The sequence below is a fragment of the Glycomyces tritici genome (assembly GCF_030403505.1).
In genome coordinates this window covers 460,046-515,900 of record NZ_JAUEMJ010000004.1, presented here as the reverse complement: position 1 = coordinate 515,900, position 55,855 = coordinate 460,046, and the positions used below count along the sequence as shown (strand labels likewise).

56 protein-coding genes (1 of these 56 only partly in view) are annotated in these 55,855 nt (G+C 69.6%); 33 read left to right on the top strand and 23 right to left on the bottom strand.

The annotated features are described in order from the left end of the window. Positions 1-212, top strand: partial view of a hypothetical protein gene (locus QWI33_RS16425; protein ID WP_289958223.1) — the final stretch only. Its footprint begins 775 nt before the window's first position; only the last 212 of its 987 coding nucleotides appear in the window; the start codon falls outside the window, past its left edge; its stop codon occupies positions 210-212. 681 nt (positions 213-893) lie between these two features. On the opposite strand, the gene QWI33_RS16420 is transcribed toward QWI33_RS16425, so the two are convergent. The 11 genes from QWI33_RS16420 to QWI33_RS16370 all read right to left on the bottom strand — a co-directional run bounded on the left by QWI33_RS16420 (position 894) and on the right by QWI33_RS16370 (position 11,038). After that, a complete protein-coding gene (locus QWI33_RS16420) occupies positions 894-1,247 on the bottom strand; it encodes a DUF6086 family protein (protein WP_289958222.1) in 354 nt (117 codons plus the stop codon). Continuing rightward, entirely contained in the window at positions 1,247-1,927 is a 681-nt protein-coding gene (locus QWI33_RS16415; protein WP_289958221.1) for a hypothetical protein, read from the bottom strand. The genes QWI33_RS16420 and QWI33_RS16415 overlap by 1 nt, the downstream gene beginning before the upstream one ends. A gap of 9 nt (positions 1,928-1,936) precedes the next feature. Continuing rightward, the gene (locus QWI33_RS16410; RefSeq protein ID WP_289958220.1) at positions 1,937-2,638 is read right to left on the bottom strand and encodes a WXG100 family type VII secretion target; all 702 of its coding nucleotides are present in this window, start codon (positions 2,636-2,638) and stop codon (positions 1,937-1,939) included. 3 nt (positions 2,639-2,641) lie between these two features. Beyond that, complete coding sequence (locus tag QWI33_RS16405) at positions 2,642-2,962, bottom strand: type VII secretion target (protein ID WP_289958219.1); 321 nt, start codon at positions 2,960-2,962, stop codon at positions 2,642-2,644. Positions 2,963-2,964: 2 nt separating this feature from the next. Next, entirely contained in the window at positions 2,965-3,363 is a 399-nt protein-coding gene (locus QWI33_RS16400) for a YbaB/EbfC family nucleoid-associated protein (protein WP_289958218.1), read from the bottom strand. 182 nt (positions 3,364-3,545) lie between these two features. Beyond that, complete coding sequence (locus QWI33_RS16395; RefSeq protein ID WP_435367590.1) at positions 3,546-4,622, bottom strand: M23 family metallopeptidase; 1,077 nt, start codon at positions 4,620-4,622, stop codon at positions 3,546-3,548. A gap of 86 nt (positions 4,623-4,708) precedes the next feature. Further along, complete coding sequence (locus QWI33_RS16390) at positions 4,709-5,248, bottom strand: hypothetical protein (protein ID WP_289958216.1); 540 nt, start codon at positions 5,246-5,248, stop codon at positions 4,709-4,711. A 3-nt stretch (positions 5,249-5,251) separates the two neighbouring features. Further along, complete coding sequence (locus QWI33_RS16385) at positions 5,252-7,039, bottom strand: hypothetical protein (protein ID WP_289958215.1); 1,788 nt, start codon at positions 7,037-7,039, stop codon at positions 5,252-5,254. Between the two features lie 143 nt (positions 7,040-7,182). Then, a complete protein-coding gene (locus QWI33_RS16380; RefSeq protein WP_289958214.1) occupies positions 7,183-9,801 on the bottom strand; it encodes an ATP-binding protein in 2,619 nt (872 codons plus the stop codon). A 524-nt stretch (positions 9,802-10,325) separates the two neighbouring features. After that, positions 10,326-10,715: a hypothetical protein gene (locus QWI33_RS16375; protein ID WP_289958213.1), complete on the bottom strand. Its 390-nt coding sequence runs from the start codon at positions 10,713-10,715 to the stop codon at positions 10,326-10,328. Positions 10,716-10,762: 47 nt separating this feature from the next. Further along, positions 10,763-11,038: a hypothetical protein gene (locus QWI33_RS16370; protein WP_270116960.1), complete on the bottom strand. Its 276-nt coding sequence runs from the start codon at positions 11,036-11,038 to the stop codon at positions 10,763-10,765. Between the two features lie 388 nt (positions 11,039-11,426). On the opposite strand from QWI33_RS16370, the gene QWI33_RS16365 reads away from it, so the two are divergent. From QWI33_RS16365 to QWI33_RS16260, 22 genes are all read left to right on the top strand, one after another. Further along, the gene (locus tag QWI33_RS16365; RefSeq protein ID WP_289958212.1) at positions 11,427-12,260 is read left to right on the top strand and encodes a hypothetical protein; all 834 of its coding nucleotides are present in this window, start codon (positions 11,427-11,429) and stop codon (positions 12,258-12,260) included. Positions 12,261-12,394: 134 nt separating this feature from the next. Next, a complete protein-coding gene (locus tag QWI33_RS16360; RefSeq protein WP_289958211.1) occupies positions 12,395-13,156 on the top strand; it encodes a hypothetical protein in 762 nt (253 codons plus the stop codon). Beyond that, complete coding sequence (locus tag QWI33_RS16355) at positions 13,153-13,458, top strand: hypothetical protein (RefSeq protein WP_289958210.1); 306 nt, start codon at positions 13,153-13,155, stop codon at positions 13,456-13,458. Before QWI33_RS16360 ends, QWI33_RS16355 begins: the two co-directional genes overlap by 4 nt. 13 nt (positions 13,459-13,471) lie before the next feature. Continuing rightward, positions 13,472-14,443, top strand: coding sequence for a hypothetical protein (locus QWI33_RS16350; protein WP_289958209.1), 972 nt, complete (start codon positions 13,472-13,474; stop codon positions 14,441-14,443). Next, positions 14,443-15,801, top strand: a complete 1,359-nt coding sequence (locus QWI33_RS16345; RefSeq protein WP_289958208.1) for a hypothetical protein — start codon at positions 14,443-14,445, stop codon at positions 15,799-15,801. The genes QWI33_RS16350 and QWI33_RS16345 overlap by 1 nt, the downstream gene beginning before the upstream one ends. Positions 15,802-15,890: 89 nt before the next feature. Continuing rightward, entirely contained in the window at positions 15,891-17,489 is a 1,599-nt protein-coding gene (locus tag QWI33_RS16340) for a WXG100 family type VII secretion target (protein ID WP_289958207.1), read from the top strand. A gap of 39 nt (positions 17,490-17,528) precedes the next feature. Next, positions 17,529-17,867, top strand: coding sequence for a hypothetical protein (locus QWI33_RS16335; RefSeq protein WP_289958206.1), 339 nt, complete (start codon positions 17,529-17,531; stop codon positions 17,865-17,867). 132 nt (positions 17,868-17,999) lie between these two features. Further along, complete coding sequence (locus QWI33_RS16330; protein WP_289958205.1) at positions 18,000-18,401, top strand: hypothetical protein; 402 nt, start codon at positions 18,000-18,002, stop codon at positions 18,399-18,401. Between the two features lie 2 nt (positions 18,402-18,403). Then, entirely contained in the window at positions 18,404-18,730 is a 327-nt protein-coding gene (locus QWI33_RS16325; protein ID WP_289958204.1) for a WXG100 family type VII secretion target, read from the top strand. 34 nt (positions 18,731-18,764) lie between these two features. Next, positions 18,765-19,259, top strand: coding sequence for a WXG100-like domain-containing protein (locus tag QWI33_RS16320; protein ID WP_289958203.1), 495 nt, complete (start codon positions 18,765-18,767; stop codon positions 19,257-19,259). Positions 19,260-19,266: 7 nt separating this feature from the next. Continuing rightward, complete coding sequence (locus tag QWI33_RS16315; protein ID WP_289958202.1) at positions 19,267-19,827, top strand: hypothetical protein; 561 nt, start codon at positions 19,267-19,269, stop codon at positions 19,825-19,827. Next, positions 19,827-20,411: a hypothetical protein gene (locus QWI33_RS16310; protein ID WP_289958201.1), complete on the top strand. Its 585-nt coding sequence runs from the start codon at positions 19,827-19,829 to the stop codon at positions 20,409-20,411. The genes QWI33_RS16315 and QWI33_RS16310 overlap by 1 nt, the downstream gene beginning before the upstream one ends. 13 nt (positions 20,412-20,424) lie before the next feature. Beyond that, positions 20,425-20,943, top strand: a complete 519-nt coding sequence (locus QWI33_RS16305) for an SUKH-4 family immunity protein (protein WP_289958200.1) — start codon at positions 20,425-20,427, stop codon at positions 20,941-20,943. A 394-nt stretch (positions 20,944-21,337) separates the two neighbouring features. Further along, a complete protein-coding gene (locus QWI33_RS16300) occupies positions 21,338-21,655 on the top strand; it encodes a hypothetical protein (RefSeq protein WP_289958199.1) in 318 nt (105 codons plus the stop codon). Positions 21,656-21,701: 46 nt separating this feature from the next. Continuing rightward, on the top strand, positions 21,702-22,448 hold the full coding sequence (locus QWI33_RS16295) for a hypothetical protein (protein ID WP_289958198.1): 747 nt from the start codon (positions 21,702-21,704) through the stop codon (positions 22,446-22,448). 2 nt (positions 22,449-22,450) lie between these two features. After that, positions 22,451-24,133 (top strand): hypothetical protein, encoded by a 1,683-nt coding sequence (locus tag QWI33_RS16290; RefSeq protein WP_289958197.1) that lies wholly within the window; start codon positions 22,451-22,453, stop codon positions 24,131-24,133. A 104-nt stretch (positions 24,134-24,237) separates the two neighbouring features. After that, a complete protein-coding gene (locus tag QWI33_RS16285) occupies positions 24,238-24,870 on the top strand; it encodes a hypothetical protein (RefSeq protein ID WP_289958196.1) in 633 nt (210 codons plus the stop codon). Between the two features lie 106 nt (positions 24,871-24,976). Beyond that, the gene (locus QWI33_RS16280) at positions 24,977-26,266 is read left to right on the top strand and encodes a WXG100 family type VII secretion target (protein WP_289958195.1); all 1,290 of its coding nucleotides are present in this window, start codon (positions 24,977-24,979) and stop codon (positions 26,264-26,266) included. A gap of 217 nt (positions 26,267-26,483) precedes the next feature. Then, complete coding sequence (locus QWI33_RS16275; protein ID WP_289958194.1) at positions 26,484-26,816, top strand: YbaB/EbfC family nucleoid-associated protein; 333 nt, start codon at positions 26,484-26,486, stop codon at positions 26,814-26,816. Between the two features lie 2 nt (positions 26,817-26,818). Next, a complete protein-coding gene (locus QWI33_RS16270; RefSeq protein WP_289958193.1) occupies positions 26,819-27,214 on the top strand; it encodes a YbaB/EbfC family nucleoid-associated protein in 396 nt (131 codons plus the stop codon). Between the two features lie 26 nt (positions 27,215-27,240). Continuing rightward, positions 27,241-27,894 (top strand): hypothetical protein, encoded by a 654-nt coding sequence (locus tag QWI33_RS16265; RefSeq protein ID WP_289958192.1) that lies wholly within the window; start codon positions 27,241-27,243, stop codon positions 27,892-27,894. A gap of 51 nt (positions 27,895-27,945) precedes the next feature. Continuing rightward, positions 27,946-28,785, top strand: a complete 840-nt coding sequence (locus QWI33_RS16260; protein WP_289958191.1) for a hypothetical protein — start codon at positions 27,946-27,948, stop codon at positions 28,783-28,785. Here the strand turns inward: QWI33_RS16260 and QWI33_RS16255 are convergent. Further along, positions 28,782-29,984 (bottom strand): hypothetical protein, encoded by a 1,203-nt coding sequence (locus tag QWI33_RS16255; RefSeq protein ID WP_289958190.1) that lies wholly within the window; start codon positions 29,982-29,984, stop codon positions 28,782-28,784. The two genes, QWI33_RS16260 and QWI33_RS16255, sit on opposite strands and share 4 nt — an antisense overlap. Positions 29,985-30,078: 94 nt before the next feature. On the opposite strand from QWI33_RS16255, the gene QWI33_RS16250 reads away from it, so the two are divergent. Next, positions 30,079-30,960, top strand: coding sequence for a hypothetical protein (locus QWI33_RS16250; protein WP_289958189.1), 882 nt, complete (start codon positions 30,079-30,081; stop codon positions 30,958-30,960). Between the two features lie 26 nt (positions 30,961-30,986). On the opposite strand, the gene QWI33_RS16245 is transcribed toward QWI33_RS16250, so the two are convergent. Next, entirely contained in the window at positions 30,987-31,979 is a 993-nt protein-coding gene (locus QWI33_RS16245) for a Gfo/Idh/MocA family protein (RefSeq protein ID WP_289958188.1), read from the bottom strand. Between the two features lie 180 nt (positions 31,980-32,159). Between QWI33_RS16245 and QWI33_RS16240 the strand changes: the two genes are divergently transcribed. Beyond that, positions 32,160-32,840, top strand: coding sequence for a copper resistance CopC family protein (locus QWI33_RS16240; RefSeq protein WP_289958187.1), 681 nt, complete (start codon positions 32,160-32,162; stop codon positions 32,838-32,840). A gap of 223 nt (positions 32,841-33,063) precedes the next feature. Here the strand turns inward: QWI33_RS16240 and QWI33_RS16235 are convergent, their stop codons facing one another. The 5 genes from QWI33_RS16235 to QWI33_RS16215 are packed head-to-tail and all read right to left on the bottom strand — an operon-like array spanning position 33,064 to position 36,242. Then, positions 33,064-33,477: a molybdenum cofactor biosynthesis protein MoaE gene (locus tag QWI33_RS16235; RefSeq protein ID WP_289958186.1), complete on the bottom strand. Its 414-nt coding sequence runs from the start codon at positions 33,475-33,477 to the stop codon at positions 33,064-33,066. A gap of 4 nt (positions 33,478-33,481) precedes the next feature. Then, the gene (locus tag QWI33_RS16230) at positions 33,482-34,654 is read right to left on the bottom strand and encodes a molybdopterin molybdotransferase MoeA (RefSeq protein ID WP_289958185.1); all 1,173 of its coding nucleotides are present in this window, start codon (positions 34,652-34,654) and stop codon (positions 33,482-33,484) included. A gap of 10 nt (positions 34,655-34,664) precedes the next feature. Then, on the bottom strand, positions 34,665-35,336 hold the full coding sequence (locus tag QWI33_RS16225; protein WP_289958184.1) for a MogA/MoaB family molybdenum cofactor biosynthesis protein: 672 nt from the start codon (positions 35,334-35,336) through the stop codon (positions 34,665-34,667). Beyond that, positions 35,324-35,791, bottom strand: coding sequence for a cyclic pyranopterin monophosphate synthase MoaC (gene moaC / locus QWI33_RS16220; protein ID WP_289958183.1), 468 nt, complete (start codon positions 35,789-35,791; stop codon positions 35,324-35,326). Before moaC ends, QWI33_RS16225 begins: the two co-directional genes overlap by 13 nt. A gap of 46 nt (positions 35,792-35,837) precedes the next feature. Next, positions 35,838-36,242 carry a hypothetical protein gene (locus QWI33_RS16215; protein WP_289958182.1) on the bottom strand — a complete coding sequence of 135 codons (405 nt, stop codon included), beginning with the start codon at positions 36,240-36,242 and terminating at the stop codon, positions 35,838-35,840. Between the two features lie 122 nt (positions 36,243-36,364). On the opposite strand from QWI33_RS16215, the gene QWI33_RS16210 reads away from it, so the two are divergent. Both QWI33_RS16210 and QWI33_RS16205 read left to right on the top strand, forming a co-directional pair. Then, positions 36,365-36,730, top strand: coding sequence for a hypothetical protein (locus tag QWI33_RS16210; RefSeq protein WP_289958181.1), 366 nt, complete (start codon positions 36,365-36,367; stop codon positions 36,728-36,730). After that, entirely contained in the window at positions 36,723-37,127 is a 405-nt protein-coding gene (locus QWI33_RS16205) for a hypothetical protein (RefSeq protein WP_289958180.1), read from the top strand. Before QWI33_RS16210 ends, QWI33_RS16205 begins: the two co-directional genes overlap by 8 nt. Here QWI33_RS16205 and QWI33_RS16200 read toward each other — a convergent pair. Continuing rightward, positions 37,124-37,705: a TetR/AcrR family transcriptional regulator gene (locus QWI33_RS16200; protein ID WP_289958179.1), complete on the bottom strand. Its 582-nt coding sequence runs from the start codon at positions 37,703-37,705 to the stop codon at positions 37,124-37,126. The genes QWI33_RS16205 and QWI33_RS16200 overlap by 4 nt on opposite strands. Positions 37,706-37,782: 77 nt before the next feature. Between QWI33_RS16200 and QWI33_RS16195 the strand changes: the two genes are divergently transcribed. Further along, a complete protein-coding gene (locus QWI33_RS16195; RefSeq protein WP_289958178.1) occupies positions 37,783-38,793 on the top strand; it encodes an NADP-dependent oxidoreductase in 1,011 nt (336 codons plus the stop codon). A gap of 7 nt (positions 38,794-38,800) precedes the next feature. On the opposite strand, the gene QWI33_RS16190 is transcribed toward QWI33_RS16195, so the two are convergent. The 4 genes from QWI33_RS16190 to QWI33_RS16175 all read right to left on the bottom strand — a co-directional run bounded on the left by QWI33_RS16190 (position 38,801) and on the right by QWI33_RS16175 (position 43,807). Further along, positions 38,801-39,409: a hypothetical protein gene (locus QWI33_RS16190; RefSeq protein WP_289958177.1), complete on the bottom strand. Its 609-nt coding sequence runs from the start codon at positions 39,407-39,409 to the stop codon at positions 38,801-38,803. Positions 39,410-39,418: 9 nt separating this feature from the next. Then, entirely contained in the window at positions 39,419-40,660 is a 1,242-nt protein-coding gene (locus QWI33_RS16185) for a hypothetical protein (RefSeq protein ID WP_289958176.1), read from the bottom strand. Between the two features lie 97 nt (positions 40,661-40,757). Further along, a complete protein-coding gene (locus tag QWI33_RS16180) occupies positions 40,758-41,387 on the bottom strand; it encodes a hypothetical protein (protein ID WP_289958175.1) in 630 nt (209 codons plus the stop codon). Then, entirely contained in the window at positions 41,384-43,807 is a 2,424-nt protein-coding gene (locus QWI33_RS16175) for an FtsK/SpoIIIE domain-containing protein (RefSeq protein WP_289958174.1), read from the bottom strand. The genes QWI33_RS16180 and QWI33_RS16175 overlap by 4 nt, the downstream gene beginning before the upstream one ends. Positions 43,808-44,135: 328 nt before the next feature. Between QWI33_RS16175 and QWI33_RS16170 the strand changes: the two genes are divergently transcribed. The 5 genes from QWI33_RS16170 (at position 44,136) to clpB (ending at position 55,814) form a co-directional block, all read left to right on the top strand. Further along, positions 44,136-44,789, top strand: coding sequence for a hypothetical protein (locus tag QWI33_RS16170; RefSeq protein WP_289958173.1), 654 nt, complete (start codon positions 44,136-44,138; stop codon positions 44,787-44,789). 227 nt (positions 44,790-45,016) lie between these two features. After that, positions 45,017-47,113 carry an SPFH domain-containing protein gene (locus QWI33_RS16165; protein ID WP_289958172.1) on the top strand — a complete coding sequence of 699 codons (2,097 nt, stop codon included), beginning with the start codon at positions 45,017-45,019 and terminating at the stop codon, positions 47,111-47,113. 72 nt (positions 47,114-47,185) lie between these two features. Beyond that, entirely contained in the window at positions 47,186-52,096 is a 4,911-nt protein-coding gene (locus QWI33_RS16160; protein WP_289958171.1) for a DNA repair ATPase, read from the top strand. 114 nt (positions 52,097-52,210) lie between these two features. Then, positions 52,211-52,912, top strand: coding sequence for a hypothetical protein (locus QWI33_RS16155; RefSeq protein ID WP_289958170.1), 702 nt, complete (start codon positions 52,211-52,213; stop codon positions 52,910-52,912). Between the two features lie 298 nt (positions 52,913-53,210). Then, positions 53,211-55,814: an ATP-dependent chaperone ClpB gene (gene clpB, locus QWI33_RS16150; protein ID WP_289958169.1), complete on the top strand. Its 2,604-nt coding sequence runs from the start codon at positions 53,211-53,213 to the stop codon at positions 55,812-55,814. The last annotated feature ends 41 nt before the right edge of the window (positions 55,815-55,855 follow it).

The following is a 55,855-nucleotide window of genomic DNA, read 5'->3' as shown; positions in this document are numbered from 1 at the left end:
CACGACGGATCCTGGCTGGAACGCCTTTCCAAGGGGCGCACCGAACCAACCCGATCAGCCCGTACCTCGGCAACTGGGAGCGACATTTCGATGAGCGTCAGGCATTCCGCGAGGCGGTGGCACTGGGAGCTTCGAGCACGATGGCAGATTCGACAAGCACGCGACTGAGTCCACCGGTCCTTACCTGGCCGGCCTGCACTTCGCAGCCGTGATCGGAGGGCGACGGCTCTACTACGCTGCATTTCCTTCCCAAGCGCGCTTTCGCATCACGATGGTTCAGGCTTGGGAGCGCCGGACCGGACCGCTCAGCTCGGTGATCAGGCTCGATACCGACAGCCCTGGCCTGCGGGTCTGCGCGCCGCTGGAGGTCGAGTGGGCTGAGGACCACGCAGTGGAGATCGTTGCGGAAGCCGTGTCGGTTTGGAGGTCGAGCTCTCGCGGCGGTGGAGCTGGAGCATTAGGGGTTGGTCGGCGCACCGCGGTGGGGCAGTGCGCCGACCTGTTCATTATGAAGCTTCGAAATCCGTGCGGCCCAACCCGTCGGGCGTTTCGCGCCGCGTGGCGTTCAGAACTGCTGGAGCCGATCGATGCCGAGACGATCCTGTCCAGACCCCGCGCACCTCGTTTTCCTAAGACAGCCGCCTGTTCGGAACCCCGATAGAGGTATAGCTGCCTCTTCCACCCTGAGCCGCCGACCCTCCTCGAACCCCTAGCGAGACTCAAGGTCACCGGCCCCACCAGGCCTTCCCGACCAACGGCGTGGGAGGCGATTATTCGAAGCGAGTCAAGCCCAAAACCGCACTGAACAGCGCCGAAGCTTCCTCGACTGGACACGCCGTTAGCTCGAACCTATAGTTCGTAGCCACAAGAATTCCCCGAGCAATCTCGCTTCGCTATCGTGGCATCGTATTTCTCAGAAGAGCCATCTCGGCACCATACTGGCCTGCAGCGCCTACTACATCCGGACCGATTCCGCCTCGCTCCATCATCACCAGGCTGACCGCTACGAACCCGCGTACAAGTGAGCGGTACACCTCATGTTTCGAAGTGCTCCCGAAGCCGAGTTCGTAAACGAATGCCGGGAACTGCTGAGGATGCAGCTCGTACATATCCGATGCCTCGGCGATGAGCCCGGTTGAGACACCGATGCTCAGACCCATCGCTTCCGTCGTCTCAACGTAGAGGCGACCGACGCTCAGCGAAGGGCTCCAGACCGTTTCATCTCCGACATCAAAAATGTAGCTCACTACGACCATTCCAATCGAATATCAACGTCAGGGTTCTGCGCTTGCAGCTCGGCGATCTTCGCCTCCACTGCTGACTTGAAGGCAGGATCAGCGTTGGGCTCTGTGAATTTGAATCCAATGGGAGCGTCCTCGTACCCCTTCATGTACTGCTGGGCCCGAAGGTAAGCATTGAACTTCTTTTCAATGTGCTTGTCCACCCATTTGCCTGTATCCCCTGCGGAAGTCGCAGATTTCTCCTCCCACAGGACGCCGTCCTTCACCCGGTCGATGTCCGTGATCGTATCGGACGGATCGTTGGGGTTATTGATCGGCGTGTCAACCTCCCCTTCGAGGTTCTCCTCCGTCGCATAGGGACCGCCCTCGGAAGTCGTGTCGGGTTGGCCGTCCCCATCCGAATCCTGCGAGGTGTCGGCATCCGAGTCGGTCGGGCTGCCTTCGGTACTGTCGCTGCGTCCGCTTTGGGCCTCGTCCTCGGCTGCTTTCGCTACGCCTTCGAAGTCTTTGCCGGCATCTTGCCCCTTGTAGGACATGTCTTCTTTGCGCTCGGCATCGGACTTGGGTTTGCCAGTGGCCGGGTCGATGGTGTTGTCGGTGCCCCCAGGGGTGATACCACCGTCTTTGTCCTTCGCCATCAAGAGGCCGATGCCAAGGAGCAGGAGGAGTTTCAGGGTTCTTCTCATGGTTCCGCCTCAGAGCCCCAGGAGTGCTTTGAGGTTCTGGAGGCTCTGGACCAGAGCCATGCCGTACCCGAGGATGATTCCGGCCCACTTCACGACTGCCGCAACGATCTGCGCGGCGATGACAGGAATCGTGACCACGAAGATCGCCTCGATAGCCCACACGATGACATGCGCGACCAGCTCGGCGATCAAGTCCCGCACGAGATCGTGCGAGACCTGTACGAGCCCGCCTGCGCCCTGCGTTGCTGCGGACAGTGCCTCCGCCATGGCGCTGAGCGCGTTGGCTGAGTTCACGTTGTGCACCATCAACGCCTGGTAGGAGTCGGCGGCGTCGCCGCTCCAGCCGGGCATGTCAGAGGCGAGGAACGACTGCAGATCCTCGGCGATCGACTTCAGCTCGCTGGACATGTTGGTCCAGGTCTGGGCGTGCGACATGACCACGTCGGCCTTGCCGGTGAGCTCTTCGAGCATCTCCCGGAGCGGTTCGAAGTACTCCATGGCCCACCCGAGGCCGTTGGCCAGCAATGCGCTGAAGGGGTCGAGCGCCGAGCCGACCACCTCGAGAGCGAATCCGGCGCCGCCGAGGAGGTCGTCCACCCATCCGTCGGATTTGAAGGCGGCGACCATGTCGAAGTAGCCCTCGACCAGACCGGCGCCGTCGTAGGCGTTCCGGTTCGATTCGACCGGGGCGATCAATGAGTTGTCCGACATCGCCTACGCCCCCATCCGGCCTTCGAGCTCACTGAACGCGCCTTGGGACTCGGTATCGCTGGTCTCGTAGTCGTCGGCGCAATCCCGGAGGGACTGGGCGGCGATGGTGAAGTTCTCGGCCAGGTAGGCGGTGATCCTGTCCTGGTCCTGGTGGCGTTCCTCCAGGCACCCGGAGATCCAGCCGCACAGGGTCCCGTACGCTTCGTCGTCCTGTTCGATGTGTGTGCTGGCGTTAATGACCGCGTCGAAGCGGCCCTTCAGCTCTTCGAGGTGGCCCGCGTGCGCGCGCAGTTCCTCCGGGTCGACTGTGAATCCGTTCCCCATGGCTACCAGCGCTCCTCGGGCTCGACCGGCGGCATGAGCTGGTTGCGGACCCGTTCGGCGATGGCGCGGCCGGCAGCCGAATCACCGCCCAGGGTGGTTTCGATGATCTCCTTGGCCTGCTCGGCGACCTGGACCTTCGCTTCCCGGATCGTCTCCATGATCGTCTGCGAGACGTGCTGCAGCTCGACGCGCCTGCTGCGCTCGGTGAGCTGAATGTCGAGGAGGTTGCCGGTGGAATCGACCGTCACGCTGACCATGTGGTTCGGGTCGGACACTGTCACGCGGAGTTCCTGCATCCGATCGCTCATGGCCTGCGTGTCGGCGGCGAGCTGGTCGATCCTGCCCTTCCACGCTCGCAGACGCTCTCGAGACTCCTCGGGATCAGGTATTGCTTCGACCATCGCAACTCCTCTGTACTGCAGCAGCACAAGGGGTTGTGTGCCGCTCACAATCCGAGAGTTTATCGACCTGAGGCAAGTCGGGGGGTACGCGACGAGTTCTCATTTTGAGGAGGGCGAACGCGCCTGTGGGAAGACTGGTGGCACTCGACGTGGGTCGGGCACGGTTGCTTTCGCGTGGGTCGTTATCCGAGAGGGGCGCCCATCTGGTTCATGAAGTCGACGGGGTCCACCGCGCCGGCCGGGCTGCGGTCGGCGTTCAGGTGCGTCTCGAAGTGCAGGTGCGGCCCGCTCGACCGGCCCGAAGAGCCGACATAGCCGAGGATCTGACCGGCCTGGACCACGTCGCCTTCTTTCACCATCGGTGCGGAACCGAAGTGGCAGTAGCGGGTCAGATAATCACCGGCGTGCACGATGTTGACGTACCAGCCGCATCCGGCCACTTCGGGCGAGCCGTCCTGGTTGCAGGAGTACGGCGCCCCGTACAGACTGGCATTGCACTCTGAGGTGATCACGGTTCCCGCAGCTGCGGCGACTACGGTCGCGCCGCGCGGTGCGCCGATGTCGACGCCGTTGTGGGTCGGCCGCTGGGCGGTCCGAAACCCGGAGTTGAGCGGCCCCTCGACAGGGATGATCCAGCCCGAGGCCGAGAGTTCACCCGAGGGCGTGCAGCTGCCGAGCTGCGTGTCCACCGCTGCCACGCGGCCGCCACCGCCGGTCAGGGTGTTGACGATCTCGGTCGCCTTCGGTTCGTGCTTGGCGTACGCGTTGGGGAAGGCGGAGATCTGGACCCGTTGGGCCGCAACGGTGAGCGGGAGCCTTTCCCAGTTGTCGATGGTCAGGAGCTTCTCGTAGAACTTGGTGGAGGCGTAGACGGGGTCCTGGATCTGTTCGGGTGTGCCCCAGCCGGATGAGGGGCGCTGCTGGAACAGGCCGAGGGAGTCGTGGTCGTTCTGGTCGCCGAGGTGGCCGTGGTTGGTCAGGCTCGACTCCTGCATCGCCGTCGCGACGGCGATGATCCAGCCGCGGGCCGGGATTTCGAGGTCCTGCCCGACCGAGATGATGATCGCGGCGTTCTTGATCTCCTCGGAGGTGTACGGGGTGATCGCGGGGAACTCGGCGTTCGGGTCGACCGTCGAGTTCGTACCGCAGCCGGCCAGGCTCACCGTGCCGTCGTCGCCGTTCGACTGGTCGGACAGCAGCTGCATGATAGAGACGACCGCTCCGAGGCAGCACACGCTGACCACGGTCAGGATCCACATCCACGGCCGGAGCTTCTTGGGGATCTTGGGGGCGATGGGGTTCGCGGAGCGTTCCTTCGCGGTGGTCTCGTCGTCGCCGATGGCACTCATGACTGCTCCCAGTCGATCGCCGAGACGAGCCAGCCGGTCCCGGTCAGGTTGTTGGAGCCTTCGGTCATGGTGAGCGTCAGCGTTCCCGTGTCCATCGGGAAGGCGACCTTCAGGCCCTCGGGGACCGGTGGTGCGGTGATCTCTGTGGCGGGCACCGCGCTGGGGTCGACGCCCTGCATCAGTTCGGCCTGCTCGTCGGTGAGGAACGGGATGATGGACTCGTACCAGCCGTCGGCGCTGTAGCCGTTCGGATTGAGCCAGGCCTCGGCGAACTCGACCGAGCGGTCGACCGCTTCCTGCGGCAGCTCCTCTTCGGGGTAGCAGTCGTCGCCTTCGCAGTTCTCCGTCGCAAAGCCGTCGTCTTCAGTGAACGCCTCGGAACTGGCCTCTGCGGTAGAGCCGCCGTTGCTGGAGTTGCCGCCGTCGAGCGGTGTCTGCGCGCGTTGGCTGGCCAGTGCGATGACACCGAGCACGAGGATCAGGATGATGACGACGATCCCGTAGCGGGAGAAGATGATCCGGAGGGCTCGGTTCATCGGTCACTCTTTTCTCGAAGGCCGGTAGACCTCTCCACCACCGGAGCCGCCTCCGCCGGACGCCGCCGTCCCGCTTTGACCGCCCGCGCCGGCCGATTGGTCGGCTCCCGTCTTCTGTTCCGGCAGGGTGTCAGTGCCGCGCGGAGTTCGCACGGTGTCAGGGACCTCTTCGGGCCGCGCGTCGTCACGGCGGCGCGAGACCCGTTCGCGCTCTCGCTCCCGTTCGGCCTCGCGCTCGGATTCGGTGGTCCGCCTGCCGAGAAGGGAGTCGGCCACGCCTCCGCCGGCGACGAGCCCTGCGATGCGCCTGCCTGGTCGTAGCAGCAGCCAGGCAGCGACACCCAAGAGTCCAATGAGGACGACCTGGAGCCAGACGGGCATCGTGGTGCCCAGGATTCGGCTCGAAGCCCAGATGTAGATCACCGCGGCGAGCGAGAAGATGGCAACGTTGATGATCGCGCCGAGGACCGTATTGACGAGGCGTTTGAACGGGCCGCCCGCTGGGCGCAGGAGCGCGATCGTGCCGATGATCGGAAGGGCGACGATCGCAAAACGCACGATCATGAAGCCCAGGATGATCAGGATCGAGGCCGTGAGGTCGAAGAGTGAGAAGAAGATCGCGGTTAGTAGGGCAAGGAAGCCAGTGCCTGTCCGCTCCCAAGCGCGCTGGCCGCTGATGTTCGCGTACGCCTCAGGGTCCTCGGTCTGGATCTGGGCGACCAGGTTCCGCCAGGCCTCCTGTTTCTCCTCGATGAGGTCATTGCGGTAGGTGGGTGACTCTTCCGCATCTTCGTTCTCCTGCCAGGAAAAGGCCTGGGCGGCGAAGAGAGCAGGACCGTATTTGTAAGCGGTGTTGGAATCCGTGACGACCGGGTTGCCGTCGCCGTCCTCGACGACCTCGCCGTCACGTTCCTGGAAGGTGACTTCTTCGCTCTGGCCGAGCATGGTCCGCAGCCAGTTCTGGTAGAGCACCTGGCCGGAGACCGTGTCGGAGGCGACCACGGCGGCAGAGCGGGTGTCGATGCAGAAGTCCTCGCCGTTGAGCTCTTTGAGCTCGTCGTAGCGGTCCTGGGTCATGCCGTCTTCGCGGATGCAGCCCTCGACCTTGTCATCGTTGATGAGAACGGTGCTCAGGTTCATTCCGATGGTCAAAGCTTGGTCGGTGTACTCGGCGGCCTTGACCGGCCAGCGGACCACGGCGGTGACGAGCACGAGGATGAGCACAGCCCAGGCCACGGTCGTGACCGCGTTGTTCATGTCGGCTTGCTTTGAGCGCCAAAGCAGATAGAGGCCGATGAGGCCCACGGTGACCGCGCCGAAGACGGTGAAGATCTGGCGGTACAGGACCTCGGTGCCCTGCTCCATGAAGTCGTTGGACCAGCCCCACATGTTGTCGGGCTCCCACGCGGCCTGGCGCATCGAGTTCGCTGCGCCGACCGTGGCCAGGGACAGGTTGAACTCCATGTTCGCCAAGGCGTTCGCGGTGTCGGCGCCGTTGGGGATCGAGACCGCGTCCACACAGCCCCCGCCGATCGCCATTTCCTGCGACCCGTACATCGGGAGTTGGTAGCCGGCGTAGCCATAGGCGCTGTAGGTGCCGATGCCTTCGCTCTTGTCGAGTCTGCTCGGCTCGGCGAACCAGCCCGCCATGCCGGAGTCGGGCGAGGCGGGCTGGGGGGCGGCCTCGCACTGGAGTTCCTGTCCCGCAGGCAGTTCATCGAGGCAACCCGACCATTCGGTGTGCCACTCGTAGTCCGTGCACCCCTCCGCATCGCCTTGCGCCCCAGCCATGCCCGGCGTGAATACCAAGGCCCCGGCTGCCGCTGTCAAGGCGAGCAGTACCCGGCCCAGGCGACCGACCGTGCGTTTGGCGAGGCCAGGTCGTCGGTGTGAGGGAGTAGGAGGAGCAAGGTCGTGATCGGTGGAGGGGTCGGTCACTTCGCCTCCCCAGGCGTGGTGTTCAGGTACTCAAGCAGGTTGCGGACCCAGCTGAAGTCGGCGCGGATGCGCTGCACGCGTCCGTCGACGTCGCGCATCACGAACTCGCGGTAGGGGAGCTTCTGCGTCTCCGCCGCGTCCACTTCGGACAGTGAGGCGAGGACGCTCTCGTAGCCGACGCCCGTGGGCACGCGGAGCAGCTTCAGGGCCTCCTCGGCCACCTCGCGGTCCTCGGCGATGCGGCCGACGAAGACCGTGGAGACCAGGTTCTGCACGTCGAGCCCGAGGATGTCCTTCGGGTTCTGGCTCGCGACCAGCGCCGCGAGGTTCCACTTGCGGGAGTCGCGGGCCAGGCGCACCAGGAACGAGCGGCCGGACTTCCAGCCCTCCATGAAGTGCGCCTCGTCGAGGCCGACGAGCTTGCGGCGGTGCATGTCCCCGCCGTAGGCGCGGCGCACGGCCAAGCGGTGGGCGGTGTGGAGCATCGGCAGGGCCAGGGCCTCTTCGGCGCTCCAGTACTCGCGCTCGATCCCGAGGTCGGGGAGGCGCAGGCCGGACATGGTGATCACCGTGAGCGCGGTGTCGTCCTCCAGCACGCCCTTGTCGGGGCTGCCGAAGAACAGCTTCGCGAGCGGCATCTCGGCGGTGTCGAGCAGGAGCGCGGCGAGTTCGGCGCCGTCGCCGGTGACGTGGTCCTCGGCGTCCTGGAGCGACTCGACGATGTCCTCGATGGTCGAGTCCTCCTCGGCCGGCACATGCCGGGCCGCGTGGCGCAGGAGCCGCGCCGTGGAGGCCTCGCGCTGGATCTGCGGCGGCAGGAGCATTGCGCAGATGTCCTGCACGAGCATGCGCCTTTCGCTGCGCGCGTTGGAGACCGCGATGTCGTACTCGCGTTGGCCGTCCGGGGAGTCCTCGTAGTGCTCCCGCTTCGGGGAGGGGATGAGCGCGTACGGCGCGAGCGTCCCGTACTCCGAGCCGGTCAGGTTGAGGACCCGTGAGAACGGCTTGAGCTCGGGCATCTCGCACAGCCGCGCGAGCGGGCCCGAAGGGTCCAGGAGGGTGACCTGGACGCCGCGGCGGGCCGCGAGGTAGCCGATCGCGCCCATGAGCGTGGACTTGCCGCCGCCGGGTTCGGCGACGAAGACCGAGAGGCCGGACTTCTCGCGCACTTCGGTGGCGAAGTGCATGTCGAGGAAGACCGGGCGGCGGCAGGTGCCGGCGGTGCGGCCGATGAGGTCGCCCCGCTGGTCGCCCACGGTGGAGGCCGCCTGCGGCAGGGCCGCGGCGAAGAGCTTGACGGGCATGCGGCGCACGTAGCCGGTCTGCGCGACCGGTTCGCCCGGGATGAACTCGCGGGCCAGCCAGTCCTGGTTCTTGGGGTGCTGGAGGCTGATGCGCATGTCCCGCTGGTACATCTGCATCAGCGTGCGGGCGCGTTCCAGGCACTCCTCTTTCGTGTCGGCGGTGACGGCGATGCGGTGCCAGCCGTGGGCGCGGGCGGCGTCGATCGGCAGGCCGGTGGTCATCTCGTCGCCCACGCCGAGGGCGCGTTCGGCGAGGCGCTGGAGTTCCGGCGGGGCGTCCATCGCGTGCTCGTCGTAGTCGCGCTGCTGGCTTCTGATGAGGCGCAGGCGGTGGTCGAGGTCGCGGAACGCCTCGCCGGGGCCGAGGATGTCGATGCGGCTGGAGATCTCGACGGGCCACGGGCAGCGCTCGTGGAAGTGCAGCCACGGCTCGTGGCGCTGGGGGATCTCCAGCTCTTCCATGCGCCCGACGGTGAGGACCGCGGTGTGCTTCTCCTCGCCGGTGAGGCGGTTGACGAGTTTGACGGTGGAGCCGTAAGGGCTGCGGTAGCGCTCGATGGACTCGGTGAGGGCCAGGACGTCGCCGGACTCCCACTCGCCGTTGGAGCCCGAGAGCAGGCGCGGCGGCGACATGCCGAGGGCGACGGAGCGGTAGACGAGCCATTCGAGCTCGGCGGTGGTGGCGCGGCGGGCGCGCACGCCGAAGGAGCCGAGGACCTCGTCGAACTGGAGGCTGCGCTTCTCGATCTTCTCGCGCTCGGAGAGCCTGGTGCCGCGGCCGAACATGCGGCCGACCTTCTCGCCCAGCTGGTCGAGGGCGCCGCGGCGGCTGAAGGTGATGCCGAGGAAGGTCTCGCCCTCGGCGTGGGAGAGCTGCTGGAGGTGGCGCTGGGCGGCCACGAGGTGGTCGGCCCAGCTGGTGCCGCCCGGGACGGTGCGCAGCGGGCGGGCGGTGTTGTGGTCGACGGTGCGGGCCCACTGGTCGGCAGGGAACGGCCGGGTGGTGCGGCGCAGGTGGACGCGGAGGCCCGCGAGGCCGGCGAACTGCTCGGCGATGGCGACGATGAGCGCCTCGCGCTCGAGGTCGGGCCGGAAGGACCAGCGCACGCCGGGCAGCTTGTACCAGGCGGTGACCGAGGCGGGCGTGAACGTGGCGTGCCCGGCGATCTCGGTGAGGCTCAGTTCGCGGAGCGGCTGCTTCTCCTTGTCGCGGGGCAGCGGCTTGACGCGGGTCGGCTTGAGGTCGGTGGTCTGCAGCTGGGCGGCCTCGGCGCGGGCCTGCTTGACCGGGACGAGGTCCTGGCCCGGCACCCGTTGTGCACCCTTTTGTTCAGCTGCTGTACGACCTGTGGAAACATTCCCGCGCCGCTGGTCAACAGCCTGTGGATAACTCTGCCCTTGCTGTGGATAACTTCCGTTGTGCTGTGGATAACCCTGTGGATTTCCGCTGGTGGGAGCCTGTGGGTACCGCTGTTGATAGCCCTGTGGATAACTCCCCGGATTCTGTGGATAACCCTGGGGATAAGCCTGTGGACGACTCCCGGCGGGAGGGGTCATCGGTGCAGGTGGTGAAGCGTGTCGGACGGAGTCCGAAGGGGAGGCCGGACGTCCCGGGTCCGTCGGGGAGGGCTGGGCGGCCGGGCTCGGCTGCGTGGGGGCCGGGGCGGGCGGGCTCGCCGTGCGGTGCGCGGTGACCGGCTCTGCCCTGAAGACGGCGTCGGCCAGCGCGGTGGCGTCGTCGCCGAGGTCGCCGGACTGCCGCTCCCGGTCCCGCACGGGTGCGGGGGGCCGGGGGGCGGAGAACTTGGCGACGGGCTGTCGGCGATCCTCGCCGCTCATAGACGCTCCTCAGTTCGGACGGGCTCCACGAGTGTGGGCCGCAAGCGGATCGAACGGGTCGTGAACGCCGGTATCCGCTTCTCGTCGCCGGCGTCGCGCGTGTGCTTCCAGTCGGTGAGCAGCGTGCGGACGACGGTGGACGCGGGGCGGTCGGAGTCGACGTAGCGGAAGATCAGCGAGGTGGCGACGAGGGCGAGGGAGATCTCGATGGCGGGGAAGAGGTCCACGTCGCCGGTGAAGGACCAGCGGAGCAGCATGAAGAGGGCCAGGATGGCGGCGAAGGCACCGTACTGCCCGTAGGGGAGGTGGACGGGGAGGGTGTAGCCGGGAGGGCCGAGGTACAGCAGCCGGGCACGGTAGATGTCATCGTCGGTGCGCAAGCGCATGGCGTCCTCCGTCCGGCCTTACTTCAGGGGCGATGTGGGGGGCTTCGCTAGTCCTCGGAGCTGAAGAGGACGTCGACCAGGCCGCTGCCGACGGCGACCAGGACCACGGCTCCGGCGATGAACGCGATGCCGATGATCGCGATCGTGGAGGAGGTGAGCACGCGGCTGACCTCGCCCTTGTTGGAGCGCGCGATGAAGATGAGTCCCAGGATGGCCAAGAGGATCGGGGCGATCTTCGACAGGAAGAACCCGATGATCCCCTGCGTGTTGATCTCGGCGCCGGCCTGGGCGTGCGCGGCCACCGTCCAGAGTGTCTCACTCATCATCGTCAGTCCCATCCTTCCGTCACAGGAGTCACTGTTGTCTCACGTAACGCAATTTTCACTCATGTTTCTTGTCTCCCAACCCAATGCCGGGTCTTGCCCTCATCATATGCCGCGGTGCTGACAGAACGCACCTTCGTCGGGCCGAAGAGCGACTGCAAGCGCTGCCAGGAGACAGTGAATCTGATTCAGCCGCGGAAGGCAATCCGATGGGCGCGATCACTCCGTGTCGGCAATCCGACACTAAACTCGGGGAGGACGGTGTCCTACGCTCGGAGACGCCCCGGCACCGCACAATAGAGCCCGAGTACCCGACGCCGCCCGCCACAACCGAATCCAGCCCACACCGCCGGCCACCAGGCCGAGCACCGACCTCGCGGAGACCACCTTGGACAACATCGACGACATCGCCGGGAGGCTGACCGCCGCCGCGATCGCCTTCGCCGTCGCCGGTCTCGCCGTCGCCGCCCTCTCGGCCGCCGCCCTCGGCGGCGTCCGCGCCTCCGAGAAGTGGCCCTCCGCCCCCGTCCCGCGCCTCGGCCGCCCCGCCGTCATGACCGGCGCGCTCGTCGGCCTCATCATGTTCGCCCTCGCCGCGGGACTGTTCTCCTTGGCGCAGTTCGGCACCGGGCTCAACGCGAACCTGCGGGTGCTCATCGCGGTCGGCGTCGACCTCGCCGCCCTCGCCCTCGGATTGTGGTTGGTGAGCTACGTTGCGGGGAACGTCGAGATGCGCACGCTCATCAACGTGCCCGACCAGCCGCTGAACCCGCCGCCGATCCCGGTGTCGGGCGACCCGACCCGCTACCAGATGCCGGACTACACGGAGACCCCCATGGAACCCGAGCCGCAGGACTACCCGCACCCCGCACCCGAACCGCGCCACCCGCAGCAGTACCAGCAGACGTACTCGGAACCGCGGTCGCCGTACGCCCCCGACACCGCCGCGACCGGCAGCCTCCCCGCCGCCCGCTCCAAGGTCCCGACCATCCCCACCGACACCAGGCCCGGCTGGGTCTTCCAGGACCGCGGCACCGGCGCGTACTACGCCGCCGTCGCCCAGAGCCGCGGCGGCATCAGCCTCCTCGCCCTCGACGACTTCACCGTCGCCCGCACCGCCTCCCTCGTCGGCCCCCTCGAACTCGTCGGATCCGTCGAAGCCACCGTGTGGCCCTTGGAGAACGGCGAGAACGGCAGGACCGAGGCCGAAGCCGACCGCTGAGGCGACCGCTTGGAATAGTGCCCACCGTGGCGGTGAGCTGCCCGAACGGTCGCCCTACCGCTCGTGCAGCGGTGCGCTCCACACGCGTTTGTTCGGTATTGTCATGGTGACGTCCACCGAAGTGAGCCGCCGCTGTGACCGATCCCGGCCAGACTTTCACCGACATCGATGAATATGTGACGCTGCGCCTCGACGACGACAAGATCATCGTCGCGGTGACGGCCGCCGGATTCCGCCAGCCCACCAGCACCATCGCGCGACTCGTCACTGAACTCGCCGCCCGGCTCCCCCGCCCCGGCGCCGAAGCCGACGCCGCCGTCGCCGACGGCGTCAAAGCGATCGGCGCGCTCCAGCAGGCCGCCGCCACCGGCGGCTACGAGGCCTTCGCCGCCGTCATGCGCGGACGCCTCGGCATCGACGGGCTCACCAGCCCCATCGGGCCCGCCACCACCCTCAGCCGCGACCCCGAGCACGACCGCGCCCTCGCCGGGCACCTCGACGGCGTCCTCAAGACCATGCGCGCCGCCCAGACCGCCCGCACCGGCCCCACCGCCCAACGCGACCACCTCGACGTCAGACTCCACAGCGACGAAGGCGACCTTGCCGTCACCACCAGCGCCGCCCTGGCCGTCGCCGCCGTCTGGATCGCCCCCGCCGCCCGCCAGCGGGGCCTCGACGGCCTCGGCCGCGCCCTCACCGACCTCATCGCCCGCGCCCGCGACGAACTGCGCCGCACCGCAGAAGAGCGCGCCCGCGGCGAGCTCCCCGCCGACCTCGCCCGCAAGGCCGAGCAGGCCCCCGCCGCCGCCGACCGCGCCACCCGCGCCGCCGGCGACATGGCCGAGCGCATCCAGCGGCTCAGCGACAGCATCCAGCGAAAGGCAGGACCCCGATGACCCGCGTCTTCGACAGCGAATTCGTCCGGCGGCTCGGCGCCGACATCGAGGCCAACGTCGTCCCGATCCTGGAGAGCACCGACGAGTACCTCCAGGTCATGAGCGAGATCGATCGCGGCCTCTACACCACCGTCACCCTCCCCATGGCCGCCGCCTACTCCATCGCCACCTCCACCGTCACCGAGTCCATGGCCGGAGCCGCCGCATGCTTCCGCGAAGTCAACGCCGCACTTGACGCGTGCGCGCAGGATATGGACGACACCGACGAAGCCTGCGCCACCGCGTTCGGCGCGAACGGATAGGAGCGGGCGGACCATGTCTACGGGGCAGAGCATCATGGAGGCCGGGGAGGCGATGGCCGGCGAGTACAACGCCGTCATCAAAGGCTGCGCCATCGGCATCGCCGCGCCCGCCATCGCCTTCGGGCTCTCCACGCAGGCGCTCGCCACCGTCGTCTACCTCAACCAGTGCAACCCCGGCGACATCATGAAAGGCGCCGGGGCCTGGATCTCCCTGGCGGAGAAGAACCTCGAAGCGGTCGAAGCACTCCAGGCCGAGGTCGACAAGGTCGACGACGAGCACTGGTCGGGCGCCGACGCCGACGCCTTCAAAGCCGCCGCCGGGGACGTCAAAGCCCAGCTCACCGAGCTCGCCGTCAACGCCTACCTCGTCGGCGCGCAACTGCTCGCGTTCGCGGTGATGCTCACCGTCTTCTGGATGTTCCTCACCGCCGCCACCGCCATCATGGCCGTCTACTTCGGCGCCTACATCGCCGCGCTCTCCGGCGTGGTGAGCGCCGTCGGCGCCCCCGCAATCCTGACCAGCGCGAACGTCACCGCCGCCGCACTGCTGGCCACCGCCAAGAGCTTCGAGGCCACCCTCATCGCCATCTCGACCGGGTGCGCGGCGATCACCGGAGCGATGTCGATCTTCACGTTCGCGTTCCAGAAGTCCCAGGGCAACCCGGTCTCGCCGCTCGACATCGCCGGCGCCGGCCTGGCCAACATCGTCGAGGGCCTGCTCGTCTACGGGCTCAACGCGGCCACGATGACCTCGGGCGGACGGCACGCGACCGGTGCGCTGGCCAGCGGCTGGGCGCTCGCGGGGCACCTCACGCAGGCGGCGTCCACGGCGTTCCCGGCGTACAAGGGCGAGGACGAGGGCTGGAAGGCCGGGTTCGACGGCGGCGGGCCGCTGCTCGGCGTCCCCGACTCCGCGCTCAACTGGCTGTGGGAGGACAACGCGCCCGAGTCGATGAAGAACCCCGAAGACCTGGACTGGTCCTGATGCGCACCGGGAGCCCTTCGTTCCGGGCGCCGCGGCCGGGCTGGGAGATCACGCGCATCGGCGAACCGCCGAGTGCGCCCGGCGGGGGCGTACTGGACCTGCGGGTCGGCCACTGCGGCGGCGCGACCGACAAGACGCCGGCGCAAGCCGCGGTGAACGTCTCGGAGCGCCGCAAGACGGGCGACCCGATCGCCGTCTGGAGCGACCTGCGGTCGAGCCTGGTACCGGTGGTGCTCGTCGACGGGACGCCGGCCGCGACCGGGTGGGGCCGCGTCGAACTGCCGCTCGCCGCGGGCCGGCACCTGATCGAGGTGCAGAGCCAGCACTCCCGCACGTGGCGGGCGTTCGACATCGCGGCCGGGAAGACCACGAAGCTCGACTACATCGGGATGCTCGGCGAAGCGCACCGGGCGTACGGCGAGGAGGAGCTCCGCTGGAACCTGAGGGGCCTGCACGGGCACACCGTGGGGCCGCGCGGGCGCTTGAACTACTTCCAGTACCTGCCCGCGAACGCCAAGGAGCGCAGGAGCTTCCTGGCGTTCATGCTTTCGCTCCTCGTCGCGGCCACCCTCGCGGGCACGCTCGCCTACGCCGGGCTGCCGATCAACGTCGTCATGTCCGTCTCCAGCGCGATCTGGCTGGGCGCCTTGGCGGTGTGGGGGTGCAGGGTCCTGTGGACGCACCGGCGCTACAACCGGCTCGCACCCGAAGCGCCGCTGGACACGCGCCCGTTCACCCGCGGTGCGGCCGCGCCGCTCGTGCTCGACGCCGACGGGGACCTGCCCGGACTTGGGCCCGGGGCCGCGGCCGTGCTGCTCGACGCGCGGTTCCTGAAGGCCGACCTCGCCTCCGACGAGCTGGCGCTGCAGCTGCCCGAGGGCCAGGACCGCATCGACGGGAAGCAGGCCAAGGCGTTCAACGCCGTCGGCGAGGTCGTCCCGATCCGGCACCGGTACGCCGTGCCGCCACCGGAAGTCCTGCTCGACGGGGTCGCCTTGGGGGCGTTCTGGACCCGCATGTGGCTGGAGGTGCCGCCCGGCGCGCACCGGCTCGAGGTGCGCACGCCTGCCGCGCCGCTCCCGATCGAAGGGCGGACGCACCTGCCGCACACCGCCGCCGCCCAGATCGACCTCGACGCGGGCGAGGTGGCGCGGATCGACCTCGCGGTCACGGTGACCGCGGTGCCCGACCCGCTGCGTCCCGTGCTGCACCTGTGGCACTGCCGCATCGACCGGCTCGGCCCCGCGGCGGCGCACGAGGCGCCCGCCGCGCCGAAGGCCGACCTCCGCGGCGGGCTGCGCCGCGCGGTCACCGGCCGGTACTGGGAGACTAGGCACGACAATCCCCCCGAGCGGTGATGGCGGCCGTTCGGGAGGTTCCCATCGATGGCGCCCGGTTGCTACCGTGAACCCATCCGGTCACCCCTGAAGGCGCGAGGTGCGTATCGATGAGCGACAACTCGAGCGGGTCCTACCCTGGGCTCGACGCCGCCGCCCCGGCCCTGGGTGCGCCCGCGTTCGGCAGTGCCGCACCGCCCGCCGCGCCCCCTCCGCCCGCGGCGCCGCCGCCTTCCTCTGACGAGGCGGTCCCGCCGGTGGCCGAGGAGAGCCTGCCCGCAGGGCGCACGGCCTGCTCCAACCCCAACTGCGGCAACCCGACCGAGCACCCCGCCGAACTCGACTGGCAGCAGCTCGTCTCCGCCGTACCGGTCGAGGGCCAGCTGTACCGCCTGCGCCCCAAGGAAGCCGGGATGGCGTTCCCGACCGAGGCCGACTTCCGGGCCGCCGTCGCCGCCGTGCGGCCCGAGCGCGCCGACGCGCACTCGCTCCAGCGCCTGCGCGGCGCCTGGACCGAGCAGGTGTCCGGGAGGCTCGCGGACTGGTCCGAGCAGATCAAGTCCAACCTGAACGACCTCGCCGAAGGCTGGTCGGGCACCGACTTCGAGGCGTTCGAGAGCGCGTGCGCGCAGACGCGCGAGCTCGTCGAGGACCTCGTCGACGACATCGACGCCACCGTCGCCGGCCTCGAGTCCACTGAGGAGGCGCTCTACTCGATCCAGGGCGGCGCCTCGGGCGAGATCCCTTACCCCGCACCGCAGTTCTGGATCGACGGCGACTGGCACAGCTGGGTGTCCGTGCATGTGCGGCCCGCGTGGTGGCACGGCGACTGCATCGAGTACACCTGCCAGGACGCCGAGCACGTGCTCGCCCTCGGCGGGGCCGAACCCGAGCTCGCCACCGAGATCATCGACTACATCGACGAGCGCATCCTCCATTACATCGACTACTACGCCAGCCCGGTCAACATCGAGCGCGACGGCCTCGACCCCTCGAAGGGGCTCACCGTGGTGGAGGCCAAGGAGCTCGCCGTCGCCGATGCGATGGAGCACTACGGGACCCTCGTCGACCAGAGCTGGGGCGCGTACGACGCCCGCCAAGCAGAGTCCAATGAGGACATCCAGCAGCGGAGCACCGACACCGACGCCGAGGACCGCTCCGTGCGGACCGTGCACAGCGACAAGGAGTACCCGGCGTCCGCCGACCCCGCGTACATGCACCTCGAGCCCCCGCCGATGGAGCAGCCCACCGGTTCCGCGCAGCCCATGGCCAGCGAGGACCCCTCTCTCGACCCGCCCGTCGGCGATACTCTCGCCGGCCCCGTGGAGCCCGACGAGCCCGCTGAGGACGATGGCGAGGAGACGAGCGGCGGCCTGGCGAGCGGCGGTCCGGGTACCGCCACCGGGGGCGGCTTCGGTGGAGGCGGCGGTTTCGGCGCGGGCGCCGGAGGCGGCACCGTACCCGCCAGTGCCGCTTCAGGTTCCGTTCCGATGGGCGGCGCCCTCGGCGGTGCGGCCCTCGGCGCCGCAGCGGGCGGCGCGGCCGCAGCATCGGGCTCGCGCGGCTCCACGGCCATGATGAGCGGCGGGGGAGCCGGCGCCGGGCACGGCGCGAACATGGACGACAAGGACCGCGAACCCGACGTCGACCTGGTCGAGGACGAGAACATGTGGGGCTTCGTCAACGAGGACGACGACCCCTACGCGTAACGCCCCGCGTCCACGACACCTTCGGAAGGGAACCCTGACATGCCAACGCGCGCTTTCGATCCGGCCGCACTCGAGCGGTACCGGGAGTTCCTCGCCGAACGCCTCGAAGAGCTCGAGAACGAGATCATCCCGTCCCTCAGCGAGGGCGACCTGAAGAAGGCCCCGGCCTTCGGCACCGCCCCCGGCGCGGCCGAGAACGCCGCCGTCCAGTACGCCGACTTCCACGCCACCACCTGGCGCAACCTCCAGTACCTTCGCGGCACCCTCCACGGCCTCATCGCCGGCCTCCAGGCGGCCATCGACACCGGCGGCGCCGTCGACCAGCAGGTGGCCACCGACATCGCCCGGCTCGCCGAAGGCGACGACCTCTACGCGTGAGCCGTGCGCGGGGTGGTTCCAGAGTGGTAACTGTGGTTCCTGTTGCGGCACAAGATATCGCCGGACCCGCAGATTTGCGCCGCCGATATATGATGAGTGATCCTCAGATGGCACAAAGCGACTGGAGATCACATGTTCGGAGAGGACGCGATCGCTCAGCAACTGGCGGATGCTCGGGCGACCTTGAGCACGGTGGTCAAGTCTCCTGAGGCCAACCAGGTCGAACCGGTGGTCGTGGAGGGCGTCGAGGGCCTTCTCAGACTCACCCTCGGTGTCGAAGGCCGCGTGGACAAGTTCGAGTTCGATTCCCGCGTCATGCGCATCGGCTCCGAAACCCTCTTCAATGAGATCAAACGCATGGTCAACGCCGCCTTGGACGAACGCGCCGAGGCCATGGGCACCGACGAGCCCGTGCCGGACCTCGAGGCCATCAACGAGTCCGTGGCCGAAATCCAGGACCGGTCGCTGCGCCAGTTCCAGGCCATGAGCGCCTCGATCAGCGAGGTCATGAACAAGCTCCATGGAGGCAAGTAGCCATGCCGAGCTTCGACATCGACCCCGATTCCATGCGCCAGGCCGCCGACCAGCTCGACGCCGCCAAAGAAGAAGTGCAGGGCCTCCTCGACCAGTTCACCGGTGCGCTGGAGCAGTTCGCCGACGCCTTCGGCGGCGACGAGATCGGCATGCTCGTGGGCCTCGCCCACCAGGCCTGCGCCGACGCCCTCAGCGAATGCTTCGGGACCAACATCGAAGAGCTCGCCGACTACGCGCAATGCGTTCGCGAGATGGCCGACAACCACCAGGCCACGGACGACGAGACCGCGCAGATCTTCAACGAACTCCTCGGCGAGCTCGGCACCTGACCCTGACCCCGGCCTCCGAGGAGGTACCACCCCCATGGGACTGCAACTCCCCTCAGAACTCACCGGCCTGCTGAGCATGCTCGGCTACGACTTCCCCGAATCCGACGAGGAGTCGATCTTCAACCTCGCCGGCGAGTGGACCGGTATGGCCGACCAGATCTCGGGGAGGGTCGAGACGCTGAACGCCGCCGCATCGACGCTCCTCGAGAACAACATCGGCAAGGAGATCGACGCGTTCAAGAGCGAGTGGGACGATGCCGAGTCGGCGGTGCGGAACATCGCCGACGCCGCCGACCCGACCAACCTCATCAACATCGGCCTGACGATCGCGGCCGGAGTTGTTCTCGCCCTGAAGGTCCAGGTGATCGTCCAGTTGGTGATGCTCGCCTTCCAGATAGCCCAAGCCATCGCCACCGCGGCGGTCACCTTCGGTGCGTCCCTTGTGCAGATCCCGATCTTCAAGACCATTACCGGCATCATCGTCGACCAGCTCATCGGCATGGCCATTGACATGGTGCTCAATGGCTAGGCCGCGCGTGAACCCGAATCGCTCCACTCGTACCCCGACTGCGAGGCTCGTCAGCGCGACCCTTGAAGACGTCAAAGCCTTCCGCACGTCCAAGGGCGGCCGAGACGCGATGGACAACTCCGGGAAGCAGCCGATGGTCCTGGAGCTCAAGCTGACCAAGGACTTGAAGAGGCGCGACTTCCGTAGAAAGGCGAAGGCGCTGGAAGCGCTCGGCAGGGACGGCAAACTCATCAAGACGAAGCCTCCGAAGCGAGGCAATCCGGTGAAGAAGTACCGGAAGGACACGGTGAAACGCATTGAGCAGCGGTACGCCGGCAATCCGACGCTGATGAAGAAGATGCTCAAGAAATTCGACTCGTCGCAAAGCGGCGTCGATCCCAGAAGCGTCACCAAACGCGACCAGTACATGGAGCCGGATCACATCCACGAACTGCAGCTCGGCGGCAAGGACGAGGCCGCTAACCTCAGATGGATGGACTCTCGGACCAACCGTCTGCTCGGAGGCGACATCAACGTCGCGCTGTCGGGCGTACCCGAGGGCACGCCGATCATTGTGAGGATCGTCTGATGAGTGACCTGCTGAGGCAGCGTGTGGAGCGGTTCAAGGCCGCCTTGGTCGAGCTCGGCCTCGACGGCATCCGAGTGCTCGACCCGATTCCCGTCGACCGGCTGCCCGAAGCGATGCATGCCGAGATGAAGACCGTGTACTCGGTCGTCGGGGGCGTCGTCGGCGAGTCATTGCGCATCCACGACCTCGAGGAGATCACGGCCGAGTACGGCAGGCCCGACCTGAACGAGGTGACCGGGGAGTTCACCGATCCCGTCCCCCGCGAATGGAAGAACTTCGGGGCCCTTGTCGGCGGCTTCGACTTCACGCTTTCGGGCAACACCGAGACCGGGGCTATGGGCTTCTACGACCCGGAGGAGATCCAGTACGCGGTCGTGGACGGCGAATGGCTCGAGGTCCAGGAGGTCTGCCCCCGGCCGCTCCAGTTCTTCACTGAGTACCTCTTCGGTCCCCGCTACCCCGAGCTGATCCCTGAGGAAACGATCTACTCGTCGGATTCGATCCCCAAGGAAGAGTGGTTCGACGAGACCTGGTTCCGAGTGCTGCAGCAGGCCGGGTTGGACGAGCAGCCGAGCGACGGATAGGTAAGGAAGGAACATGGCGGCATCAGCGAGGTTCCGAGCCCTGTGGAGCGAGGACGAGATGGTTCCGTATCCCCGCGGTCCCTGGGTCGAGGCGGGCATGCCCGCCCCCGCCCTTCCCGAAGGGGACGAGGTGCCACTCGACGTCGCCGTCGTGTACACCGCCTATCTCACCGGGGACCTCAAGCTCTACGACCCGATCCGCCTGACCACGGCGACCGGCTCGCTCGACATTCCCCTCATTGTGATCGGGGCCGTGCCTGAAGACCATGACCTGCTGTACATGCTGGATCCGGGCACGGGGGATGTCGTCCTGTTCGACCTCACCGGCCAGGAGGTCCAAGGTGTCAACTCGAACTATCGGTGCTTCGTCGAGTTCCTCTACCGCTTCGCCCAGTTCGTCGAAGCGGACGAGGGGAAGCCGGACCGAGCCGACAAGGCCTCGGCCCTACGGGAGTCCCTCGCTGCGATCGACCAGAACGCGTTCCAAGAAGGTGCCTGGTGGCCGATGGTCTTCGACCAGCTGATGTCGTGACGTCCCGGGACTTGGGGTTCGAGTTCCCGTTTCAGGCCATCCGCGCGCAGCGGACGCTCCTTCGCGCGCTTCGGTGAGCCCCGGTCGTGACTGACGTACCTCCCCGCCAAGACGGTGCGGCGAAAACCGACATCACGGACCCTGAACTCGGTCCGGAACCGGCGGCGCAAGGCGGCCTGTACTGGACCTTCGACGCCTTCTTTCGGGAATGCACCGGTTGCGGCCCCCTGCTAACCTGAATTCTGAACTCACATCGAGACCCGCGTAATCCCCCCGGAGGACGCATGGCCGCGCACAGTCCCCGGACCTGACCGCAGCCGTCCTCTCGCGATGGCGTCCGACCGTTCGTCGGGGGAACGTACCGCAGGTACTGAACTCATAGACAGGGAATGCGATGGCGTCCAAGCAAGTCGACCCGGAAGCGTTGCGCGCCTACCGTACAAAGGTGGAGCAGCAGCTCGAAATCGTGGAGAACACCCTCATCCCGAAGCTCCGCAACGGTGAAGTCCTCGGCAAGGCGCCGGCGTTCGGGTACCTGGAGAGCTCGCAGACCGCGAAGCAGAGCTACGCGACCTTCCACTCCACGACCTGGGAGAACCTGCAGCTGCTCCGGCAAGCGCTGGAAGGCATCATCGACACCCTCAACGATTCCGGGGCCGCGCACGAGGACTCGGACGAGAGCAGTGCCACCGACTTCGAGAACGAACTGTGACAGTGGTCAGCCGGCATACGGGCGGCCGACAGAGAGGAACACTGACGTGACCCGAAATCTGACCCTGATCAAGAGCCTCGCCGTCGCGGGCGTGGCCGGTCTACTCCTCTCCGGTTGCGGCGGCGGTGGCGACAACCCCCCTGCCGGCAATACCGACGGCGGAGAGGACTCCAGCACCGGCGGGAGTACTGCGGGCAGTTCGTTCTCGGTCATGGAGAGCTGGGAAGGGTGCGAGGCACTCGACGACATCCAGCCGATCCAGGATTACATGGCAGTGTCGGACCTCGGCAGCAGCGGGCTGGTGACCAGCAAGATCGGCGCCGGTCTTGACGGTGAGGCCTTCACCTGCGGGGCCATGGCCGACATCGCCCCCCTCGAGAAGGACGGCCGGGAGTTCCCCGGCAACGCCACCATCACCGTCGGCGGCGTGCCGTGGAACTCTGAGGAAGAGGCGACGGAGAACTTCCAGTCGCGCGTCACCCAGCTCTTGGACTCGATCGAGACCGACGGCACCGAGCGCACGAACGTGAAGGAGGGTGAACTCGAAGGCGACTGGGACGAGAGCTACCTCTACACAGGCCAGGACACCACGTCCTGGTACATCAACGCCATCGGCCGCAAGGGGGACCTGGTCGTCTACACCTTCCTCAACTACACCGAGGACCCGGGCGTCATGTTCGATGCCGAGCCGACCTACCCCTTCACCCACGAGGAGATCATTCCCTGGGTCGCCAACGACTACATGTCGCAGACGCTCACCGACCTCCTCGCCAAGAAAGAGAGCGGGCTTTAGTCATGGCCGATGAATTCGAGAAGGAAGAGTACGGCGACGCCAAGGCCGGGATCGAGGATTCCGCGATCCAGGCCCGTATCTCGGAGCTGGTGAAGACGCCGAGCTGCAGCCTCAGCGAATGCACTGCCAAGGTCGTCGAACCGGCTGAGGAGGCATGGCTCCGGCTCATGTCGGCGGTTCCCATGAAGGGGCAGACTGCCAATATCCGACCTGCGCGAGACATTCAGTCCTACGCGCTGCCGAATGGCGAGTCGGTAGCCTCGCTCGTCGCCTCGGTGCGCCCCTCGCCAGCCGATGAGTACTCGATCGAGAAGATCAGCTCGGAGTGGCAGACGTTCTATTCCGAGCTCTACAACGTGCCCGAGGACCTCAAGGCCGGCCTCTCCACGCTCTCCGAGGACTGGGAAGGCGATGACTACGACGCCTTCGAGGAGCAGGTGGAAAAGGTCATCAAGAACTGCCGCACGATCCTCGACGACGTCTGGGGCGATGACGGCGGCGCGGTCAAGGTCCTCAACGACAAGGCCGAGGAGATCTTCAGCCAGCAGGGCGGCAACGAGTGCGTGTACCCCGCGCCGAAGTTCCACCTCGAAGACGCCGCCGCGTGCTCGCACAAGATCCACATCCGCCCGGCGTACTTCCAGAAGTGCGAGGTCTTCCCGGACGACGAGACCAAGACCGCGATGGAGTGGGCCGGGTTCGACTCGAGCATCATCACCGACATCGAGAACAATCGCGATGAGCTCTACCAGAACTCGCTCCAGTTCGCCACCGACTACCCGAACGCGTACGTCGTGGGAGGCAGGACGCCTTCCCAGTACGCTCAGGAAACGACCGACCAGTGGGTCAAGGACCAGACCGACGCCCTGGGCACCGACGGTCAGGAGGACCTGCAGGAGCAGGCCACGATCGTCAACGGCGACATCATGGACCGCAAGACCAACGCCAATGTGCAGGTCTCCGAGATCGATACGAAGGCGAAGAACTCGGAGCAGACGGCCTTCAACGACGCCGCTGTCCCTCCCACTCCCGATCTCGACGGCGGCAGCCCTCCCGGCGGCGGCGCCCCTCCCGGCCTCGGCGACATGACTCCTCCCGACTCTCCCAAGCCGATGAACCCGCCGTCCCTTCCGACCGGCCCCGGCCCCGGGGACTTCGACCCCAACAACCCGAACCTCCCGGGCAACCCGGACCGTCCGGGCTCGAACCTCCCCGACCCCAACGGGTTGGACGACAACCCGTGGAGCCCTTCCACTCCCGACCCCGATGACCTGTCCGGTGGTCTGGCCTCCGGCGGCGGGCTCGGCGGTGGCGGCCTCGGCGGCGGCGGGCTTCCCGGTGGTGGGCCCGGCGGCGGTGCCGGCGGCGGCCTCGGCGGTGGCGCCGGCGGCGGCCTCGGTGGTGGCATGGGCGGCGGCATGGGCGGCATGATGGGCGGCGCCGGTGGCGGCCGCGGAGCCGGTGCAGGTGCCGGCGGCGGCCGCGGTGCCGGCGGTCCCAAGGGCATGGGCAAGGGCATGGGCGGCGCAGGTCGCGGCGGCATGGCCGGCGGCATGATGGGCGGCGCCGGTGGCGGCCGCGGCATGGGCGGCCAAGGCGAAGGCGACCAGGAGACCGGCACCTGGCTGACCGAGGACGAAGACGTCTGGGGCATCGGCAACGAAGAAGAAGACCCCTACTCGTAGACCGATTCCGGGCCGGACGATGATCGATGTCGTCCGGCCCGACCCATACCGCGACGATGGCCGGGCCGCGTGCCCGGCCATCGTCTTACCTGAAGGAGTACGACATGGTCGAGATGCTGCTCGAAGGCCTCGTCAACGCGGGCGTCGACTCTGTCGACCAGCGTCTGCACGCCCGCCGCACGGCCCGCTTCGCGGAGAAGGCGGGCCTGCGCTACGACGCGGCCGTGCAGGCGCCCCACATGGCCCGGACCTTCGGGGAGATCGGCGCCGGCCCGCTCCGGAACGTCGTCTCCGGCCAGGTCGGCGGCGGGCACGCCATCGCCTGGGAGCGCGAGGTCAAGGTCCCCCTCGGGGAGGACCACGTGCAGTACGCGAACCTGCATCCGGGCGGCGCCTTCGTCGCCGTCCCGCTGCGGCGCCCCCGCCCGGCGGTGGTCGTCCGGCAGTGGGTCCCGGTGATCACGAGCGATGAATGCGGTTGGCTCCCAGGGGCAACCAGAGTGCACCTGGAGGATTCGACGGCTGAGCGGCTGTTCCGGGTCTCGGCCGTGGACCATGCTGTTGCGCGGCATCTCGTGGACGAGCGCGGGCTCCTCGCCAAGCCCCGTCGCTCCTGGGCGGTCCTGGGCGGGTGGGCGGTCTCGTTCGGGGACCGGATTCGTCGCCGGGGCAAGCGCGGCCTGCACGCCGAGGTCGCGTTCCTCCGCGCGCTGGCCGACCGCTCTGATCGCATGTGAGGGAACGACGCCTACTGGAAGTTAGCCCGAATGCGTTAGATTGGGCCCGTCGCGACCCCGAAGCGACACGGAGTGTTCATCCCCCGGCCCACTGGAGTCTGATGCCATGACAGGCAACGCTGATCAGTACGGATCCGACATCTCGCAGTACGACACCCCCACCGAAGACGGCACCCTCACCGACATCGCGCAGGGCACCCCGGTCGTCAAGAGCGTCTACAAGACCGCTGAGGACATCTACGGAGTCGTCGCCGGAGACGACCGGATGGCCTCGGCGGCAGGGCTCGCCGGCGACATCTACACCCTCGGCCTCGACGCGATGCTCGCCGTCCGGGACCCGGTCTACGCACTCGTCAACGCCGGCTTGAGCATTGTGCTCGAACTCGTGGACCCCCTGCAGGAGATGCTGCACGCGGTCTCGGGCGACCCCGACGAGATGCAGGTCCAGATCGAGGTCTGGGGCCAGGTCGCGGAGGCCCTCACCGCGCTCAAGGACGAGACGGCCGACGCGGTGAACAGCCACCTGACGGCGTGGACCGGCCAAGCGGCGGACGCCGCGTTCAACCAGCTCGGCGGGCTCGAGGCCTCGGCCTACGCCGCCGCGCACGAGGTCGAGGGCGTGCAGCAGCTCCTGGAGTGGTCGAAGCTCCTGGCCGAGACCATCGAGGCGGTCATCAGGTCGATCATCGCCGAGCTGGTGTCCTGGCTGATCATGCGGGGGCTCTTGGCCCTGGCCTCCAGCGCGTTCACGTTCGGGGCGTCCGTGGCGACGTTCCTGCTCTCGGCGGCCTACAAGTCGTATTCGATGTTCAGCCGCGCGTTCCGGAAGTTCTCCGAGGCCAGCCGCCTGTTCCGCATGCTCTACGGCTTCCTCGGGAAGTTCCTCCTCGACAACCCGACGATCCTGCGCGGCGCGGGCGGCTTCCTGGACTTCCTGAAGGCGATCGGCGCCAAGGCCGGCCTCTCGGTCGCCACCGTCGGCGGTCTCGGGGCGGTCATGCAGGGCAAGGACATCGGGAAGAACGCGGCGTTGGATGCGTTGATGCCGAACGAGAGCGGTATCTCGCGCGGCAGCGGCGGGCAGCTGGCCGTGGACCCGGACGAACTGGTGGCCACCGCCGGGGCGCTCGAGGGCCTCGCGGGCAACACCGACTCGATCCAGTCGGTCGCCCAGCAGGCCACGTCCGCGGAGATGACCTGGGGCCTTCCGGGCTTGATCTTCGCGAGCAAGTACACCGACACCGGCCAGGGCCTCACCGAGGTGATCGGCGATCTCTCGACGGCCCAGACGGGGACGGCGACGAGCCTTCGTCAGTGCGCGGACGACTATTCGGCGGCCGACGGCGACATCGCCGGGGAGTTCGGCAACCTCCAGGGGCAGCTCGACGGCAAGTGACCCGCAGGCGCGGGCCCCGGCTACGGCTTGGGGCCCGGCCGGCAGCGCAGCGGGTCCCATTGGTCGCACGTCGCCGCAGCGGCGCGCCCGCCGGCCCTGCCGGGCGGCGCGGCCTGCGCGAGGGCGCGCGCACGCTGCGTTCGGATGCGGGCGGGAGCCGGTTAACATGCAGGTGAACCGCGGGCGAATTGCGATCGCGGAATCGAAGGGAGGCGCCGTGGACGCGGATCCGACAGCGGACATGCAGCGCAAAGCGGGCGAGATTCAGCGCCTCGCCGTCGAGGCCCGAGGCGAGGCGGTGAGCGAGGACGGTTCCGTCCGCGTGGTCACCGGCGCGGCCGGGGACCTCCGGGAGCTCGATCTGCGACTCAGCGCGTTCCAGTTGAGCGGCGTGGAGCTCGGCGAGGCGATCGTCGAGACCATCAGGGCCGCCGAGCACAAGGTCCAGGCCGAGCTCTCCGCGGAGATGAGCCGCATCATGGGCCTGCCCGTCAGCGAGAACGTGTTCGGCGGCGGACTGCCGCGCGTCGACCCCGAGCCGGAGGCGTGACGATGACCGACCGCAACCGCGACCCGCAGGAGATGCTGCGGCGCCTGGAGCAGATGCAGGCCGACGCCGAGCAGATGATGGCGAAGTACAACCGGCTCGCCGATGAGATGGGCGCCAGCGAGATCGAAGTGGTCTCGGACGACGGCCTCCTGCGCGTGAAGCTCGACGCCGAGGGAAAGGTCGCCCACATCGGCATCGACGAGTACGCGATGCGGATGCGCCAGACCCTCGCGCCGGCGATCATGATGCTCATCGAGCAGGCCAAGGCCGAGTACGGCGTCAAGATGACCGAGATGGCCCAGTCGCTGCTCGGCGACCGCATGGACGTGATGGGCATGGTGCGCAGCACGCTTCCTGAGGACATGCGCGCCCGGTTCGACCGCGAACGCGGCCTGTAGCCCGACCTCGGCAGTAGAGGCCCTCGATGCCCCGGAACCCCCGCTTCGACCTGCAACTGGACTCCCCGGGCCTGCTCGAGCGCCAGTGGTTGGAGCCCGGTGAGCGGACGATCGACTGGATCCCGCAGTGGAGGCTGCCCGTGTTCGAGGGCGTGCCCAGGCCGCCTTGGACGGCCGGGCAGGTCCTGCGGCGCGTCGGGAAGACCGCCGCGCTGACGCTGGCCTGGATCGTCGGCTCCGTCGTGCTGCTGGTCGTGCTCGCCATGCTCAGCGACGGACTGGGCGGCGCGAGCGCCGACGGATCCGGCGGATCGAAGCTGAAGGGCCCCAACGTGGTCCTGCGCGGCAAAGGCCGGGACTCGGTCATGGGCCGCCTGGTGACGCCCGAGCTGCGGTGCCGCGGCCTGTGGGTGTTCACCGACCGGCGCATCGCGTTCGTCGCGGTCGAGGGGCGCACCTACGGGAGGTTCCTGAGCGGGGCGGGGAATCCGAACACGTTCACCGAGCCGGTGCCGATCCGGACGATACTCGAAGTGCGCGGCACGCAGTACGAGTACGAGGGCGAGGTGGACCGGCTGCGCCGGACCCGGATTCTGCGGCGGTTCAAGCCGGCCGGGGTGTACCGCCGGATCGCGTTCGCCGACGGCTCGGGCATCGACCTGCGCCGCTACCGGAAGTAGGCGCGATGCGCGGATTCGTTGCGGTGCAGCGACTGTGGGAGGCGGCGCGCGATGGCGGGCAGTGAGGGCCGGGCCGGCGGGCGACGGGACGGCAACCGGGTCTGGCGGCGGCTCGACAACCTCGCCTACGTAAGCGACATGGTGGTCGGGGACGCCACCCTCGACGCGACGCGGACCAGGACCGACCTGGTGAACGACGCCTCGAAGGTGTGGAAGCGGAACGCCCGCCCGAACCGCCTCGAGTTCACCGACCCGAAGTCCGACGCCGAGGCGTTCGCGCTGCCGCAGTGGCGGCCGCTGCTCATGCAGCTGCGGCTGCTCGGCCTGCCGGTGCAGCGGGTGCGGGCGCTCGTGCGCGGCGAGCGCGGGGGCGTCCCCTTCGAGAGCCTGTGCGTATGCGACGCCGACGAGGACGGCGAGGTCCTCCCGTACCGGATCTGGGTGCTCCGCAACACCGAGCGGCTGCCCGACCTGATCTGCGACTACCGTTCCAGCCGAGGCGAAGTGCCCGACGACGTCGCGTGGTGCGATGCGCCGGGCGCGTTCGCGAAGGCCGCGGCGTTCACGGCGGACAGGCCCGTGATCGCCGAGGGGCGCTTCACGAAGAGCCTCATCGGGCGTGCGATCGCGGGGAAGATCAACGACTTCCTGGACACTTCAGTGCAGGTCACCGTGTGGGCCAAGGATTCAGGGGCCGCGCGGGCCGTGGCCGAGGCCGCGAAGGACGAGCTGCAGATGCTCCGCGTCGTGTGGATGGCGCGCGGCGGCATGTTCGTCTACGCGACGCCGAACCTCACGCAGGGCGCGGACCCGAAGCAGGAGCAGGAGCACCTGTTCACGCACAAGCTCGTTGCGCTGCAACGGAAGTACGCGGCGATCCTGAACGGTTAGGCGGTCTCCAGCCGCAGGCGCGGCTCGAAGGACTCGACCTCACCGGTGGCGGAGCGCCAGACCGCGTACACCTGCGCCTCGGCTTCGACCGCGACCGCTTGCCCCGCATGGGCTTCGACGACGAGGTCGCGCTGCGCCCCGGGGCCGCCGGTGTGGCGTTCGGGGACGTCGAGGTTCACCGGGCGGCCGTCGACGAGCACCGTGACCTGGTATTCGCCCGTGGGGACGAGGTAGCGCCAGTGCCCCCAGGAGGCGCGGCGCTCGATGCCGTTGATGCGCACGCTCGGCGGTCGCGTCCAGGCGCGGGCCAGGAACGAGCCGTGCGCGGCCTTGCGCCCGCCGGCCCACAGGTGCCGGCCGCAGGTGAGGTGCAGGTCGATCGCGGCCATGCCCTCCGGCAGCGGCGGCACGGCGGTCGGCTGGGCGCCGAGGAGGATCGCGTCGGTCCCGTACGCGACGGGCTCGCGCGGGAGCGCGCGGCGCTGCCGGGCGATGTCGCGGTGGTACTTGGCCTTCGTGCGCCGGTACAGGGGCCAGCCCGCGCCGATGAGCACCACTGCGACCGCGCCGAGGACGATGCCCGTGACCAGGTGCCAGGTCTCGCTGGGCATGAGGATCGAGACCGCGCTCATCGGCAGGCAGCAGATCGCGGAGACCATGACCAGCCAGGACCAGCAGCCCGCGTTCGTGGGGATGAACTCGGCGGTCTCGGGCAGCTCGCCGAGGACGCGGTGGCCGCTCACGCCGTCCTCGAAGTACTGCACCTGGTGCGCGCCGTGCTCGGCGACCTGCACGACGACCGGGTCGACGGTGGCGGTGTTCTGCACTTCGACGGTGTGCGGCCCGGCCGGGAGCACCAGGTCGAGCTGGCCGTTGCCGACGGCGACGGGCACGCCGTCGACGGCGATGACGGGCGCGGTGGCACCGGAGTCGGCCACGACCGAGACGACGCCCTCGCCGGGCCCGGGCCGGAGGTCGGCGCTCTGCACGACCCGCATGGGCTTGCGGCTGGGCAGGCCGGTGAGCGGGTCGCTGCGGGACCGGTTCGGGCGCGCCGCCGCCGTGGCGCGTTCGTTGACGACGCGCATCTCGTTGTCGCCCACCCGCAGCGGCAGCGGCTGCGGGTAGGCGTCGTCGCGGGTGCGGTAGGCGCCGCGGCCGAGGCGGCGGCGGGGCGTGTCGTCGCGGGCGGGCGTCATGGGGTCCTTTCAGCAGGCCTTGCAGGTGCTCCAGCCAACGGTAGGCGACGGCTGCTCCACTGGGTGACTGGCCCGCGACCTGTATCTTGCTCGCATGGGAATGAAAGACCGCCTCGAGCAGATGAAGCAGCGCGCGCAGGAAGCGGGCAAGATGGTCGTCGACGTGGGCGTCGACGCGGCCCGGGAGAAGCGCGACGCCGCCGTCGGCCTCGCCAAGAGCAAAGTGGACGCAACGACCGGCTATGCGGTCGCCAAGCGCGACGGCGCCGTCAATTTCGCGAGCGACGCCAAGACCGCGTTGAAAGAAGGCGACCTCGAAGAGCTCCTCAGGCGGCTGCCCCTGCCGGCCTCGCCGGTGCAGGAGGAGTGGCAGTGGAGCCTCGGCAAGCTCATCACCTCAGGCGGCAAGCCCCCCATGGGCACCGGGATGCTGCTGGGCCTGCTCGACAACTTCGGGACCATCGACATCGGCCCCGAAGAGGTCGGCTTCGACGGCTCGACCGCCAAATGGCACAAGGTGAAGGCCATCCGCACGCGTTCCCTGGACGGCATCATCCAGAAGCTCTCCACCGACTCCTTCACCGAGAGCATCGAGAACCTCCTGCCGCTCGTGCCCGGCCGCGGCTGGGTCGCCGAGAAGGCCACCTCCGCGATCTTCACGATCTGGGCGATGGTCGCCGACCTCGCCATCCGCGACCCCGAAGCCGGTCGGCGCCAAGTGGTCTGCGAGATCGAGTACAAGGGCTGGATCCGGACGAAGGAGGCCGAGACCGGGTTCTTCACCGGCCCCGTGATGGCCCTCCTGCCGGGCCTGGACCAGGTATTCCGCGAGGAGGCCGCGCGGCGCGGCGTGCTCGTCGAGCAGGCCGAGCAGACCACGATCGAGACCGCCGAGAACCGGGTCGCGTGGCTGCGCGAGAAGCACGCGGCCATCAGCGCCAAACGCGAAGAGGCCCGCAAGCAGATCGAGTACTGATCCGCCTGCGGGCCAAGGAGCCTGAGTTACTTCGGGTGGGTCTCGCCGGGGTAGCGCAGCCCGATCTGGGCGCGCGCCTCGTCCATGATCTCCATGACCTCGATGGTGCTCTGGGGCGGCACGAGCGTCGACTCGAGTCGCCCCTGGCGCAGCGCCCGGTGCACCTCCAGCGCCTCGTGGACGTAGCCGTGGCCGACGTACGGCGCCTCGAACTCGCGGGGCGACTCGTCGTACCGCACGAGCGTGTACCCGCTCGGGCGGTAGGCGTAGTCGCGCAGTTCGATGCGGCCCAAGGTGCCGCTGATCGTGACCTCGTTGGCCGGCCCGCCCCGGTAGGAGCAGGAGAGCTGCGCGATCGCGTTCGGGTACTTGAGGGTCAGCGCGGTCTGCGCGTCCACCCCGGTCGTGTCCATGACGCTGTGGGCCTCGATCGCATCGGGCTTGCCGAGGACCAAGTGCGCCAAGGTGATCGGATAGACCCCGAGGTCGAGGAGGGCGCCCCCGGCGAGCTCGAGGTTGCGGAGCCGGTGGCTCGCCGGCATGTCGCCGGCGAAGGAGAAGTTGCCGTGCACGGACACGACCTCGCCGATCATGCCCTCCTTGATGGCACGGCGCATCTCGCGGATCGCCGGATTGCAGCGGGTCCACATTGCTTCCATGAGGAAGCGCTGGTGCTCGCGGGCGACGTCGAACATCGTGCGGGCCTGCGAGGCGTTGTAGGCGAAGGCCTTCTCGCACAGGACGTGCTTGCCGGCTTCGAGGAGCTGGAGGGTGGGCAGGTAGTGATGGGAGTGCGGCGTGGCGACGTAGACGATGTCGACTTCGTCGTCTGCCGCAAGGGCCTGGACGGACTCCCAGGCCTGGGGGATGTCGTGCTTCTTGGCGAACGCGGCGGCGCGCTCCGCCGATCGAGAGGCCACAGCGGTGACGCGGCAATCGTCGAGGAGGGCAAGATCTTCCACAAAGGTCGATGCGATTCCACCGGTCGCCAGGATTCCCCATCGGATCGGTTCAACCATGGACGTAAGCACATCACAACTTCTCGCGATCGTCAACACGAGGGTCAGCGGTACTATCTGCGCCAACCGGGCCATATTCGCCGATGACGATCACCGTCCGTCACGCCACTCCTGTGACCTGGTGATTGATGTGACCTTTCCCGCAATGGGGTGCCGAACGCTCCGTGGCACTATGGCGAAATGGATCGAACTCCCATACTCCGCGCCAAAGCCCCGCGCGCCGGTCGCGCCGCCGCGCTCGCGCTGGCCGCCGTCGGCGGCGGCCTCCTGACGCTCGGCCTCGCCGCCCCCGCCTCGGCGCACGCGGCGCTCACCGGCACCGACCCCGAGGACGGCGCCACGGTCGCCGAAGCGCCCGCCGAAGTCTCGGCCACGTTCTCCGAGATCCTCGACGAGGCCTCGACCGAGATCGCGGTGACCGACCCGACCGGCGAGGTCCTCGACGTGGCCGACCCGAGCTACGACGGCGACACGTTCATCCAGCCGATGCTCTACACCACCCCCGGCGAGTACACGGTGGCGTTCCGGGTGATCTCCGAGGACGGCCACCGGGTGGACGACACGATCACGTTCACCGTCGAGTCGATCCCCGAGGGCCTCTACGCCCCCGGCGCGGAGCCGACCGCCGACGCCACGACCGGCGCCGAGGCGACAACGGACCCCACGACGCAGGAGGAGACCAGCCGGGCGACCGGCGGCCAGACCCGCGAGGAGGAGGACTCGAACACGGGCGCGGCGCTGGCCGCGATCCTCCTCGGCCTCCTGGTGGTCGTGGTCGGCGGCGTGGTCCTGGTGAAGACCTTGGGCCGCAAGCAGCGGCACGACGGCGAAGGCCAGGGCGGCGGCGAGGGTTCGGCCTGACGCGCCGAAGCTGAGCGGAGGGTCCCGGCAAATCGGACATTGATGGGCCCCCGGTATAGACCCTGCACCATGGGTACGACATTTCGTGAAGCGGCCGCGGGGCCCGGCCCCGCGGCCGTTGTCGTTGAGGACGCCGGTGTGCGGGGCGAATCTGACGGGCACCAAGCGCGGGGCCGGGTGCTCGGAGCAGCGCTGCGAGCCCGCCCGGGTGCACCGACCGGAGCTAAGGGCAGTTGACCCATTCGTCGGTGCCGTCGTCGAAGAACTGGTGCTTCCAGATCGGGAGGCGGGCCTTCACTTCGTCGACGAGGTCGGCGCAGGCGTCGAAGGCCTCCTTGCGGTGCTCGGCGGCGACGGCCGCGACGAGGGCCGGGTCGCCGATCGCGAGGTCGCCGATCCGGTGCGAGACGACGACGCCCCGCACGCCCGGCCGCGCCGCGATCTCCGCGGCGATCGTGCGCAGCAGCTCGCCCGAGGACGGGTGCCCCTCGTAGGACAGCCGGAGCACGCCCCGGCCGTGGTCGTGGTTGCGGACGACGCCCGAGAACGACACGACCGCCCCGGCCTCGGCCGCGGCGACCGCGGCCTCGTGCTCGGCGACGTCGAGCGGGGCGTCCAGCACATGTGCGCGGATCATGGTTTCACGCTCCAGGGACGGTGGCGAGTTCGACGGTGGCGCCTGCGGCCCCAGCGCTCTCGGGGCCGATCACGGCGAACCCGGCGGCGTTGGCCAGGCCCCGCAGCATCGCGGAGCCGTGGTGGCCGAGGCGGTGCCCGGCCCGGTCGACCAGGGCCAGGTGGGTGAAGCCGCCGCGGCCCGGGACGTCCTCGGCGAGCGTGACGGTGCCGAGCGGCGGCAGCGGCAGGCCGCGCAGGCCCGCGAGCAGCGGCGCGACGAGCGAGACGACCGCGATCACCGCGGACTGCGGGTTGCCCGGCAGGCCGGCGATGAACTTGCCGTCCTCGGTGCGCGCCAGCAGCATCGGGAAGCCCGGTCGCACGGCGACGGTGTTGATGACGTACGCCGCGCCGATCTCGGCGAGCGCGGCGTGCAGGTGGTCGACCGGGCCGACCATGGTGCCGCCGGTGGTGCACACCAGGTCCGCGTCGGCGAGCGCCTCGCGCAGCGCCGCGACATGCGCATCGAGGGTGTCCTCGACCGGCCCGATGCTCGGCCCGGCCGCCGCGCCGGCGGCTTGGAGCATGTGGGGGACCATGGGCCCCAGGGAATCGCGCACCCGGCCCTCGCGGGAGACGCCGGAGGTCAGCAGCTCGTCGCCGAAGACGACGACGCGCACGGCGGGCCTGGCGTGCGCGGGCAGCGTCGCGTGCCCGGCGGCGGCCGCGAGGCCGATCACGGGCGGGCTGACCGGGGTGCCGGCCGCGAGCAGCTCCTCGCCCTGCGCGGCCTCCTCGCCGGCCTCGCGCCATTCGCGTGCGGCCGGGCCGTTGACCAGGCCGTCCTCGAACTCGCTGTGCTCCAAGCGGATGATGCCCTCGGTCCCCTCGGGGACCTGCGCGCCGGTCGCGATCTTGACCGCGTGGCCGGGTTTGAGCGCGTCCGGCACCTGGCCGGCCAGCACGGCCCCGCCGAACTGCGCCGGTTCGACCCGCCACGGGCCCTCGCCGGCGACGGCCCAGCCGTCGACCGCGGAGGTCGGGAACGCGGGCAGGTCGGAGACGGCCACGAGCGGCGCGGCCAGCGCGGAGCCGACCGCCTCGCCGAACGGCAGCTCGGCAGCGGCGGGCTTGGCCGCGAAGCCTGCGGCCCAAGCGGTCTCGCGGGCCTCGGCCCAGGGCATCGGGGTGGTCATCAGTCGCCTCCTAGTGGGCGTCGGTGTCGTCGCCGGGCGCGTGCGCGGTGTCGGTGCCGCTGGACCCCGGTGCCGCGCCGGAGTCGGGCCCTACTGCGCTCTCGCCGGGCGCGTGGGTCGCGCCGGTGCCGTGCACTTGCGCCACGCTCGCCACGTCGCTGAACTCCGGCGTCGCGCCGGGGTCCTTCGCCGCGTCGGTGCGGGCGTGGTCGCCGCCGTGCAGCTGCGACACCGCGTGCTCGATGAGTTCGGCGGTGAGCACCGCGAGCCCGTCCTTCGCGGCGCCCGCGGACCCGGCGAGGTTCACGATCAGCGTCTTGCCCGCGGTCCCGGCGATGCCGCGCGAGAGCGCCGCGTGCGGGGTCTTCGCGAGTCCGGCGGCGCGGAGGGCCTCGGCGATGCCGGGGACCTCGCGGTCGATGACGCGGCGCGTCATCTCCGGTGTCAGGTCCAGCGGGGTCAGCCCGGTGCCGCCCGAGGTGACGACCAGGGCGAACCCGTCGTCCACGGCGTCGCGCAGGGCCTGCTCGACCTCGTCGCCGTCGTGCACGACGACGGGCCCGGCCACGTCGAATCCGGCGGCGGCGAAGCCCTGGATCAGGATCGGCCCGGAGGTGTCGACGTAAACGCCGTCGGCCGCGCGGTTCGATGCGACGACCACGAGTGTGCTTATCGGTGCCATGTGCCGGTCTTCCCTCCGAGTTTCTCCTCTACGCGGACATCGGTGACGACCGCGGCGGGATCGACGGCTTTCACCATGTCCACCAACGTCAACGCCGCCACGGACACGGCCGTGAGGGCCTCCATCTCGACGCCGGTGCGGTCGGTGGTCTTCACGCGCGCCGCGATCTCGACGCCTTCGTCGGTCACCGTGAGGTCGAGCTTCACACCGCTGATCGCGATCGGGTGGCACAGCGGCACCAGGTCCGGCGTGCGCTTCGCCGCCATGATCCCCGCGATCCGGGCCGTCGCCAGCGCATCGCCCTTCGCCAGCGAGTTCTCGCGCAGCGCCGCGACCACCTCGGGGGTGGTCAGGAGCCGCCCGGTCGCGAGCGCCGAACGGTGCGAGACGTCCTTCTCTGAGACGTCGACCATCCGGGCGGCCCCGGTCGAGTCGACGTGCGTGAGGTCTGCCATGCCGCGAAGTCTAGTCGCGCGGTGGGACGCCGCCGAGCTTCCGAGCTCAGTCGTCGCGGCGGGAGGACCAGAACGCGACGTTGGCGAGGCCTGAGGTGAGCACCGCCGGTCCGGCGATGACCAGCGGCATGACGGCCATGAAGCGCGAGGTCAGCCCGAGGCCGGGCAGCGGGCCGATGAGGATCTGCGGTTCCATGCCGGGCTCGAAGTCGGCGAGGACCGTGATCGTCTCGGTGCCGCCGTCCCCTTCGTAGGTCGCGGGCGAGCGCATCCAGGTCCCGTCGCTGCACCAGGTGCCGACGCAGTTCGGGGATGCGCCGTCGTCGAGGACGGTCACCTGGTGGTACTCGCCCCAGAACAGGTACGAGACGCACCACACGACCACGGCGGCCGCGAGGGCGAACCAGATCGCGAGGGCGAGGGCGGCGGCGCTGAACTTGAAGGCGCGCATGGGAGTGGTCCACTTCGATCAGAGGGGGCAGAGGGGCTGCCGGGGCCAGACCACGATACGCGCCGGCCACTCCGCAGTGCGGCCTCGGAGGCGCCGCCGGGGCCCTGTATTAGCGTCGAGGCGTGATCGAATGGCTCTACCTCGCCGTCCAGGCCGCCGCGCTGCTGATGAGCGCCTGGTTCTTCGTGGACACGGCCCGCTCCCAGCTCGTCGGACGCCGCCACCTCGTCGGCGTCGCGGCGCTGGAAGTGCTGCTCCTGGCGCAGCTCGCGGTGTCGATCGCGATCGTGCCGGGCGAGGCCGGCGACGGGAAGGCCCTGTTCTTCTCCTACCTGGTGACGACGATCCTGGTGCCCGTGGCGGCCTGCTTCTGGGGCTCGATCGACCGGAGCCGGTGGGGGATCGGGACCGTGGCGGCGTCGGGGCTGATCTGCGCGGCGCTCATGCTGCGCGTGCACCAGATCTGGGAGCTGCAGGTCAATGTCTGAGACCGAGGCGGCGCCGCGGGCGCTCGCGGCCGGGTTCGGGCGCCTCATCGTGCTGGTCTACGTGGTGTTCGCCGTCTCGGCGGGGGTCCGGGCCGTGTTCCAGGTGGTGACGAAGTTCGACGCGGCGCCGGTGAGCTTCACGCTGAGCGCGATCGCCGCGCTCATCTACCTGGTGGCCGCGATCGCGATCATCCGCGGCGCGGGCGCCCTCGCGATGCTCGCCGTCGGCGTGGAGATGGCCGGGGTGCTCGCGGTGGGCGCGTTGAGTTTCGCGGTGCCGCACTGGTTCCCGGAGCCTTCGGTGTGGTCGCACTTCGGTTCCGGGTACGGCTATGTGCCGCTGGTGCTGCCCGCGGTGGGCCTGGTGTACCTCTTCAAGCGCCGCAAGGGCGCTTAAGCCCGGTCGATGAGGTCGAGGGCGGTGTCGATGCTGCTGAGGGCGCTGGCGTTGTCGACGCGGGTGAGCGCGTAGGCGGCCACGACGAGGGCCGTGCAGGTCTCGGTGAGCCGCTCGACCTGGTCGGCGGGCAGGTCGGCGAGGTGGCGGCGGAGTCCGCTGCCGATGGCGGCGCGCAGTTCCGCGCGGTAGGCGGCGACCGTTTCGCGCACGGTGGCGTCGTCGGCGATGGGCGCTCCGGCGGTGTTGATGAGCAGGCACCCGTTCGCGGAGGTGAAGGAGCCGGCGCGTTCGAGCCCGGTGCGCAGGCCGTGCAGGTAGTCGAGGATCGCGTTGGGTGCGGGGAGCTCGGCCTTGAGCGGCTCGAGCCGCGGGCGCACGATCTCGTCGAGGTATGAGGCGACGGCGGCGTCGAAGAGGCCGCGTTTGCTGCCGAAGGCGTTGTAGATGCTCGATCGGCGCAGTCCGGTGGCGGTTTCGAGCGCCGGGATGGAGGCGGCCTCGTAGCCGTGCTTCCAGAACACGCCTCGGGCGGCCCGGACCACTTCACCGGTGTCGAAGGTCTGCGTTCGCCCCATGACCGACCTCTCTTTGCGTAATGATCGTTCCAGTATATATTAGTAGAACGACCATTACAAAAACGAGGGGAACCGACATGTCAGAGGCCGTCAGCACCCAGATCCAGCTCGTCCGCCGCCCGCAGGGCTGGCCCGAGCCCGAGGACTTCCGCATCGAGAAGGTCGCCTACGGCGAGCTCGAACCCGGCCAGGTGCGGGTCGCGAACGCGTTCCTCTCGGTCGACCCGTACATGCGCGGGCGCATGAACGACGCCAAGAGCTACATCCCGCCGTTCGTCCTCGGCGAGACCATGACCGGCGGCGCGGTCGGCCGCGTCGTCGAGTCCGCCGCCGAGGCCCTCCCGGTCGGCTCGGTCGTCCTCCACCAGTACGGGTGGCGCGACCTCGTCCAGGAGGACGCCGCCGGGTTCACCCTCGTGCCCGAGATGCCGGGCGTGCCGCTCTCGCTGCGCCTGGGCATCCTCGGCATGACCGGGATGACCGGCTACGTCGGCCTCACCGCGATCGCGGACCTGCAGCCGGGCGACACCGTCTTCGTCTCCGGCGCGGCGGGCGCCGTCGGCACCGCGGTCGGCCAGATCGCCAAGCTCCTCGGCGCGGGCCGCGTCATCGGCTCCGCCGGCAGCCCCGAGAAGGTCCGCCTCCTCACCGAGAAGTACGGCTACGACGCCGCGTTCAACTACAAGGACGCGCCCGTCCGCGAGCAGCTCAAGGCCCTCGCGCCCGACGGCGTGGACGTCTTCTTCGACAACGTGGGCGGCGACCACCTCGAGGCCGCGCTCGACGTCATGAACCGCGAGGGGCGCATCGCCGCCTGCGGCGCGATCTCCCTGTACAACAGCACCGAGCGCAAGCCCGGCCCGGACAACCTCGCCAAGATCATCCAGCAGAGCCTCACCATCAAGGGCTTCACCCTCGGCGGCTACACGCACCTGCGCGAAGAGTTCGGCACGCGCATGGCCGAATGGTTCGGCCAGGGGAGGATCGCCTACGACGAGACCATTGTGGACGGCGTTGAGCACGCGGTGGACGCGCTGCTCGACATGATGCGCGGCAAGAACACCGGCAAGATGATCGTCCGAGTCTGAGCCGCCGCTACGAACGCTCGCAGGCGTCGGCGGCTGAGGTCAGGAACTCCAGCGCCGACGCCGCGTCGTTCGCGCCGCCGGTCCGCAGGCGGCCGCGATGCCAGCCGATCACCCAGTTCGCCCGCACCATCCACGAATGGTCGAGCGGCCCTTGACCACGCAACGCCGCGAGCACCGCACTCGCGGAACCCGGATCGGCCGCGGAGACCACTGATCCCTGAGGAGCCGGCACCGGCAGGCATGGGGCATCGGGCTTGAACCAGGCCGGAGTCTCGTTCGCGACCAGCAGATCCGGCACCGCCCGAACCAGTTTCACCGCCGTGAACCGGTGAGGGACGTTGCGGCGCTTGCGCTTGCTCCAGACCAGGTTCTCGAACCCGAGCACGTGCCGCCCCTGGTGCGAACCCGCGAACGTGTCGGCCACCGGCTGCACGAACGGCACGCCCAGCATCTCCAGCTCGTCGAACCATCCGGACGAGGCGTCGTCCCCAGGGCGGCCCTCCGCGTGGAACCGCAGCCCGAGCGAAGCGGCGAACGCCGACGCCCGGCGGCGCCGCGCGGCCCGCGAAGCCTCGCCGAACACGACCTCGGCGATCCCTTGGACGAACGACTCCATGCGCGGCTCCTAGGCCAGCTCGTTGTACTTCGCCTCGAACTCCGCCGCGGCGACCTCGTCAGAGGAGCAGTATGCCGCCTTGCAGTCCCGCAGCAGCTGCCCGTGCCCGTTGAGCGACTCCGAGAGCTGCCCGGTCGATGCGGCCGCCTCCTCGCACGAGCCTTGGTACGACGAGGCGAAGAAGAGTCCCGTGAGCCCCCAGGTCATCTCCTCCGAGGCGGCCCCGGACGCGACGGTGTTGATCGACCCGCCCCTGCCCGCCAGCCCCTCGAGCTGCCCTGCGAGGGCGTCCAACTCGTCCAGGTCGACGGTGAGGCCCTGCGCGCTCAGCGCCGAGAGCGAGACGGTCAGGCCGGACCCGCCCGACAGCTGCTGGTAGCCCGTGGTGGCCGCCCCGAGGCCGCCGGTGACGCCGATGCTGACCAGCCCCTTCATCAGCACGGCCTTCCACAGCGGCTTGCCCGCGGGCAGGAAGAACTTCTCCAGCAGGGGCGCGATCTTCGCGAAGATCTTGCCCGCCTTCGCGAACTTGTCGATCGCCCGCGAGATCGCGTTCATCGCCTTCACCATGCCGCTGAGCAGGAACTCCGCGAACGCCGCGCCGAACGTGAACGAGCTGGCCGCCAACGCGACCAGCCCCCGCATGATCAGCCACGACACCAGTTCGGCGAGGATCGACTTGATGACGTCGTAGATCGTCTGCGCGACCACCTCGGCCCAGGCCAGCAATTGCTTGATACCGGCCGCCTCGTGCCCCATCGCGCCGATCGCGGCCGACAATCCGTACAGCTGGTTGTAGGCCGCGTCGGCCGCCGAGCCCTGCCAGTTCGGGATGCACGTGTCGACGGCGGTGCCGACCTCTTCGCTCAGCGCGCCCAGCGCCTCCTCGACCTGCCCCCAGACCTCCTGCTGATGCTGCATCTGGCCCGGGTCGCCCGAGACCATCTCGAGCAGGTCGTTCAGCGGCGTCACCAGCTCCAGCAGGATCGTGAGCCCGGCGTTCGCGAGCGCGTAGACGGGGTCCTTGATGGCCATGAGCCCGCCCACGGCGAGCATCCCGAGGTCGGCGGCGATGCCGCCCGCGGCGTCGGCGACGGACGTGTCGCCGTTGACGGCGTCGTTGATCTCCTGGGCGATCCCGTACACCGGCTTGGCCAAGGGGATGTCGTTCGCGATCCGTTCGCCCGCGCCGGGGTCCTGGACCGGGGCGTACTGGGTGATGTTGGAGCCGTGCTCGCTGGAATCGGACATGGTGTCAGCCGTTCTGCTCGCGCACCGCAGGGCGAAATCCGGGGGTGGGAACGCCCCCGCGCGGTACTGCTCCTGCGACTATAAGCCGCGAATGCCACTAGCTGAAGAACCCCAGACAGGCCACGACCAGGGTCGATGCGCACACGACGAGGCCGAGGCGGTAGTTGCGCTCCAGGCGCTTCTCCTCGTCGCCGATCCGCGGGCGGGCGGCGACACCGATCGTCAACCAGCCCAAGCCGAACGCCCCGAGCGGCGCTCCGATGAGGACCGCTGCGAGCAGGACGATGCCGAACGTGTCCTCCGCCCGCAGGTTGCGCAGCACCAGCAGCTGCACCACCACGCACAGCAGCGCGAACAGCCCGTAGATCAGCCCGTTGCGCTCGTCCGCGCGCCAGCGCGGCAGCAGCGGCGCCCGGTGCGCGAGGTACCTTGCCTCCTCGAGTTCCGCGCCCGCCGTCCGCAGGTCGGCCTCGGCGGCGTCCAGGTCCGCGGTCGGATCGCCGTGCAGCGGCGGGGGGTTCGGGACGCGCTGCGGGGGCGCGATGCGGGCGGCGCGGGCGAGGTCGTCGACGGCGGTGCGCTGTGCGGCGGCCTGGTCGGCGAGGCGGGCCGTGCGCTGGCCGAGCGACTCGGCCGCCGAGGCCGTGCGGGCGGCGGCCTCGGCGGCGCTGCGGCGGGTCTCGTCGAGGCGGCGCAGCTGCGCGAGGTAGTCGTCGAAGGCGCTCACTGGCGGGTCCTCTCCATCGGGGCGCTGCCGCCGCTGCGCTGCGGTCCCGGCCCGTGGTCTTCATTGCGGGAGAAGGGGACCACGAGTTTGCCGCCGCCGGTGTCGGCGTGGCGGTCGATGAGCAGGGCCCGGCCCGCGCGCGGGCTCCAGTGCTGGAACTGCTGCCCGAAGTGGCTCATGATCTCGCCGCCGGGGAGGTTGAGGACGAGCGCGCACGCGACGTCCTCGCGGCCCGCGGAGCCGCCGATGTCGTCGGTGAAGCGGCGGAGGTTGCGCCACCAGCCGAGCAGGTGCACGTCCCGGGCGGGCCCGGTGCGCAGGAGCGCGCGCAGTGCCTGCTGCGCCTTCATGTCCAGGGCCGCGGCGTCGAGGCCCCACGCGGCGATCACGGTGCCGTCGGGGATGGCCGCGAGCGCCGCCGCGAAGGCCTCGGGTGCGATGCGGTCGGCGGCCGAGCGCAGGTCGGCGCTGCCGGTGAAGTCGACGGCGAGGATGCGGGAGCCGTTGCCCGCCAGGCATTCGACGGCCGCTTCGAGGGCTTCGCCGCCCACCGGGTCGGAGCCGAGCACGGCCAGGTGCCGGCCGGGGCGGCGGTCGAGGTCGACGCCGGCGGCGTCCAGGCGCAGCGAGACCTCGCGGCCGAGCAGGGCGCGTCCCGGCTTCCGTTCCCCCGGAAGGGTGTCGGTGAGGTGCACGGGCCGGTAGCCGTAGAACACGCGCGGCGCGCCGACGCCCGCGTGGGCCTCGCCGAGCTGCTCGCGCAGCCGGTGCATCACATGCGTGTCGGTGTCGGGGAAGCGCGCGATGCGGTCGGCCCCGGCCGTGCCGCCTTCGGTGTTGACGACGACCTGGCCGAGCGAGATCCGCGACGCCGCATCGTTGTTCGTCTCCAGCACGGTGCGGGCGCCGGGGAGGGCGATGCGCATCGGGAACTGCCCGAAGATCGAGTCCTTCTTCGCCCACAGCGCCTCGATGCCCGAGACGGTCTGCGAGGCGAGCACGAGGTGCACGCCGTACGAGCGGCCCTTGCGGGCCAGGTTCTCCAGCAGCGCAACGGCTTCGGAGGCGACCCGGTCGTTCCCGGCGAGGAGCACCTGGAACTCGTCGGCGACGCACACGATCCGCGGGTACGCCTCGTGCTCGCGCAGGCCCGCGAAGGACGCCACGCCGTACCGCTTCATCACCGTGGAGCGGCGCGTCATCTCCTCGTTCAGCGTCTTGAGCACGGCGAGCCCGTACTCGCGGTCGGACTCGACGCCGACGGCGCGCGCGTGCGGGATGAAGCTGGGGTCGCGCTCGGTCGGGATGAACTCGGTGAACGAGACGCCCTCCTTGAAGTCCAGCAAAAACAATGCCAGATCCGAAGGGGCGTAACGGGACGCGAGCCCGTACAGGACGTCGAGGAGGAACACGGTCTTGCCGCCGCCGGTGCGCCCGCCCACGAGCCAGTGCGGGGTCGCGTCGTCGAACCGCAGCCGCACCTCCCCGGCCGCGTCGCGTCCGATGAGGACTTCCAGGCCGCGCGACGGGTCGCCCGATTCGGGCCGGTCCGGGATGAGGTCGGCGAAGGTGAGGGTCGCGGCGGCCTTGGCGCGATCGGCGAGGCGCAGCGCCTCACCGGCCACGAAGGACGGATCGAGGGCCTCGGGCCAGTCCACGGGCGCGGCCAGCCGCTCCCCGCGCCCGAACGGCGCCGCGGGCGGGTTCGTGATCGCCACCGCGCCCGCCTCCGCGTGCATGACCGCGGCCTGCGGCAGGTCGGGCAGCCCGCAGCCGAGGACGGTGACGCCGTGCGCCAGGCCCGAGCGGGCCAGCGCGTAGACGCGTTCGACGAGCTGGCGCGGCGCTTCGCCGAGTGAGGCGACGACGAGCAGCATCCGGTCGGTGCGGCGTCCCGCGATGTGCTCGGCCACTTGGGATTCGGCCAGGGCGACGGCGTCGGCGGCGGCGCGCGCGTCGGTGGCGACCGCTTCGATCACGCCCGCGTCGGCGAGCGGGCGCAGCGGTGCGAACGACGCCCCGAGGGTCGCGGTGTCGATCCCGACCACCCGCAGCCCGCCCGGTTCGCGGGTGGCCACGGCGTGGAGGATCGCGGTCCGCACGAGGGTCGCGACGCCTTCGACGCGGGCGTCCACCGAGGTCGCGAGGTGCCCGCGCACGCCGAACGGCACGATGAGCGGCACGGTGCGTCCTTCGTGGAGCATCACGCGACCGGCGTGGAGCAGTTCGGGGTCGGTGCGCAGCTGCTGCGCGGAGGCGGCGGCCGCGTCGGCGATCTGCCGCTCGGCCGCGAGGAGCTCGGGGTCCACCGGGGTCTGGAAGGCGGCGTCGCCGAGGCGCTGCGCCACCTGGGCGAGGCGGGCGGCGGCGGCGTCGCAGCCTGCGGCCGCGTTCGCCAGTGCGGTCGGGAAACCGGGCACCGGACCTCCTTGCGCGATGTGAGTGACGGCCTGTCCGCCTTGCGGGCGGACGAGCTGTTCGACCGGTCACACCATATCGCGGAGAGGCTCCCCGGGCCTGCCCAGTGCCCGGGCCTGGACGCGAGCCCGGTGGCGCCCGCCCGCAGCGCCGGTCGGCGGGCCGGACCGTCCGCTTTGCGCAACCTTCCCCGGAGTGGGCGCGTGCATTACCCTAGAAGCAGGCTCGATCTCGCTGACCCGGAGAGACCGGCCGAACGCCTACAGCGCCGCAAGCGCCCGCATCCGCCGCCCGCGGGCCCTCGGCTTCGCCAAGAAGGACCCGTGCCCCATGAGTGAGTTCCTGGATATAGCCCTATCCTTCCCACCGGTCGTCTTCTCGTTCGGCCTCGTCGTCGTCGTCCTGTACTGGATCACCGTGATCATCGGCGCGCTCGACGTCGACATCGTCGACGTGGGGGACGCCGAGCTCGACGCCGGAGGCGGCTTCTGGTCGGCCTTCGGGTTCGGCGCGGTCCCGTTCACCGTCGTCCTCTCGCTGTGGATCACCTTGGGCTGGATCGTGACCGTGCTCGGCACCAGCTGGGTGCGCAGTGCCGACATGTTCATCCCGCCCGCCCTCACCGGCACCGCCGTGCTCGTCGCCGGGATCGGCGTCGGCATGCTCGGCGCCAAGCTCCTCACCCGGCCGCTCGGCCGGCTCTTCGAGGACGCGCCCGCCACCGCGCACGCCGACCTCGTCGGCAAGGTCTGCGTGGTGCGCACCGGGACCGTCACCCTCGACTCGGGCCAGGCCGAGATCACCGACGACGAGGGCAGCCTGCTCCTCATCAACGTGCGCCGCTCCCCGCACGAGCCCGAAGGCCTCGACGAGGAGCTGTTCGCGCGCCACTCGAAGGTCGTGGTCTTCGACTACGACGAGGTCGAGAAGGTGTTCCTGGTCGTGCCGGTGGCGCTGCCGCCGGGCCTGGTCATGGAGTCCTGACCTCCGCCGCACCGTGAGTTCACTCCCACCTCACAGTGGACCGTCATGTATTGCCACGGTGTGCCCGGTTTGCGCTCTCCCGGTTTCGTGCCTCGAGCACCCTCGCGTACCCACGACATGGCGCACCTTGGTTAGGGTGTGGTCACGCCCGCCGCGGCGGCGTTGACTCGCGCGTCGCCCTGCACGTCAAGTCCCCGTTCCCCCGAAGTCTCGTTAGGAACCATCGCATGGACGCCACCAACTCGGCGACGCTGATCACGTTCGTGGTCGTCGCGGTCGTCTTCATCGGCCTGCTGCTCATGATCATCCGGCTGTACCGCAAGGTCGCGCCCGGCCAGGCCCTCGTCGTGACGAAGCTGCGCACCCGCAAGGTCTCCTTCACCTCCGCGCTGGTGCTGCCCATCATCCACCGCGCCGAGTACATGGACATCTCGGTCAAGACCATCGAGATCAACCGCGCGGGCAAGGACGGCCTGATCTGCCAGGACAACATCCGCGCCGACATCTCCATCACGTTCTTCGTGCGCGTCAACGCCACGGTCGAGGACGTCATCAACGTCGCCGGCGCGATCGGCACCAAGCGCGCCTCGGACCAGAGCACGCTGCAGGAGCTGTTCAACGCCAAGTTCGCCGAGGCGCTCAAGACCGTCGGCAAGCAGCTGGACTTCACCGACCTGTACACCAACCGCGACGAGTTCCGCGACCGCATCCTCAACGTCATCGGCACCGACCTCAACGGGTACTCCCTCGAGGACGCGGCGATCGACTACCTCGAGCAGACCCCGATGGACCAGCTCGACCCCAAGAACATCCTCGACGCGCAGGGCATCCGCAAGATCACCCAGCTCACCGCGATCGAAGCGGTCACCACGAACGAGCACCGCCGCACCGAGGAGAAGGAGATCAAGCGCCAGGACGTCGAGGCCAAGGAGGCCGTGCTCGAACTCGAGCGCCGCCAGACCGAGGCCGAGATCCGCCAGCAGCGCGAGATCGAGACCCTGCGGGCCCGCGAGTCCGCCGAGGTGCAGAAGGTCCAGGCCGAGGAGCGCCTGAAGAGCGAGACCGCGCGCATCAAGACCGAAGAGGCCACGGGCATCCAGCACGAGAACCGCCTCCGCGAGATCGCCGTCGCCGAGAAGAACCGCGAGCGCGTCATCGCCGTCGAGACCGAGCGCATCGAGAAGGACCGCATCCTCGAGGTCGTCAGCCGCGAGCGCGAGGAAGAGCTCGCCCGCATCGCCGCCCAGAAGGAGCTCGAGGCGCAGAAGCGCGACATCGCCGACGTCATCCGCGAGCGCATCGCCGTCGAGAAGACCGTCGCCGAGCAGGAAGAGGGCATCAAGCGCCTGCGCGCGGTCGAAGAGGCCGAGCGCGAGCGCCAGCGCGTGATCATCCTCGCCGAGGCCGAGGCCCAGGAGAGCCTGGTCAAGGACATCAAGGCCGCCGAGGCCGGCGAAGCCGCCTCGAAGCACCTTGCGCGCCAGCGCCTCACCGAGGCCGAAGCCGCCCAGCAGGCCGCCGAGCTCGAGGCGCGCGCCAAGATCCGCCAGGCCGAAGGGGACCAGGCCATCGCGGCCGCCCCGGGTCTGGCCGCCGTCCAGGTCCGCGAGGCCGAGGCGGACGCGATCGAGAAGGGCGGGCTCGCCGAGGCGAAGGCCGCCGAGGCCAAGGGCCTGGCCGAAGCCGAGGCGCAGGCCGCCATCGGCAAGGCCGAGGCGACCGCCACCTCCGCGAAGGGCCTGGCCGAGGCCGAGGCCCAGGCCGCGAAGGGCACCGCCGAGGCGAACGCCCTGCGCGAGAAGCTCCTCGCCGAGTCCATCGGCCTCACCGAGAAGGCCGTCGCGATGGACGCGCTCTCGGACGCCAGCCGCGGGCACGAGGAGTACCGCCTGCGACTGGAGATGGAGAAGGAGCTGCGGGGCATGGAGATCGAGGCCCGCCGCTCGATCGCCGAGCAGCAGGCCGGGGTCATCTCCGCCGGGCTCAGCAACGCCGACATCTCCCTGGTCGGCGGCGACACCCAGTTCTTCGACCGGGTCGTCGGCGCGATCGGCTACGGCAAGGCCGTCGACGGCTTCGTCGCCCACTCCGAAGTGGCGCAGTCGGTCGCGGCCACGTGGGGCAACGGCTCCACGTCGTTCGCCGAGGACCTCAAGGGCGTCCTCAGCGGTGTCGGCAGCGAGGACGTCAAGAACCTGACGGTCTCGGCCGCGCTCGTCAAGCTCATGCAGGGCGGCGGCGACCACGACGTGCTCTCCGGTCTCCTCGGCAAGGCCAAGGAACTCGGCGTCGCCGAGAAGCCCGCGCTCGAGATCGCCAAGTAGGTCATCGCACGGGACCGCGGCCCGCAGGGTCGCGGTCCCTCAGTCCGACTCCCAACGCTCCCAGGGGAACCCATGGCCGAAGAGAAGTCCGCCACCGAAGCGCCCGCCGCTGCCGCCCTCGACGCCGGCACGTACGAGGTCCTCTCGTCCCGCCTCGCCGACTTCGCCGACGAGCTCGCCGGGCGCGCCGAGGCGCTCAACACCGCCCGCACCGACGCCTTCGGCTCCACCGGGCTCACCCTCCTCGGCACCACCCGCATCCGCACCGCGAACAACTGCGTGCCCCGCGACATCGCCCGCGTCGGCGACCGCCTCCTCTTCGGCTACAACGTCCACATGGGACTCAAGTCCCAATCCGAGGTCGGCGACGTCTTCGCGCTCCACGACTTCGAGCGCGAGGGCAGTGAGTTCGCGTTCACCGAGGTCACCGAGCCCGGGCACCTCCTCGACCAGCCGAAGTTCACCGCCGACTTCACCGAGATGTACCGGTACTACCGGTCCACCGAGCTCCTCCAGGTCCGCGAGGTCGACGGCCGCCTCCTCGCCGTCTTCAAGATCGGCGACAACCTCGCCGACCAGCGCGTTCTGCGCTGGGCGCTCGCCCCCGGCAAGGAACCGGCCTATATGGACGCCCGCGGCGACGCGGACGCCGTCTGGCCCGAACCTCACGACTTCGAGTGGACCCCCACCGGCCGCGAGCACCATGTCACCGGCCGCCACCCGCACGTCTCCATCGAGGACGAGATCTTCGTCGAGTGCCTCGGCGGCGACCTCACCGTCAAGATCGAGGACAACACCGAGACCGGCGAGGGCGTCTACTCCGAGCCCGTCGCCGAGCCCCTGCAGTCCCTCGCGGACGCCGACATCGCCTACGCCCGCATCGGCCCCCTCATCCTGCTGAAGATCCTCCCCTACAAGGAGACCGTCACCCGGTACCTGATCTTCAACTCCCGCACCGGCACCATCGTCCGCGCCGACGCCATCGGCCAGGCCTGCCGCCGCCTCCCCGAGGACCACGGCCTCATCTTCCCCGGCGGCTACTACCTCAACGAGGGCAAGCTCAAGACCTTCGACCACGACGTCACGGACCTCCGCTTCAAGCGCGTGATCCGCTCGCCCAACGGCGAAGACGTCCTCTTCGTCTTCTACCACGAGGTCGAGGGCCGCTCACTCCTCCTGCCGTACAACGTCATCCGCAAGGAAGTGGCCGCTCCGATGAGCGTCCACGGCTACGCGGTCTTCGACGACGGCACCCTCGCGGCCTTCCGCTTCACCGGCGAGCAGGCCACCCGCGTCCACCCGATGCAGATCTGGTCCACGCCCTTCGTCTCCGAAGCCCACGCCGCCGCAGCGGAAACCGGCGACACCCCGGTGCACCGCATCGGCAACGCCGAGGCCGTGCGCGCCGTCTCGGACGCGCTCTCCGTGGCCCGCATGGTCCGCGAGATGCAGCCCGCCCAAGCGGTCTTCGAAGCCCTCATCGCGGCCGCCACCCGCTGCCTCGACGACTACCCGTGGCTCGGCGACGACGGCCTCCACGGCCTGGACGAGAGCCTCGCCAAGGTCCGCGACACCGCCGAAGCCGTGCTCGACGAGTACGCCACCGTGGCCGAGCTGACCGCCGAGGCCAAGAAGTCCCTCGAACTCGCCCAGACCGACACCGTGAAGCTCCTGCGCCGCGCCCGCGGCGAGGCCCCCAAATCCGCCGAGCAGTGGGTCGAGCTCCTCGCCGAGCTCCGCGGCGCGGGCGGCCACCTGGTCACCCTCCGCGAGACCCGCTACATCGACCTCGCCGGGATCGACGCCCTCGCCGCCGAGGTCACCGAGACGCTCGACTCCACCGGACGCCGCGCCGTCGCGTTCCTGGAGCGCGAGGACGCGTTCGCCGCGTACTTCGAGCAGGTCGCCGACCTCGAGCACAAAGCCGAGGCGATCGGCTCCGTCGCCGAGTCCGACCCGCTCCTCAAGGACCTGGACGACCGCCAGCGGGGCCTGGAGACCCTCACCGAAGTCGTCGCGACCCTGGAGATCGGCGACGCCGTCGTGCGCACCGCGATCCTCGGGCGCGTCTCGGAGGTGCTCGCCGCCGTCAACCGCGCCCGCGCCACCCTCGCGGCGCGCCGCCGCGAACTCGCCGTGGGCGAAGGCAAGGCGGAGTTCGCGGCCGAGTTCGCGCTGCTCGGCCAGTCCGTGACCGCCGCGATCGCCGCCGCCGACACGCCGGCCGCGTGCGACGAGCAGCTGGGCCGCCTCCTGCTCACCGTCGAGAACCTCGAGACCCGCTTCGCGGACTTCGACGAGTTCCTGACCCGGTTGGCGGACAAGCGCACCGACGTCTACGAGGCGTTCTCCGGGCGCAAGCAGCACCTCCTGGACGAGGCCGCCCGCCGCGCCGAGCAGCTCGCGCAGTCGGCCGACCGCATCCTGGAGGCCGTGGCCCGCCGCACCGCCACACTGTCCTCACTGGACGAAGTGAACACGTACTTCGCCACCGACCCGATGGTGGAGCGCCTCCGCAAGGTCATCACCGAGCTGCGCGGCCTCGACGACACCGTGCGCGCCGAGGAGATCGAGGGCCGCATCAGCGCCGCCCGCGCCGAGGCCGGGCGGGCGCTCTCCGACCGCCTCGACCTCTTCGACGGCGACGCCGTCAAGTTCGGCGAGCACCGCATCCCCGTCAACACGCAGCCGCTCGACCTCACCCTCGTGCCCTCCGGGGACGCGCTCGCGTTCTCGCTCACCGGCACCGACTACCGGCACGTCGTCACCGACGCCGGCTTCAGCGACACGAAGCCGTACTGGCACCAGTTCCTCCCCTCGGAGAACAACGACGTCTACCGCGCCGAGCACCTCGCCGCCGCGCTCCTGGCCGAGCACGGCCCCGCGAAGCTCCTCGCCGAGGACCTCCCGGCGTTCACCTCCACGGCCGCCGCCGAACGCTACGACGAGGGGTACGAGCGCGGCGTCCACGACGCCGACGCCGCCGCGATCCTCGCCGAGGCCCTGCGTCTCTACGCCGCGTCCGGGCTCCTGCGCTACCGCTCGGCCGAGCGGGCCGCCGCCCAGCTCTACTGGGGGCACGGCATCCCGAAGGAGGAGCGGATCGCGATCCGCACCCAGGCCCGGTCGCTCGCGCGCGCCCGCGCCGTGTTCGGCCGCGCCGACGCCCTCGCCGACCTCGGCGCGGACCTCGGCGAAGCCGTCAACCACTACCTCAACAGCACGCTGCTGCCGCTCGAGGTCGACCCCGACCTCGCGGGGGAGTACCTGGTCGAGGAGCTCGCCGACCCCAGCGGCGGGTTCGCCGTCTCGCAGCGGGCGCGCTCGCTCCTGGCCGCGTTCGAACGCCAGATCGGCCCGGGTGCCAAGGCGGACTTCGAATCCGACCTGCGCGCCCTCGAAGGCGACATGACCTCCAAATGGGAGCTCGCCGCCGTCTGGCTCGAGTCGTTCCTGCGCCAGGCCGAACCCGATGGCTTCGACGAGGCGGACCTCCCCGAAGCGCTCGCGGTGATCCTCGCCGAGGTCGACACGTACGACGTCACCGCCGAACTCTCCAGCCAGGTCACCGGCCTGCTCGGCACGCACGCCCGCATCGAGGGCCGCGTGCTGCCGCTGCGCCTGGACGAGTTCCTGGCCCGCACCGGGCGGTTCCGCCGCACCGTGCTCCCCGGCTACCGGGCCTACCAGCGCCGCCGCGCCGAGATCATCGAGACCCACCGCCGGACGCTGCGCGTCGAGGAGTTCAAGCCCAAGACGATGGCCGGGTTCGTGCGCAACCAGCTCATCGACGACGTGTACCTGCCGCTCATCGGCTCGAACCTCGCCAAGCAGATCGGCGCCGGCTCGGGGGAGGGGCGCCGCACCGACCAGTCGGGCATGCTCATGCTCATCTCCCCGCCCGGCTACGGCAAGACCACGCTCATGGAGTACGTGGCCGACCGGCTCGGGATGCTCCTGGTCAAGGTCAACGGGCCCGCGCTCGGGCACGAGACCGTGTCGGTGGACCCTGACGACGCGCCGAACGCGACCGCCCGCGCCGAGGTCCAGAAGATCAACTTCGCGCTCGAATGCGGCAACAACGTGCTGCTCTACCTCGACGACATCCAGCACACCAACCCCGAGCTGCTGCAGAAGTTCATCTCGCTGTGCGACGCGCAGCGGAAGATGGAGGGCGTCTGGAACGGGCGCACCCGCACGTACGACCTGCGCGGCAAGCGGTTCGCGGTGTGCATGGCCGGCAACCCGTACACCGAGGCCGGCCAGAAGTTCCGCATCCCGGACATGCTCGCCAACCGCGCCGACGTGTGGAACCTCGGCGACGTCCTCTCCGGCCGCGACCAGGTGTTCGCGCAGTCCTACATCGAGAACGCGCTGACCTCGAACAAGGTCACCGCGCCGCTCGCCGGGCGCGAGCGCTCCGACACGTCGATCCTCATCCGGCTCGCGAGCGGCGACCCGACCGCCGCGCCCGAAGCGCTGCAGCACCCCTACAGCGCGGGCGAGCTCGACCAGCTTCTGTCGGTGCTGCGCAAGCTCGTGCGGATCCAGAAGACCGTGCTCGGCAACAACCTCGCGTACATCGCGTCCGCGGCGATGGACGACAGCGCCCGCACCGAGCCGCCGTTCCTCCTCCAGGGCTCCTACCGGAACATGAACCGGCTCGCCGAGCGGGTGGTGCCGGTGATGAACGACGACGAGCTCGAAGCGGTGATCGACGACCACTACGCGGGCGAGGCGCAGACGCTCGCGTCCGGCGCGGAGGCGAACCTGCTCAAACTCGCCGATCTCCGCGGCCGCCTCACTCCCGAGCGCGCTTCGCGTTGGGAGGCCGTGAAAGAGGCCTACCGCCGCGAGCAGACCCTCGGCGGCTCGAGCGACGATCCGATGTCGCGAGCGGTCGGCGCCATCACCTTGCTCTCCGACCGCGTCAAGGGCATCGAAACGGCTTTGCAGCAAAGGAGCGGCACCGAACTGGAGTAAGTCCTCTCCGCTGGCCCGGACCTCCCCTGGCACCCGGTACGCTCTTGACAAAAGCTTGGCGCGTAGCCCGTAGTGCCCCTGCAGCCGCTAACCATCGAATAAGGGAGGTCCCCCGTGCCGACGAAGACGGGAGATAAGGTCCGGATCATCGTCCTGGGCACCGGCCCCGACGCCGAAACTGCCCGCCTCATCGCCGAGTCCGACGCCGATGTCGCCCTCGCCAAACAGTTCACCAAGACCGTGACCCACCTGGTCATCGACGACACCGTGAAGGCCACCGAGGCCCGCTTGAAGAAGGCCGAGGAGGCCGGCGTGCCGGTCCTCTCCTTCGCCGAGTTCAAGGCGCTGCTGGTCGCCGGCGCGGAGGACGAGGTCGAAGAGGCAGAGGTCGTGGAGGCGGAGCTCGAAGAGACCCCCGCCGAGACCCCTGCGGCCGTGGTGGACGCCGAGCCCGAACCCGAACCCGAGCCCGAACCCGTCGACGAGCCCGGTCCCGTGGGGGTCGAACCCGAGGCCGAGCCGCTCGAGGAGCCCGAGCCGGTCGCCGACCCCGACCCCGCCATCGCCGACGAGCCCGGACCCGCCGCGGAGGCCGAGCCCGAGGCCGCCGCGTCCGAGAAGGACGCCGGCAAGGACGCCGTGGTGGAGCCGGTCGCCGAGGCGATCGACGAGCCCGAGGAAGTCCCGGCCGACCCCGAGAAGTCGGTCCCGCACCAGGCGGACGCCCCCGCCATCGAGACCGACGCGAAGGGCTCCAAGCCGTCCTTCATCGACAAGATCAAGTCGATCTTCGGCCTCAGCACCGCCAAGAAGTAGGTCCCGCAAGACCACGAGGGCCCCGAGCCGCACGGCTCGGGGCCCTCGGCGTCGGACCTGGCAATCGCGCGAGGTGGAATCCGGCCGTCGCCACGCTGACGCATACGCCCCGGACCGGCGGCCTCGAGGCTTTACGCTACGGGCGAAACGGATCGAACCCGTCCCGGGAAGTTGAGTCGGATACACTCAACTTCGGGCCGCTTCGGCAGCCGCGCCCCGGTGCGCCGGCCCTCGGAGCACGAGGCCCGCATTCCTTGGACACCATTCCTGTCGGACATCGCAGAGGAGCAGGGGAACCGTGGACGTCAACCGTCTGACCACCAAGAGCCGTGAAGTGATCTCCCAGGCCGCGCGCACCGCGGCCGCCGGCGGCAACCCCGCCGTCGAACCCTGGCACCTCCTCGACGCGCTCCTCACCGTTGACGGCTCCACCGCGCCCGGCCTGCTCCAGCTCGTCGGCGTCACCCCCGGCACCGTCTCCGCCGAGACCGAGCGGCGCATCGACGAGCTCCCCTCGGCCTCCGGGCCCTCCGTCTCCGAGCCGTCCATGGCCCGCGAATCCCTGCGCGCCATCAACGCCGCAGACAAGCTCGCCACCGACTACGGCGACGAGTACGTCTCCACCGAGCACCTCATCACCGGCCTCGCCCAGGCCGGCGGCGAGGTGGGCACGTTCCTCGCCGCCCAGGGCGCCACCGACAAGAAGCTCCTCAGCGCCTTCCCGACCCTCCGCGGCGGCGACCGCAAGATCTCCACCGCCGACCCCGAGCAGGGCTACAAGGCCCTCGAGAAGTACGCCGTGGACCTCACCGAGACCGCCCGCTCCGGCAAAGTGGACCCCGTCATCGGCCGCGACACCGAGATCCGCCGCGTCATCCAGGTCCTCTCCCGCCGCACCAAGAACAACCCGGTGCTCATCGGCGAGCCCGGCGTCGGCAAGACCGCGATCGTCGAAGGCCTCGCCCAGCGCATCGTCGCCGGTGACGTCCCCGAATCGCTGCGCAACCGGCGCGTCATGCTCCTCGACCTCGCCAGCATGATCGCCGGCGCCCAGTACCGCGGCCAGTTCGAAGAACGCTTCAAGTCCGTCATGGAGGAGATCAAATCCTCTGACGGCGAGATCATCCCGTTCATCGACGAGCTCCACACCATGGTCGGGGCCGGCAAGTCCGAAGGCTCCCTCGACGCCGGCAACATGCTCAAGCCCGCCCTCGCCCGCGGCGAACTCCACATGATCGGCGCGACCACCCTCAACGAGTACCGCGAGCACATCGAGAAGGACGCCGCCCTCGAACGCCGCTTCCAGCAGGTGTACGTCGGCGAACCCACCATCGAGGACACCGTCGCGATCCTCCGCGGCCTCAAGGAGCGCTACGAGGTCCACCACGGCGTGCGCATCACCGACTCCGCGCTCGTCGCCGCCGCGCAGCTCTCCGCCCGCTACCTCCCCGACCGCAGGCTGCCCGACAAGGCCATCGACCTCATCGACGAGGCCGCCAGCCGCCTGCGCATCGAGATCGACTCCCGCCCCGAGGAGATCGACACCATCGAGCGCGCCGTGCGCCGCCTCGAGATCGAGGAGACCGCCCTCCAGAACGAGAAGGACGACCCGGCCTCCGCCGAGCGCCTCGCGTCCCTCCAGCGCGAACTCGCCGACGAACGCGAGAAGCTCGCCGCCCTCTCCCGCCAGTGGGAGTCGGAGAAGCACCGCATCGGCAAGGTCTCCGAGCTGAAGGAGGAGCTCGACGACCTCCGCACGCAGGCCGAACGCGCCGAACGCGAATACGACCTCGAGAAGGCCGCGCAGCTGCGCTACGGCCGCATCCCCGAACTCGAGCAGCAGCTCGCCGGGGCCGAAGCCGAACTCGCCAGTGCGGACACCGACCCGAACACCCAGCCGATGCTCAAAGAGGAGATCGACGCCGACGAGATCGCCGACGTCGTCTCAGCGTGGACCGGCATCCCCGCCGGCCGCCTCCAGGAGAGCGAGACCCACAAGCTCCTCCACGCCGAGGAGGTCCTGGGCGAACGCGTCGTCGGCCAGCTCGAGGCGGTCACCGTCGTCTCCGACGCCCTCCGCCGCGCCCGCGCGGGACTGTCGGACCCGAACCGGCCCACCGGCTCGTTCATCTTCGCCGGGCCCACGGGCGTCGGCAAGACTGAACTCGCGAAAGCCTTGGCGCAGTTCATGTTCGACGACGACCGGGCGATGATCCGCATCGACATGGGCGAGTACACCGAGCAGCACTCCACGGCCCGCCTCATCGGCGCCCCGCCCGGATACGTCGGCTACGAGGAAGGCGGCCAGCTCACCGAGCCCGTGCGCCGCCGCCCGTACTCGGTGGTCCTCCTGGACGAGGTCGAAAAGGCCCATCCGCGGGTCTTCGACACGCTCCTCCAGGTCCTGGACGACGGCCGCCTGACGGACGGCCAGGGCCGCACCGTCGACTTCCGCAACGTCATCCTCATCATGACCTCGAACCTCGGCTCCTCGGCCCTGGTCGACCCGCTGCTGGAGGACACCGCGAAGCACGACCAGGTCATGGCCGCCATCCGGTCGCACTTCAAACCCGAGTTCCTCAACCGCCTGGACGACATCGTCATCTTCCACGCGCTCGCCCACGACCACCTGAAGTCGATCGTCGACGTCCAGCTGCGCCACCTCGAGCACCGCATGGAGACCCGCCGCCTCAAGCTCGCCGTCAGCGACGCCGCCAAGTCCTGGCTCGCCGACCGCGGCTTCGACCCGGTCTACGGCGCCCGGCCACTGCGCCGCCTCATCCAGTCCAGCATCGGCGACCCGCTCTCCCGCGAACTCCTCGAAGGCAAGATCATCGACGGCGACACGGTCCAGGTCGGCGTGAGCGAACAGGGCGACAAGCTCACCGTCGCCAAGAGCTGATCGAGGCGGGGCGGCGTCACGACGCCGCCCAGCCCCCCACA

Bases quoted from the DNA above. Each gene is read 5' to 3' on its own strand.
- QWI33_RS16225 (WP_289958184.1), bottom strand. From the start codon at position 35,336: ATGGCACCGATAAGCACACTCGTGGTCGTCGCATCGAACCGCGCGGCC.
- QWI33_RS16245 (WP_289958188.1), bottom strand. From the start codon at position 31,979: ATGGTTGAACCGATCCGATGGGGAATCCTGGCGACCGGTGGAATCGCA.
- QWI33_RS16285 (WP_289958196.1), top strand. From the start codon at position 24,238: ATGGTCGAGATGCTGCTCGAAGGCCTCGTCAACGCGGGCGTCGACTCT.
- QWI33_RS16230 (WP_289958185.1), bottom strand. From the start codon at position 34,654: ATGACCACCCCGATGCCCTGGGCCGAGGCCCGCGAGACCGCTTGGGCC.
- QWI33_RS16200 (WP_289958179.1), bottom strand. From the start codon at position 37,705: ATGGGGCGAACGCAGACCTTCGACACCGGTGAAGTGGTCCGGGCCGCC.
- QWI33_RS16170 (WP_289958173.1), top strand. From the start codon at position 44,136: ATGAGTGAGTTCCTGGATATAGCCCTATCCTTCCCACCGGTCGTCTTC.
- QWI33_RS16235 (WP_289958186.1), bottom strand. From the start codon at position 33,477: ATGATCCGCGCACATGTGCTGGACGCCCCGCTCGACGTCGCCGAGCAC.
- QWI33_RS16160 (WP_289958171.1), top strand. From the start codon at position 47,186: ATGGCCGAAGAGAAGTCCGCCACCGAAGCGCCCGCCGCTGCCGCCCTC.
- QWI33_RS16205 (WP_289958180.1), top strand. From the start codon at position 36,723: ATGTCTGAGACCGAGGCGGCGCCGCGGGCGCTCGCGGCCGGGTTCGGG.
- QWI33_RS16185 (WP_289958176.1), bottom strand. From the start codon at position 40,660: ATGTCCGATTCCAGCGAGCACGGCTCCAACATCACCCAGTACGCCCCG.
- QWI33_RS16300 (WP_289958199.1), top strand. From the start codon at position 21,338: ATGGCGTCCAAGCAAGTCGACCCGGAAGCGTTGCGCGCCTACCGTACA.
- QWI33_RS16290 (WP_289958197.1), top strand. From the start codon at position 22,451: ATGGCCGATGAATTCGAGAAGGAAGAGTACGGCGACGCCAAGGCCGGG.
- QWI33_RS16370 (WP_270116960.1), bottom strand. From the start codon at position 11,038: ATGAGTGAGACACTCTGGACGGTGGCCGCGCACGCCCAGGCCGGCGCC.
- QWI33_RS16385 (WP_289958215.1), bottom strand. From the start codon at position 7,039: ATGGCTGGGGCGCAAGGCGATGCGGAGGGGTGCACGGACTACGAGTGG.
- QWI33_RS16305 (WP_289958200.1), top strand. From the start codon at position 20,425: ATGGCGGCATCAGCGAGGTTCCGAGCCCTGTGGAGCGAGGACGAGATG.
- QWI33_RS16215 (WP_289958182.1), bottom strand. From the start codon at position 36,242: ATGCGCGCCTTCAAGTTCAGCGCCGCCGCCCTCGCCCTCGCGATCTGG.
- QWI33_RS16390 (WP_289958216.1), bottom strand. From the start codon at position 5,248: ATGAACCGAGCCCTCCGGATCATCTTCTCCCGCTACGGGATCGTCGTC.
- QWI33_RS16280 (WP_289958195.1), top strand. From the start codon at position 24,977: ATGACAGGCAACGCTGATCAGTACGGATCCGACATCTCGCAGTACGAC.
- QWI33_RS16310 (WP_289958201.1), top strand. From the start codon at position 19,827: ATGAGTGACCTGCTGAGGCAGCGTGTGGAGCGGTTCAAGGCCGCCTTG.
- QWI33_RS16250 (WP_289958189.1), top strand. From the start codon at position 30,079: ATGGGAATGAAAGACCGCCTCGAGCAGATGAAGCAGCGCGCGCAGGAA.
- moaC (WP_289958183.1), bottom strand. From the start codon at position 35,791: ATGGCAGACCTCACGCACGTCGACTCGACCGGGGCCGCCCGGATGGTC.
- QWI33_RS16415 (WP_289958221.1), bottom strand. From the start codon at position 1,927: ATGAGAAGAACCCTGAAACTCCTCCTGCTCCTTGGCATCGGCCTCTTG.
- QWI33_RS16240 (WP_289958187.1), top strand. From the start codon at position 32,160: ATGGATCGAACTCCCATACTCCGCGCCAAAGCCCCGCGCGCCGGTCGC.
- QWI33_RS16335 (WP_289958206.1), top strand. From the start codon at position 17,529: ATGCCAACGCGCGCTTTCGATCCGGCCGCACTCGAGCGGTACCGGGAG.
- QWI33_RS16195 (WP_289958178.1), top strand. From the start codon at position 37,783: ATGTCAGAGGCCGTCAGCACCCAGATCCAGCTCGTCCGCCGCCCGCAG.
- QWI33_RS16265 (WP_289958192.1), top strand. From the start codon at position 27,241: ATGCCCCGGAACCCCCGCTTCGACCTGCAACTGGACTCCCCGGGCCTG.
- QWI33_RS16340 (WP_289958207.1), top strand. From the start codon at position 15,891: ATGAGCGACAACTCGAGCGGGTCCTACCCTGGGCTCGACGCCGCCGCC.
- QWI33_RS16350 (WP_289958209.1), top strand. From the start codon at position 13,472: ATGTCTACGGGGCAGAGCATCATGGAGGCCGGGGAGGCGATGGCCGGC.
- QWI33_RS16395 (WP_435367590.1), bottom strand. From the start codon at position 4,622: ATGTGGATCCTGACCGTGGTCAGCGTGTGCTGCCTCGGAGCGGTCGTC.
- QWI33_RS16165 (WP_289958172.1), top strand. From the start codon at position 45,017: ATGGACGCCACCAACTCGGCGACGCTGATCACGTTCGTGGTCGTCGCG.
- QWI33_RS16190 (WP_289958177.1), bottom strand. From the start codon at position 39,409: ATGGAGTCGTTCGTCCAAGGGATCGCCGAGGTCGTGTTCGGCGAGGCT.
- QWI33_RS16375 (WP_289958213.1), bottom strand. From the start codon at position 10,715: ATGCGCTTGCGCACCGACGATGACATCTACCGTGCCCGGCTGCTGTAC.
- QWI33_RS16330 (WP_289958205.1), top strand. From the start codon at position 18,000: ATGTTCGGAGAGGACGCGATCGCTCAGCAACTGGCGGATGCTCGGGCG.
- QWI33_RS16355 (WP_289958210.1), top strand. From the start codon at position 13,153: ATGACCCGCGTCTTCGACAGCGAATTCGTCCGGCGGCTCGGCGCCGAC.
- QWI33_RS16325 (WP_289958204.1), top strand. From the start codon at position 18,404: ATGCCGAGCTTCGACATCGACCCCGATTCCATGCGCCAGGCCGCCGAC.
- QWI33_RS16410 (WP_289958220.1), bottom strand. From the start codon at position 2,638: ATGTCGGACAACTCATTGATCGCCCCGGTCGAATCGAACCGGAACGCC.
- QWI33_RS16260 (WP_289958191.1), top strand. From the start codon at position 27,946: ATGGCGGGCAGTGAGGGCCGGGCCGGCGGGCGACGGGACGGCAACCGG.
- QWI33_RS16405 (WP_289958219.1), bottom strand. From the start codon at position 2,962: ATGGGGAACGGATTCACAGTCGACCCGGAGGAACTGCGCGCGCACGCG.
- QWI33_RS16270 (WP_289958193.1), top strand. From the start codon at position 26,819: ATGACCGACCGCAACCGCGACCCGCAGGAGATGCTGCGGCGCCTGGAG.
- QWI33_RS16255 (WP_289958190.1), bottom strand. From the start codon at position 29,984: ATGACGCCCGCCCGCGACGACACGCCCCGCCGCCGCCTCGGCCGCGGC.
- QWI33_RS16400 (WP_289958218.1), bottom strand. From the start codon at position 3,363: ATGGTCGAAGCAATACCTGATCCCGAGGAGTCTCGAGAGCGTCTGCGA.
- QWI33_RS16345 (WP_289958208.1), top strand. From the start codon at position 14,443: ATGCGCACCGGGAGCCCTTCGTTCCGGGCGCCGCGGCCGGGCTGGGAG.
- QWI33_RS16320 (WP_289958203.1), top strand. From the start codon at position 18,765: ATGGGACTGCAACTCCCCTCAGAACTCACCGGCCTGCTGAGCATGCTC.